The organism is Mesorhizobium sp. B2-3-5 (assembly GCF_006442395.1).
GTDB lineage: Bacteria > Pseudomonadota > Alphaproteobacteria > Rhizobiales > Rhizobiaceae > Mesorhizobium.
The window spans coordinates 222993-277823 of the sequence record NZ_VFVX01000002.1; the positions used below are offsets into that span (position 1 = coordinate 222993).

56 protein-coding genes and 1 tRNA gene (1 of these 57 cut by a window edge) are annotated in these 54831 nt (G+C 61.7%); 16 read left to right on the plus strand and 41 right to left on the minus strand.

Going from position 1 to position 54831, the window contains the following annotated elements; genetic code table 11:
* Positions 1–318: 318 nt before the first annotated feature.
* The 5 genes from tsf to FJ958_RS03920 all read right to left on the minus strand — a co-directional run bounded on the left by tsf (position 319) and on the right by FJ958_RS03920 (position 4059).
* Complete coding sequence (gene tsf / locus FJ958_RS03900) at positions 319–1239, minus strand: translation elongation factor Ts (RefSeq protein ID WP_140739668.1); 921 nt, start codon at positions 1237–1239, stop codon at positions 319–321.
* Positions 1240–1349: 110 nt separating this feature from the next.
* On the minus strand, positions 1350–2132 hold the full coding sequence (gene rpsB / locus FJ958_RS03905) for a 30S ribosomal protein S2 (protein ID WP_140606991.1): 783 nt from the start codon (positions 2130–2132) through the stop codon (positions 1350–1352).
* Positions 2133–2310: 178 nt separating this feature from the next.
* A complete protein-coding gene (locus FJ958_RS03910) occupies positions 2311–2922 on the minus strand; it encodes a LysE family translocator (RefSeq protein WP_140739671.1) in 612 nt (203 codons plus the stop codon).
* A complete protein-coding gene (locus FJ958_RS03915) occupies positions 2919–3197 on the minus strand; it encodes a DUF4031 domain-containing protein (RefSeq protein WP_140739673.1) in 279 nt (92 codons plus the stop codon). Before FJ958_RS03915 ends, FJ958_RS03910 begins: the two co-directional genes overlap by 4 nt.
* A 31-nt stretch (positions 3198–3228) precedes the next feature.
* Entirely contained in the window at positions 3229–4059 is an 831-nt protein-coding gene (locus tag FJ958_RS03920) for a cell envelope integrity EipB family protein (RefSeq protein WP_140739676.1), read from the minus strand.
* A 138-nt stretch (positions 4060–4197) separates the two neighbouring features.
* Between FJ958_RS03920 and FJ958_RS03925 the strand changes: the two genes are divergently transcribed.
* From FJ958_RS03925 to FJ958_RS03940, 4 genes are all read left to right on the plus strand, one after another.
* Complete coding sequence (locus FJ958_RS03925; protein ID WP_140739679.1) at positions 4198–4662, plus strand: RidA family protein; 465 nt, start codon at positions 4198–4200, stop codon at positions 4660–4662.
* Positions 4663–4675: 13 nt separating this feature from the next.
* Complete coding sequence (locus FJ958_RS03930; protein ID WP_140739682.1) at positions 4676–5404, plus strand: glycerophosphodiester phosphodiesterase; 729 nt, start codon at positions 4676–4678, stop codon at positions 5402–5404.
* A 55-nt stretch (positions 5405–5459) separates the two neighbouring features.
* Positions 5460–6674, plus strand: coding sequence for a GNAT family N-acetyltransferase (locus tag FJ958_RS03935; protein ID WP_140739685.1), 1215 nt, complete (start codon positions 5460–5462; stop codon positions 6672–6674).
* Positions 6675–6910: 236 nt separating this feature from the next.
* On the plus strand, positions 6911–7345 hold the full coding sequence (locus FJ958_RS03940; protein ID WP_140739688.1) for an HIT family protein: 435 nt from the start codon (positions 6911–6913) through the stop codon (positions 7343–7345).
* Between the two features lie 3 nt (positions 7346–7348).
* Here the strand turns inward: FJ958_RS03940 and FJ958_RS03945 are convergent, their stop codons facing one another.
* The 5 genes from FJ958_RS03945 to FJ958_RS03965 form a co-directional block, all read right to left on the minus strand.
* Positions 7349–8290 carry a phosphatase PAP2 family protein gene (locus FJ958_RS03945; RefSeq protein ID WP_140739690.1) on the minus strand — a complete coding sequence of 314 codons (942 nt, stop codon included), beginning with the start codon at positions 8288–8290 and terminating at the stop codon, positions 7349–7351.
* 126 nt (positions 8291–8416) lie between these two features.
* Positions 8417–8728, minus strand: a complete 312-nt coding sequence (locus FJ958_RS03950) for a hypothetical protein (RefSeq protein ID WP_140739693.1) — start codon at positions 8726–8728, stop codon at positions 8417–8419.
* Positions 8729–8770: 42 nt separating this feature from the next.
* Positions 8771–11239 carry an ATP-dependent Clp protease ATP-binding subunit ClpA gene (gene clpA / locus FJ958_RS03955; RefSeq protein WP_140739696.1) on the minus strand — a complete coding sequence of 823 codons (2469 nt, stop codon included), beginning with the start codon at positions 11237–11239 and terminating at the stop codon, positions 8771–8773.
* Between the two features lie 6 nt (positions 11240–11245).
* Entirely contained in the window at positions 11246–11575 is a 330-nt protein-coding gene (gene clpS / locus FJ958_RS03960) for an ATP-dependent Clp protease adapter ClpS (RefSeq protein ID WP_010909565.1), read from the minus strand.
* Between the two features lie 277 nt (positions 11576–11852).
* Positions 11853–12182: a phasin family protein gene (locus tag FJ958_RS03965; RefSeq protein ID WP_095774324.1), complete on the minus strand. Its 330-nt coding sequence runs from the start codon at positions 12180–12182 to the stop codon at positions 11853–11855.
* A 297-nt stretch (positions 12183–12479) separates the two neighbouring features.
* Here FJ958_RS03965 and FJ958_RS03970 point away from each other — a divergent pair, with 297 nt between their 5' ends.
* On the plus strand, positions 12480–13901 hold the full coding sequence (locus tag FJ958_RS03970) for a D-alanyl-D-alanine carboxypeptidase (protein WP_140739699.1): 1422 nt from the start codon (positions 12480–12482) through the stop codon (positions 13899–13901).
* Positions 13902–13947: 46 nt separating this feature from the next.
* Here the strand turns inward: FJ958_RS03970 and FJ958_RS03975 are convergent, their stop codons facing one another.
* From FJ958_RS03975 to FJ958_RS03985, 3 genes are all read right to left on the minus strand, one after another.
* Positions 13948–14649: a DnaJ domain-containing protein gene (locus FJ958_RS03975; protein ID WP_140739702.1), complete on the minus strand. Its 702-nt coding sequence runs from the start codon at positions 14647–14649 to the stop codon at positions 13948–13950.
* A gap of 277 nt (positions 14650–14926) precedes the next feature.
* A complete protein-coding gene (locus tag FJ958_RS03980; protein ID WP_140739705.1) occupies positions 14927–15364 on the minus strand; it encodes a DUF1489 family protein in 438 nt (145 codons plus the stop codon).
* Positions 15365–15438: 74 nt separating this feature from the next.
* Entirely contained in the window at positions 15439–16842 is a 1404-nt protein-coding gene (locus FJ958_RS03985) for an L-serine ammonia-lyase (RefSeq protein WP_140739708.1), read from the minus strand.
* A gap of 193 nt (positions 16843–17035) precedes the next feature.
* Here FJ958_RS03985 and FJ958_RS03990 point away from each other — a divergent pair, with 193 nt between their 5' ends.
* Together FJ958_RS03990 and FJ958_RS03995 are read left to right on the plus strand one after the other, a co-directional pair.
* Positions 17036–17731, plus strand: a complete 696-nt coding sequence (locus tag FJ958_RS03990; protein ID WP_140739711.1) for a cysteine hydrolase — start codon at positions 17036–17038, stop codon at positions 17729–17731.
* 27 nt (positions 17732–17758) lie between these two features.
* Positions 17759–18478: a DUF599 domain-containing protein gene (locus FJ958_RS03995; RefSeq protein ID WP_140739714.1), complete on the plus strand. Its 720-nt coding sequence runs from the start codon at positions 17759–17761 to the stop codon at positions 18476–18478.
* Here the strand turns inward: FJ958_RS03995 and FJ958_RS04000 are convergent.
* The 5 genes from FJ958_RS04000 to FJ958_RS04020 form a co-directional block, all read right to left on the minus strand.
* Positions 18451–19248 carry a YdcF family protein gene (locus tag FJ958_RS04000; RefSeq protein ID WP_140739717.1) on the minus strand — a complete coding sequence of 266 codons (798 nt, stop codon included), beginning with the start codon at positions 19246–19248 and terminating at the stop codon, positions 18451–18453. The two genes, FJ958_RS03995 and FJ958_RS04000, sit on opposite strands and share 28 nt — an antisense overlap.
* A 128-nt stretch (positions 19249–19376) precedes the next feature.
* Entirely contained in the window at positions 19377–20942 is a 1566-nt protein-coding gene (locus FJ958_RS04005; RefSeq protein WP_140739720.1) for an amidase family protein, read from the minus strand.
* Positions 20942–21397: a GNAT family N-acetyltransferase gene (locus FJ958_RS04010; RefSeq protein WP_140607008.1), complete on the minus strand. Its 456-nt coding sequence runs from the start codon at positions 21395–21397 to the stop codon at positions 20942–20944. Before FJ958_RS04010 ends, FJ958_RS04005 begins: the two co-directional genes overlap by 1 nt.
* 7 nt (positions 21398–21404) lie before the next feature.
* The gene (gatC, locus tag FJ958_RS04015) at positions 21405–21692 is read right to left on the minus strand and encodes an Asp-tRNA(Asn)/Glu-tRNA(Gln) amidotransferase subunit GatC (protein ID WP_140739722.1); all 288 of its coding nucleotides are present in this window, start codon (positions 21690–21692) and stop codon (positions 21405–21407) included.
* A gap of 274 nt (positions 21693–21966) precedes the next feature.
* Positions 21967–22674, minus strand: a complete 708-nt coding sequence (locus FJ958_RS04020) for a metal-dependent hydrolase (RefSeq protein WP_140739725.1) — start codon at positions 22672–22674, stop codon at positions 21967–21969.
* Positions 22675–22798: 124 nt separating this feature from the next.
* Here FJ958_RS04020 and ruvX point away from each other — a divergent pair, with 124 nt between their 5' ends.
* A complete protein-coding gene (gene ruvX / locus FJ958_RS04025) occupies positions 22799–23305 on the plus strand; it encodes a Holliday junction resolvase RuvX (RefSeq protein ID WP_140739728.1) in 507 nt (168 codons plus the stop codon).
* Here the strand turns inward: ruvX and FJ958_RS04030 are convergent.
* The 3 genes from FJ958_RS04030 to FJ958_RS04040 form a co-directional block, all read right to left on the minus strand.
* Positions 23223–23564, minus strand: coding sequence for a DUF6105 family protein (locus FJ958_RS04030; RefSeq protein ID WP_140739731.1), 342 nt, complete (start codon positions 23562–23564; stop codon positions 23223–23225). The genes ruvX and FJ958_RS04030 overlap by 83 nt on opposite strands.
* Positions 23564–24112 (minus strand): hypothetical protein, encoded by a 549-nt coding sequence (locus FJ958_RS04035; protein WP_140739734.1) that lies wholly within the window; start codon positions 24110–24112, stop codon positions 23564–23566. The genes FJ958_RS04030 and FJ958_RS04035 overlap by 1 nt, the downstream gene beginning before the upstream one ends.
* A 168-nt stretch (positions 24113–24280) precedes the next feature.
* Entirely contained in the window at positions 24281–25909 is a 1629-nt protein-coding gene (locus tag FJ958_RS04040; protein ID WP_140739737.1) for a DNA alkylation response protein, read from the minus strand.
* 178 nt (positions 25910–26087) lie between these two features.
* Here FJ958_RS04040 and FJ958_RS04045 point away from each other — a divergent pair, with 178 nt between their 5' ends.
* Genes FJ958_RS04045 through dprA form a run of 4 tightly spaced genes read left to right on the plus strand, consistent with a single transcriptional unit; the run spans position 26088 to position 30126 of the window.
* Entirely contained in the window at positions 26088–27068 is a 981-nt protein-coding gene (locus FJ958_RS04045; RefSeq protein ID WP_140739740.1) for an aspartate carbamoyltransferase catalytic subunit, read from the plus strand.
* Positions 27065–28351 carry a dihydroorotase gene (locus tag FJ958_RS04050; protein ID WP_140739743.1) on the plus strand — a complete coding sequence of 429 codons (1287 nt, stop codon included), beginning with the start codon at positions 27065–27067 and terminating at the stop codon, positions 28349–28351. The genes FJ958_RS04045 and FJ958_RS04050 overlap by 4 nt, the downstream gene beginning before the upstream one ends.
* A gap of 57 nt (positions 28352–28408) precedes the next feature.
* Positions 28409–28996: a glycerol-3-phosphate 1-O-acyltransferase PlsY gene (gene plsY / locus FJ958_RS04055; RefSeq protein ID WP_140739746.1), complete on the plus strand. Its 588-nt coding sequence runs from the start codon at positions 28409–28411 to the stop codon at positions 28994–28996.
* On the plus strand, positions 28993–30126 hold the full coding sequence (gene dprA / locus FJ958_RS04060) for a DNA-processing protein DprA (protein WP_140739749.1): 1134 nt from the start codon (positions 28993–28995) through the stop codon (positions 30124–30126). Before plsY ends, dprA begins: the two co-directional genes overlap by 4 nt.
* Before the next feature lie 50 nt (positions 30127–30176).
* On the opposite strand, the gene FJ958_RS04065 is transcribed toward dprA, so the two are convergent.
* Both FJ958_RS04065 and FJ958_RS04070 read right to left on the minus strand, forming a co-directional pair.
* Complete coding sequence (locus tag FJ958_RS04065; RefSeq protein ID WP_181176273.1) at positions 30177–30881, minus strand: Stf0 family sulfotransferase; 705 nt, start codon at positions 30879–30881, stop codon at positions 30177–30179.
* Positions 30878–32224 carry a glycosyltransferase gene (locus FJ958_RS04070; protein ID WP_140739754.1) on the minus strand — a complete coding sequence of 449 codons (1347 nt, stop codon included), beginning with the start codon at positions 32222–32224 and terminating at the stop codon, positions 30878–30880. The genes FJ958_RS04065 and FJ958_RS04070 overlap by 4 nt, the downstream gene beginning before the upstream one ends.
* Before the next feature lie 210 nt (positions 32225–32434).
* Here FJ958_RS04070 and FJ958_RS04075 point away from each other — a divergent pair, with 210 nt between their 5' ends.
* On the plus strand, positions 32435–33172 hold the full coding sequence (locus FJ958_RS04075; protein WP_246676956.1) for a hypothetical protein: 738 nt from the start codon (positions 32435–32437) through the stop codon (positions 33170–33172).
* A 64-nt stretch (positions 33173–33236) separates the two neighbouring features.
* On the opposite strand, the gene FJ958_RS04080 is transcribed toward FJ958_RS04075, so the two are convergent.
* The 5 genes from FJ958_RS04080 to FJ958_RS04100 form a co-directional block, all read right to left on the minus strand.
* Positions 33237–33437, minus strand: coding sequence for a hypothetical protein (locus tag FJ958_RS04080; protein ID WP_140739758.1), 201 nt, complete (start codon positions 33435–33437; stop codon positions 33237–33239).
* Positions 33438–33458: 21 nt separating this feature from the next.
* Complete coding sequence (gene otsB, locus FJ958_RS04085) at positions 33459–34232, minus strand: trehalose-phosphatase (protein WP_140739761.1); 774 nt, start codon at positions 34230–34232, stop codon at positions 33459–33461.
* The gene (locus FJ958_RS04090) at positions 34232–36001 is read right to left on the minus strand and encodes a trehalose-6-phosphate synthase (protein WP_140739764.1); all 1770 of its coding nucleotides are present in this window, start codon (positions 35999–36001) and stop codon (positions 34232–34234) included. Before FJ958_RS04090 ends, otsB begins: the two co-directional genes overlap by 1 nt.
* A 111-nt stretch (positions 36002–36112) precedes the next feature.
* Positions 36113–38281, minus strand: coding sequence for an amylo-alpha-1,6-glucosidase (locus tag FJ958_RS04095; RefSeq protein WP_181176274.1), 2169 nt, complete (start codon positions 38279–38281; stop codon positions 36113–36115).
* A 43-nt stretch (positions 38282–38324) separates the two neighbouring features.
* Positions 38325–39386 (minus strand): glycosyltransferase family 4 protein, encoded by a 1062-nt coding sequence (locus FJ958_RS04100; RefSeq protein ID WP_140739766.1) that lies wholly within the window; start codon positions 39384–39386, stop codon positions 38325–38327.
* Here FJ958_RS04100 and FJ958_RS31485 point away from each other — a divergent pair.
* Positions 39385–40050, plus strand: a complete 666-nt coding sequence (locus FJ958_RS31485; protein WP_246679477.1) for a hypothetical protein — start codon at positions 39385–39387, stop codon at positions 40048–40050. The genes FJ958_RS04100 and FJ958_RS31485 overlap by 2 nt on opposite strands.
* Before the next feature lie 66 nt (positions 40051–40116).
* On the opposite strand, the gene FJ958_RS04115 is transcribed toward FJ958_RS31485, so the two are convergent.
* Positions 40117–40192 (minus strand) — tRNA-Lys (locus FJ958_RS04115).
* Between the two features lie 259 nt (positions 40193–40451).
* On the opposite strand from FJ958_RS04115, the gene FJ958_RS04120 reads away from it, so the two are divergent.
* Entirely contained in the window at positions 40452–40922 is a 471-nt protein-coding gene (locus FJ958_RS04120; RefSeq protein WP_140739769.1) for a BA14K family protein, read from the plus strand.
* A gap of 89 nt (positions 40923–41011) precedes the next feature.
* Here FJ958_RS04120 and FJ958_RS04125 read toward each other — a convergent pair whose 3' ends face one another.
* The 10 genes from FJ958_RS04125 to FJ958_RS04170 all read right to left on the minus strand — a co-directional run bounded on the left by FJ958_RS04125 (position 41012) and on the right by FJ958_RS04170 (position 51863).
* A complete protein-coding gene (locus FJ958_RS04125; RefSeq protein ID WP_140739969.1) occupies positions 41012–41488 on the minus strand; it encodes a DUF6882 domain-containing protein in 477 nt (158 codons plus the stop codon).
* 28 nt (positions 41489–41516) lie between these two features.
* A complete protein-coding gene (glpK, locus tag FJ958_RS04130) occupies positions 41517–43007 on the minus strand; it encodes a glycerol kinase GlpK (RefSeq protein WP_140739772.1) in 1491 nt (496 codons plus the stop codon).
* A gap of 130 nt (positions 43008–43137) precedes the next feature.
* Positions 43138–44661 (minus strand): glycerol-3-phosphate dehydrogenase, encoded by a 1524-nt coding sequence (gene glpD / locus FJ958_RS04135; protein ID WP_140739774.1) that lies wholly within the window; start codon positions 44659–44661, stop codon positions 43138–43140.
* A 125-nt stretch (positions 44662–44786) separates the two neighbouring features.
* Positions 44787–45554, minus strand: coding sequence for a DeoR/GlpR family DNA-binding transcription regulator (locus tag FJ958_RS04140; protein WP_140739777.1), 768 nt, complete (start codon positions 45552–45554; stop codon positions 44787–44789).
* 128 nt (positions 45555–45682) lie between these two features.
* Positions 45683–47095: an aspartate aminotransferase family protein gene (locus FJ958_RS04145; protein ID WP_140739780.1), complete on the minus strand. Its 1413-nt coding sequence runs from the start codon at positions 47093–47095 to the stop codon at positions 45683–45685.
* A 129-nt stretch (positions 47096–47224) separates the two neighbouring features.
* Positions 47225–47956, minus strand: a complete 732-nt coding sequence (locus tag FJ958_RS04150) for a peptidase (RefSeq protein ID WP_140739783.1) — start codon at positions 47954–47956, stop codon at positions 47225–47227.
* A gap of 86 nt (positions 47957–48042) precedes the next feature.
* Complete coding sequence (locus FJ958_RS04155) at positions 48043–48837, minus strand: transglutaminase family protein (protein ID WP_140739786.1); 795 nt, start codon at positions 48835–48837, stop codon at positions 48043–48045.
* An 85-nt stretch (positions 48838–48922) separates the two neighbouring features.
* Positions 48923–49864, minus strand: coding sequence for an alpha-E domain-containing protein (locus FJ958_RS04160; RefSeq protein ID WP_140739788.1), 942 nt, complete (start codon positions 49862–49864; stop codon positions 48923–48925).
* Between the two features lie 179 nt (positions 49865–50043).
* Positions 50044–51456, minus strand: coding sequence for a circularly permuted type 2 ATP-grasp protein (locus FJ958_RS04165; protein ID WP_181176275.1), 1413 nt, complete (start codon positions 51454–51456; stop codon positions 50044–50046).
* A 170-nt stretch (positions 51457–51626) separates the two neighbouring features.
* Positions 51627–51863, minus strand: a complete 237-nt coding sequence (locus FJ958_RS04170) for an Lrp/AsnC family transcriptional regulator (RefSeq protein ID WP_091574954.1) — start codon at positions 51861–51863, stop codon at positions 51627–51629.
* 301 nt (positions 51864–52164) lie between these two features.
* On the opposite strand from FJ958_RS04170, the gene FJ958_RS04175 reads away from it, so the two are divergent.
* Entirely contained in the window at positions 52165–52584 is a 420-nt protein-coding gene (locus FJ958_RS04175; protein ID WP_140739794.1) for a DUF4864 domain-containing protein, read from the plus strand.
* Positions 52585–52588: 4 nt separating this feature from the next.
* On the opposite strand, the gene tgt is transcribed toward FJ958_RS04175, so the two are convergent.
* Positions 52589–53719 carry a tRNA guanosine(34) transglycosylase Tgt gene (gene tgt, locus FJ958_RS04180; RefSeq protein WP_140739971.1) on the minus strand — a complete coding sequence of 377 codons (1131 nt, stop codon included), beginning with the start codon at positions 53717–53719 and terminating at the stop codon, positions 52589–52591.
* Between the two features lie 72 nt (positions 53720–53791).
* Positions 53792–54831: the 3' portion of a tRNA preQ1(34) S-adenosylmethionine ribosyltransferase-isomerase QueA gene (gene queA / locus FJ958_RS04185; protein WP_140739797.1), read on the minus strand. 49 nt of this gene lie beyond the right edge of the window; 1040 of the gene's 1089 nt are visible here — the last part of the coding sequence; the start codon falls outside the window, past its right edge; it ends in the stop codon at positions 53792–53794.

A 54831-nucleotide genomic window follows, 5' to 3' on the forward strand; every position in this document is an offset into this window, starting at 1 on the left:
TGCAAAATTTCAGGCTTTCTGGATCAGGTGCTGCTGAGGCTGGCGGCCCGGCCCTCGACCACCACCGGCGGCGAATGGCAGAGAGGCTTGTCGCGGTCACGACGCCTCCTGCGACCCTGACCTGGACTGTGAACCGAAGCAGAAAAGGACATGGCCACGGTCCGGCTGACGCCACCCTTTCACGCCGTGATCGTCTGTCTCCCCGCCCATATCGCGCGCCGAAACTGAGGACCTTGACCGACACCGCACAAGAAATCGGCCTGACATCCCTGCGGACGTCAGGCCGAAAAACGCTTTCGGAATAAGGCGGTAAGCGACTTACTTCTTGACCGCCGCCGCGACTTCCGCCGCGAAATCCGTCTCTTCCTTTTCGATGCCTTCGCCGAGCGCGAAGCGCAAATAGGCCGTGATCTTGGCCGGGGCGCCGATTTCCTTCTCGGCATCCTTCAGCGCCTTCTCGACGGTGATGTCGGGATTGAGCACGAAGGCCTGCTTCAGGAGCACGACTTCCTCATAGAACTTACGAAGGCGGCCTTCGACCATCTTCTCGATGATCGCTTCCGGCTTGCCCGACTGGCGCGCCTGGTCGGAGAAGATCGCCTTTTCGCGTTCCACCGCGGCCGGATCGATCTGCTCTGCCGTCAGCGCCATCGGGTTGGTGGCAGCGACATGCATGGCGACCTGACGGCCAAAGGCGTTGGCGGCGTGCTCATTGCCGGTGGTCTCGATCGCGACCAGCACGCCGAGCTTGCCGAGGCCGTCGGCAACCGCGTTGTGCACATAGGTCGCCACCGCGCCATGCGGCACGGTGAGCTTGGCCGAGCGGCGGAAGCCCATGTTCTCACCGATGGTGCCGACCGCGTCCTTGATCGTGTCGGCGACCGACTTGTCCGAACCCGGATATTGGGCGGCCGCAACCGCCTCGGTCGTGCCATAGGCAAGCGCCACCTTGGCAACGTTGGCGACGATTTCCTGGAAGGCGGCATTGCGGGCAACGAAGTCGGTCTCGGAATTGACCTCGACGACCGCAGCCTCGCGCACGCCATTGTCGACGCCGATCAGGCCTTCGGCAGCGGTACGGCCGGCCTTCTTGTCGGCCTTGGAGATACCCTTCTTGCGCAGCCAGTCGACGGCCTCTTCCATGTTGCCGTTGGTCTCGTTCAACGCCGCCTTGCAGTCCATCATGCCCGCGCCGGTCAAGTCGCGGAGTTCTTTGACCTGTGCAGCCGAAATGCTCATTGTCGCCTCTTTGTTTTTAAATGCACCGACGCACCATCGGCATTCGATGGTGCGTCTGTTTAGCGTGCCAAAATATGAGAAAGATGAAGGCCGCAACCGGCCTTCGCTTATCAAGCCTTGGGGGCTTCCGACGCCGGAGCCGGATCGAGCGCCGGTTCGACCGGGGCTTCAACCGAAGCGCCGATATCGACGCCGAGCGCGCCCTGCTGACGGGCGATGCCGTCGATCGCAGCCTTGGCGATCAGGTCGCAATAGAGCTGGATGGCGCGGGCCGCGTCGTCGTTGCCGGGAATCGGGAAGTCGATCTTGTCCGGGTCGCAATTCGAATCGATGATCGCGACGACCGGAATGCCGAGGCGCTTGGCCTCCAGGATGGCGATCGCTTCCTTGTTGGTGTCGATCACGAACATCAGGTCGGGCGTCGAGCCCATGTCCTTGATGCCGCCCAGCGCCTTGTCGAGCTTCTCGCGCTCACGATCGAGGTTCAGGCGTTCCTTCTTGGTGAGGCCCTGGGCCTCGCCGGCCAGCATCTCGTCGAGCTTGCGCAGGCGCTGGATCGAGTTCGAGATCGTCTTCCAGTTGGTCAGCATGCCGCCGAGCCAACGCGAATTGACATAGTACTGGGCCGAACGCTGCGCCGCATCGGCGACGATGTCGGACGCCTGGCGCTTGGTGCCGACGAACAGAACGCGACCGCCCTTGGCGACGGTGTCCGAAACCTGCTTAAGCGCCTGGTGCAGCAAGGGCACCGTCTGCGACAGGTCGATGATGTGGATGTTGTTGCGGGCGCCATAGATGTAGGGCGCCATCTTCGGGTTCCAGCGGTGGGTCTGGTGGCCGAAGTGAATGCCAGCTTCCAAAAGCTGGCGCATGCTGAAATCAGGCAGTGCCATTCTCATTTTCCTTTCCGGTTAGCCTCCACGGACACAGGCATTTTTGGACTCCAGTCCTCGAACGCCACCGGAGGTTTCAGCCGGATTTCTCCCGGGCAGACACCAAAGTCCGTGTGTGGAATGAGCGGGCATATAGAGGGGAAGAGCGACAAACGCAAGCGTTGTGGCGCGTCAGCGCTCAGCGTGCGGCAATCAGTGCTCCGGTACCGATCATGGCGCTGCCGGCGAACCTGTTCATCAGCCGCATGCGCCTGGGCGTCGTGAACCAGCCCGATGCTCGGCCCGCCAGGGCGGCATAGACCCCCATGGTAACGACATTGACGCTGATGACGACGGCCACCACGAGTAGGCCATCGAAAAAGGTCATCGTATCAAGGTTGAGGATCAGCGGCATGATCGAGGCGTGAAAGAGGATCGCCTTTGGATTGCCGAGCGCAATGGACGCGCCGAGCAGGAACGATCGCGACAACCTTGCTTCGGTCGCCTGCGGTTTATCCGGCTGCGCGGCTGCGGCACGCCACATCCGGATCCCGAGATAGATCAGATAGGCGGCGCCTGCATATTTCAGCAGGAGAAAGACCCATTCGAACGTCTGGGCCAGCGCCACCAGCCCGAGCAGTGCGAGGGTGACCAGCACGGCATCGCCGGCGGCGACGCCAACGCCGGCCATGAAGGCGCGACGGAAACCGCGCGACACGCCATTGGTGATGACCGCGAACATCGCCGGACCTGGCGTCGCGGCGGCCAGCGTAATCGCGGCGCAATAAGCCAGGAATGCCGTTGGTGTCATGACTGGGCCTTTCCGTTGGGCACACGCACGCGCCGGAAGATTGCGACGATCTGCTCGCGGCTGCATTCGACGGCGCCGAGCCGCACCGCGCGGTCGCGCTCGAAGCCGGTTATGTCATAATGCGGCGCCGACGTCTTGGGCGGGCCCTGGTAGGACGAGCGCTTGATGCCGAGCTCGGTGGCAAAGCGATGCAACTCGTCGGTATCATCAGCCAGGAGATGGCACCAGAGATGACCGGCCCACTTCCAGATCGCTGCATCGACATAGACCGCCATCAAGCCCGCCGCGGCCAGCTCAATTGCCCTGCTACTTCGACACCGGGCAAGGCTTTGTCTGGTCGAACAGCGACAGGTTGACCAGCTTGCCGGTCATCGAGAAGTCGCCATAGTCCATGACGAGATCGCGGGTGATGCCGTTTTCGTGCAGCTTGAAGCTGATCCGGTATTCCGGCACCTCTTCGCCGTTCTGGGCGCTGTCGTCGAAATAGGCGATGTCGACCGGCCAATATTTGTCGGTGGCGAGCTTGGCCAGCGCCGGCGCCTCGGGATCGGTCTTGTCGGCGTCGCTCTTCTTGCCGACGACGACGGTGGTCGTCATCACCTTGTTGGCGTCTTCCGAACCGTCGAACAGGTTTGTCTGGTAAAAGTTTTCGCCCTTCTCGGCCTTGCCGATCAGTTCCACCAGATGCTGGGTGGGAAACTGGGTAGCGGCTAGCTCCAGGCTATTCTTCTCGGGCTTGTCGATATCGACCTTCAGCCCCTTGGCGTTCTTGGTGGCGATACCCTTGACCTCCTTGTCGAGATTCTGGTCGACAAAGGATTTGGTCACGAACGAAAAGGTCTTGCCTTCGGCATCCTCGAATGTCGTCGTCTGCTGGTCGGTCAGTCTGGTATTTTCGTTGGTGACGATCTGGGTGACGAAACGGAATTTCACCGTATAGCCTTCGCAAGCCGAACCGTTGAATTCATAGACCATGCGGCCGGATATGCCTGTAATGCCGGAGCGGTCGGAGGCCTTGTTGAGGGTAAGGTCATACACGGCGCGGTGCGCCTGCAACGCCGGGACGGCAAAGGCGGGGCCTATCGAGAAGACCGCCGCCAAAAAAACGGCGTTGAATGCGAGGCGCGTTGCGCGCATGAGGTACTCCGATCGTCGCGGCTGGTGGCAGGCCGCAGGGAAAGATGGTCCAGCTTAAAAAAAGTCGTGGCGGAAGCGAGGCAAAAATAGCAATTTCGGCCCGGCTAGCGCGGCGCCTTCCAGCAATAGGGAAAAGCAATGAGTGAAACAATCGAAAAGCGGCTAAGCGATCTCGGCGTGACGCTTCCTGTCGCCGCCGCGCCCGCGGCCAACTATGTGCCCTATTGCAGGACCGGCAACCTGCTGTTCACCGCCGGACAGTTGCCGCTCAAGGACGGCAAGCTGCAGGCGAGCGGCCTGCTCGGCCGCGACGTCGGCACCGCCGCCGGAAAGGACGCGGCAAAATATTGCGCGATCAACATTCTGGCCCAGGCCAAGGCCGCCCTCGGTGATCTCGAGAATATCCGCAGGCTGGTGAAGATCACGGTCTTCGTCGCCTCCGCCACCGACTTTGTCGAGCAGCATCTGGTTGCCAACGGCGCCTCCGATTTCCTGGTCGCCGCCCTTGGCGAGCGCGGCAAGCACGCCCGCTCCGCCGTCGGCACCGCCTCCCTGCCGCTTAACGCCGCGGTGGAAATCGAAGCAATCTTCGAAGTCGAGTGAGCGAAGGCCCGACATGACCGAGCTCTCCTGGCTGATCGCCCGGCCCGTTGCCCATCGCGGCTTTCACGACATGAACAAGACGCGCTGGGAAAACACGCTTTCCGCCTTCGCTGCCGCGGCCGAACGTGGCTACGCCATCGAATGCGACGTGCATCTGTCGTCGGACGGCGTTCCCGTCATCATCCATGACGACGACCTGAAAAGGCTGACCGGACAGGATGGCTTCGTCTGGCAACGCAGCGCGGCTGAACTGACCGCGCTCAAGGTTGGTGGCACGGCCGATCACGTGCCGACGCTGCAGGAAGCGCTCGACCTCGTCGATGGTCGCGTGCCCATGGTCGTCGAACTGAAAGGGATTCCCGGTCGTGACGAAGGCCTGGTGGCGCGCGTCGGCAAGATGCTCAAGCGCTACAAGGGCAAGGCGGCGATCATGTCGTTCGATCATTGGCTGATCCGCGATTTCCCAAAGCACGCGCCTGGCATTCCCGCTGGATTGACGGCCTACGGCAAGGACCTCAAACTGATCGAAGCGCATTTCGCCATGCTGGCGTATGAGCTCTCCTTCACGTCGTATGCCGCCGGCGACCTGCCGAACCCGTTTGTCAGTTTCGTGCGTGAAAAACTCAAAATGCCAGTTATCACCTGGACGGTGCATGATCAGCCCGCGGTCGATCTGACCTTTAAATATGCGGATCAGATGACATTCGAAGGGTTCGAACCCGACCTCGTCGAGATCGCCTGAACAAGGTGACCCAAACGTGACTTGTAGCGGCCCGGATGGAGCTTAAATAAGCCGCATGGATCAGGGCGATGACGGCGACGGGCAAACGGCGAATGCGGAGTTTTCAATCCGCATCGCCGCTGGTATCGGGGCCTTCACTTGCGATGAATGGGATGGCTTTGCCGGCACCTCGCGCAACAATGCAGAGAGCGGCTATAATCCACTCGTTTCATTTGCCTTTTTGAGCGCGCTTGAGGATTCCGGCTGCGCTGTCAGGCGCACCGGCTGGCAAGGACATCACCTGCGGCTCGAAAATGCACAAGGCAGGCTGCTGGGCGCGGTCCCCTGCTATCTCAAATCGCACAGCCAGGGCGAATATGTGTTCGACCACGGCTGGTCGGATGCCTTCGAGCGGGCTGGCGGCCGCTATTACCCGAAACTGCAATGCGCCGTGCCATTCACGCCCGTCACCGGCCCTCGCCTGCTGGTCAGCAAGGGCGAGGATCAGGATGCGGTGAAGGCTGGTCTTGCGGCCGGTCTTAAAATGGTGACCGACAAGCTGGGCGTGTCCTCGGCGCATGTCACCTTCGCGCAGGAAAGCGACGTCGCGACGCTCGAGGCCGCAGGCTTCCTGCATCGCACCGACCAGCAGTTCCACTTCTTCAACGAAGGCTTTTCGACGTATGACGACTTCCTCGCCACGCTTGCCTCGCGCAAGCGCAAGGCAATGAAGAAGGAACGGCGCGAGGCGCTTGCCGACGGTATCTCGATCGACTGGCTGACCGGCAAGGATCTGACCGAAAAGGCCTGGGACGACTTCTTTGCCTTCTACATGGACACCGGCAGCCGCAAATGGGGCCGCCCCTATCTGAACCGCCAGTTCTTTTCGCTGATCGGCGAACGCATGGCGAACGACATCCTGCTGGTGATGGCCAGGCGCAACGGGCGCTACATTGCCGGAGCCATCAATTTCATCGGCTCCGACGCGCTCTATGGCCGCAACTGGGGCTGCATCGAGGATCACCCCTTTCTGCATTTCGAGGTCTGCTATCATCAGGCCATCGACTTCGCCATCGAGCGCAAGTTGAAGGTGGTCGAGGCGGGCGCCCAGGGGGAGCACAAGCTGGCACGCGGCTACCGGCCGGTGACCATGCATTCGGCCCACTACATTTCGCACCCTGGCCTGCGCAACGCGGTCGCCGACTATCTCAGGCGCGAACGGCGCGAGGTGGAGCGGATGGGCGAATATCTGGAAGAGCATACCCCATTCCGCAAGGATATCGAGGAATAGCAGGCTCTCCGGCATGTCATGCCCCGGCCATGGGTGCGTAAGCCCCCTGGGGGACACATGCAGGGTTTGGCGTCTGCGTCGCGCTTTATTTCGATAGATCATCGCAGCGCAAAGGCGCTTCCATCACGCGCTTGTCGAATCTGGGATGGTCGATCGCCTGATCGCCCGTCATTGTCTTGCCGCTGCGGAAGAGCTTCGCTACACGGGACGGCGAGGCACAATCTGGAGCATTCACCATGGCCGAAACCGCCTATGACACCGGCAACATCTTCGCAAAGATCCTGCGTGGAGAAATTCCCTCGCACCGCGTTTACGAAGACGATGCGGTCATGGTCTTCATGGATGTGATGCCGCAAGGACCGGGGCATACGCTGGTGGTGCCAAAGGCACCGTCGCGCAACATCCTCGACGCCGACCCGGCGACCTTCGGCCCGTTGTTTGCCGTCGTGCAGAAAGTGGCGGTGGCCGTGAAAAAGGCCTTCAACGCCGACGGCGTCACCCTCATGCAGTTCAACGAGCCGGCCTCCGGACAAACCGTCTACCACCTGCATGTCCATGTGGTTCCGCGCTTCGAGGGCGTGCCGCTCAAACCGCATTCCGGACAGATGGAAAAGCCGGAAGTACTGGCCGAGAACGCCGAAAAGATACGAGCGGCAATGACCGCGCAGTGATGCTCAGCCCTCGGCCGACACAGCTTCACGTTTGGCCGTGGACAATGACCGGCGCTGCTGTACTTCGAATGCCAACAGACCCAGTCGCCAGCAAGCTATCGTAATCAGCACGCCGCCGAACACGTCCATCAAATTGTGGCCGCCATGGATGAGAATCGCCGGCAGCAGCGCAGTGTTGACGAGGATCAGCGCGAAACGCGCGAATGCGTACGGCCAAACTGCGATGAGAGACATCAGCGCCATGACCGTGTGGAACGAAGGGAACCCTATGAGCCCTGTCACCTGTAAGGTCGAAATATCCTTGGTACCCTCAGCGAGCAGGCGATTCAGTTCCACGCCATAGGCGGAATTTACCACAGGTCGAACAACGCGATCAATTTCAGGCTCCAAGATCCAGTAAGCGGAAGCCCCGCTGGACGGAAACAGTGCCCAGCAAAAGATGGTGGCCAGCGCTGCAAACACCATCGCCAGCATGGCTGCATGCAGTTGCCGCCGATCTTTGGCCATACCCAGAAAGACAAAGACAAACAGGATCTGAGCCAGCGTCAGGCTATAGATCTGCCTGAGAGCATCCGAAAGGACTGGGTATTGGGCAATCCAGACACAGGCATCCGGCCACGAGTAACCGAACAAAGAGTCGATCCACACCAGACTAGCGTCGATCGGCGCCGAATACCGCGGCAAGAGCAGAAGGTTGAAGAGCGAGGCAACCACTGAAAAGAGGATGAACAGCGCCAGAACATGGGCAGTGAGAGCGATCCGCTCGGCTTTGCGAACGCGGCGATAGAATTGGCCAAGCATGAACATGACAATCGCAAAGCCAATGGAAAAACTGTAGCCGTCGAGTGCAACGGTGACGTCCTTGTCCCAGGCAAGGAACAAGCAAACAGCGACGAGCGCCACAACCACGGCCAGTATTGTGCGTTCTGCAGGCAGCAAGACCATCCCTGGAACGTGACCAATCAGCGTTAATTCGGAGTGAAAAATGGTTAGGCAATGGTCGAGGTGGCCTATGGATCTGCGGAGAACGAACCAAAAAGCCTCTGAATGCCGTCGAATGCGTGCTATTCATTAGAAATTGCTTACAGATCGCATCTCCGCGCACTGCACAGAGTTCAGGAACGACGTGTCGACTTCCAGCTCGTAAACTCCAGGCCGAGACACCGCCTCCTCCCATAGACACACCGGCAAATGCACGGGGATCCTCTCAGAGTAGCGGATACATAACTCCGCCCGCCTCGCTGGTCGCCCCGCTCCATGATGACAGCGAACGCCAACGAACAGCACCGGCAGGCCGACGAGCCGGCGCGCGCAATCGATCAGGCCGTTGAGGATCGCGCGCCGTTGAGGATATGGCCCGGCATAGCCACCCATTGTTGACATGAAAAAAGCCCCGTTTCCGGGGCTTTTCCGAGTAAGTTCCGATCAGCCCTTGCGGGGCAGTTGCGGTACAAGGCTGCGCTTGCCGCCATCCTTGCCCTTGGGCTCCGGCTTCTGCGCCACAACCTTCCTTGCGGCAGGCTTCTTGGCCGCCGCCTTGCGCGGCTTCGGCGCGTCTTCCGGCTCTTCCTTCTTCGGCTTCACCGGCGCCTCGTCGGCCAGCGATTCGAGCTTCAGGCCGGTCTCGCCGGTTTCCTTCTTCTCGACGGTGACGCGCACCGTGCCGCCCTTCTTCAGCTTGCCGAACAGCACCTCGTCGGCCAGCGGCTTCTTGATGTGCTCCTGGATCACGCGGCCGAGCGGCCGCGCGCCCATGCGCTCGTCATAGCCCTTGTCGGCGAGCCAAGCGATCGCATCCGGCGACAGGTCGAAGGTGACGCCACGCTCGGAGAGCTGGGCTTCGAGCTGCATGACGAACTTCTGCACCACCTGGTGGATGACCGGCACCGGCAGCGAGCCGAACGGGATGATCGCATCGAGGCGGTTGCGGAACTCCGGCGTGAACAGCCGGTTGATCGCCTCGACATCGTCGCCTTCGCGCTTGGTCGAACCGAAACCGATCGCCGCGCGCTGCGCATCCGACGCACCCGCATTGGTAGTCATGATCAGGATCACGTTGCGGAAGTCGATCTGCTTGCCGTTATGGTCGGTCAGCTTGCCGTGGTCCATGACCTGCAACAGGATGTTGAACAGGTCCGGATGCGCCTTCTCGACCTCGTCGAGCAGCAGCACGCAGTGCGGATGCTGGTCGACGCCGTCGGTCAAGAGGCCGCCCTGGTCGAAACCGACATAGCCGGGAGGCGCGCCGATCAGCCGCGAAACGGTGTGGCGCTCCATGTATTCCGACATGTCGAAGCGGATCAGCTCGACGCCGAGCGAAGCAGCCAACTGCTTGGCGACTTCCGTCTTGCCCACGCCGGTCGGGCCTGAGAACAGGTAGGAGCCAATCGGCTTTTCGGGTTCGCGCAGGCCGGCCCGCGCCAGCTTGATCGCCGAGGTCAGCGCCGTGATCGCCGTGTCCTGGCCGTAGACGACGCGCTTCAGCTCGATATCGAGGCCCTGCAGCACCTTCTCGTCGTCGGCCGAAACCGTCTTCGGCGGGATGCGCGCCATGGTGGCGATGGTGGCTTCGATCTCCTTGATGCCGATGGTCTTCTTGCGCTTGGCTTCCGGCACGAGCATCTGCGAGGCGCCGGTCTCGTCGATCACGTCGATCGCCTTGTCCGGCAGCTTGCGGTCATTGATGTAGCGCGCCGACAGTTCCACCGAGGCCTTGATGGCTTCGCTGGTGTAGCGGACCTTGTGGAATTCCTCGAAATAGGGCTTGAGGCCCTTCATGATCTCGATGGCGTCCTCGACGGTTGGTTCGTTGACGTCGATCTTCTGGAAGCGCCGCACCAAAGCGCGGTCCTTCTCGAAGAACTGGCGGAACTCCTTGTAGGTGGTCGAACCGATGCAGCGGATCGCACCCGACGACAGGGCCGGCTTCAACAGGTTCGAAGCGTCCATGGCGCCGCCCGACGTCGCGCCCGCACCGATCACGGTGTGGATCTCGTCGATGAACAGCACCGCGCCCGGATAATCCTCGAGTTCCTTGACGACCTGCTTCAGCCGTTCCTCGAAATCGCCGCGATAGCGCGTGCCGGCCAGGAGCGTGCCCATGTCGAGCGCGAAGATGGTGGCGTTGTGCAGCACTTCGGGGACGTCGCCCTCGACGATGCGCTTGGCCAGCCCCTCGGCGATCGCCGTCTTGCCGACGCCGGGATCGCCGACATAGAGCGGGTTGTTCTTCGAGCGGCGGCACAGCACCTGGATGGTGCGGTTGATCTCCGACTCGCGCCCGATCAGCGGATCGATCTTGCCGGCCTTGGCCTTGTTGTTGAGATTGACGCAATAAGCCGTCAGCGCGTCCTGCTGCTGCTTCTTCTTGCCGCCTTCCTCCTGCGGCTCGGCGCCATTCTGGCCGCCCTGCTCGTCATCGGCGCCACGCGGCGAGCGCGTCTCCGATGCGCCCGGACGCTTGGCGATGCCATGCGAGATATAGTTGACCGCATCGTAGCGGGTCATCTGCTGTTCCTGCAGGAAATAGGCGGCATGGCTCTCGCGCTCGGCGAAGATGGCGACGAGCACGTTGGCGCCCGACACTTCCTCGCGGCCCGACGACTGCACATGGATCACAGCGCGCTGGATGACGCGCTGGAAGCCGGCCGTCGGCTTGGAATCCTCGTCGTAACCGGTGACGAGGTTGTCGAGCTCGGTGTCGATATAGGTGAGAACAGTGTGCTTCAGCTCGTCGAGATCGACGTTGCAGGCGCGCATGACGGCGGCGGCCTCGGTATCGTCGATGAGCGCGAGCAGCAGATGTTCAAGGGTTGCATATTCATGGTGCCGCTCATTGGCGAGCGTCAGCGCCTGGTGAAGCGCCTTTTCCAGGCCTTGGGAGAAAGCCGGCATGTTACCTCACTTCTTCTCCATCACGCATTGCAGCGGATGCTGATTCTGTCGGGCGAAATCCATGACCTGAGACACTTTGGTCTCGGCCACCTCGAATGTATAGACCCCGCACTCGCCCACTCCATGATTGTGAACATGAAGCATGATGCGTGTGGCGGCTTCGCGGTCCTTCTGAAAAAAACGCTCCAGCACGTGAACCACGAACTCCATCGGAGTGTAGTCGTCGTTGAGGATGAGGACCCGGTAAAGGCTGGGCTTCTTGGTCTTGGTTTTGGTGCGCGTGATGACGGCCGTCCCGCGGCCGGCCTCATTGCCGTCACCGCCGCCGTTTTGCATCCGCGCCACTTGTTTCGTGGCAGTCAAACCGATCGTCACGTAATCCTGCCTCTTCGAATCCTCATGCGAGTTCAACATGTAGGTGTTCGATGGACGATTTTAAGCCCTTCTGGTTAGCTGACAATATGGCTAGGTGACCAAACTTGGCGGATTTTCGCAATCGTGAAGCGGCGCGCCCCTCCGAACTGGAAATTGACATGAAAAAACCCGGCCGCGCTTCCGCGACCGGGTTCTGTCCTGGCCCAAAGGGGCCAGCTTTGGAATTGTCAGGCGAAGATTACTTCGCCTTGGCAACGATCGATTCGAACGGCTTGTAGGCCTCCTTGGCGAGTTCGGCATAGAGGTCGCCAATCTTGGTGGCCTCGGCAACGAATGCCTCGTAGGACTGCTTGGCGTAGTCGGACTGGATCTCGATCGCCTTGTCCAGCGACTTGGCCGAGAACAGCTTCTCGAAGGCGGCGCTGCCGGCTTCGAAGCTCTTCTTGGTGTATTCACCGGCCTCGGTGGCGATCGCCTGAGCGCCCTTCGAGAGCGAAGCGAAGCTCTTCAATCCGGTATCCGCGAACTCTTTGCCGTATTTGCTGAAATCTTCGTAGGTCTGGGTCATTTCGTGATTCCCTTGACGGTTGCCTGTTCATAGGACGCGCCCTGTCCGGGCGGCGTTTTGTGCAATGCACGTAACATATTGTGCGCTGCACAAAAAGTCAACATTTCGCCCGCGTGGAGGCACTGCCCGAATGCCAATGGCTAAGATTTGAATAAAGAGAGCTTCAAGCCGAAAGAAAATGGTGAACGCGGCGGTTACCATAAACGGATTGGTAACGCTGCCCCGGTAGCTTGGCCCGAAGTGAGGCAGGATCCCTTTGCCGCCTCCAGCGCAACGAGAAATTCAAAGGAACTACCAGTGCGTCAGGCGTTGTCGGGCATCGTTTCCAAATCCACATCTCCCCTCAAAACGATCATGATCATCGCCATGGCTATGACGTTTGTCGTTGCCGGCGCAGCCTCGTCCTTGGCGGCGAGGTCGTCCGCCATAGTGGTCGACGCCAAGACCGGCAAGGTGCTCTATTCAGCCGATGCCAACGGCCGCCGCTACCCGGCCTCGCTCACCAAGATGATGACGCTTTATCTGACGTTCGAAGCGATGGCGGCGGGCAAGATCGGCAAGAACTCGCCAGTCGTGTTTTCCGCCAAGGCCTCCGCGGAGGCGCCGACGAAGCTCGGTGTGAAGCCGGGCGGTTCGGTCACGGTCGAGACCGCCATCCTGTCGATAGTCACCAAGTCGGCCAACGACTCGGCGACAGCACTCGGCGAAATGTTGGGCGGCAACGAAATCAATTTCGCCCGCATGATGACCGCCAAGGCGCGTCAGCTCGGCATGAACGGCACCGTTTTCCGCAACGCCAACGGCCTGCCCGATCCGGGTCAGTTCACCACGGCGCGCGACATGGCCACGCTCGGCATCGCGCTCAGGGAGCATTTCCCGCAATATTACGGCTATTTCTCGCAGCGGTCCTTTCTCTACGGCCGCCAGCGCATCAACGGCCACAACCGTCTGCTCGGACGCATCAAGGGCGTCGACGGCATCAAGACCGGCTATACCCGTGCCTCCGGCTTCAATCTCGTCTCGTCCGTGTCCGACGGCAACCGCCGCCTTGTCGCCGTTGTGATGGGCGGCACCTCGGGCGGCAGCCGCGACAACCAGATGGCGAGCCTGATCCATACCTATATGCCGAGGGCCTCGACCCGCGGCGATGGTGATCTGGTTGCCAAGGCCGACAGCAATCCGGTCAAGGCAATTGCCAAAGTCCTCCTGCCCAAGCACGACGCCCCGACTCCGGACGACAAACCGGTGGCGGTGGCCAGCGCGGATGACGCCGCTGCCGAGGACGCGACGGTCGACCAGGATGAAGACAATGCCGACAGCGCTGCCGAGGCCGAGACTCCCAAACTCGTCGTCCCGGCAAAGAAGGTGAAGACGGTCATAGTCTCCAGCCCGAAGGTCGCCACGGCACAGGTGGTGGCCGCCTATGCCGAGCCGGCCCCTGCCGTCGATCCGGTCAGCACCGCGTCGGTACCGTCGGGCTGGGCGATCCAGGTCGCCTCTTCGCCGAAACAATCCGAAGCCCAGGCATTCCTCGACAAGACCACCAAGCAAGCGCCCAAGGTGCTGGCCGATGCTTCCGGCTTCACCGTCGCCTTCGACAAGGATGGCGAGACCTACTACCGCGCCCGTTTCGGCGGTTTCGACTCGAAGGATGCCGCCTGGAAGGCCTGCACCGCTTTGAAGAAGAAGAAAATCGCCTGCTACGCCGTCCAGCAATAGGACGGCGTGCAAGCAATCTCCCGGAAAATTTCTGCGTCGAAGGAGACTAGTTGTGATTGGAGAGCAAGACGTCCTTGGCTTCGTTAATCCGCGCCGCCAGGAAAGACGTGCCGCCGACATCGGGGTGCAGGCGCTGCATCAGGCGGCGGTGCGCCTTGCGGACATCCGCCGCGGCGGCCCCCGCTTCAAGACCAAGGACCTTGTAGGCCTCCTCCTTAGTCATGGCGCCCGGACCTGGCGCAACACCCAGCCCTTCGCCACCGTTCGTCTCAGTGTTTTTGCGCCAGACGGGAAATCTGCCGTCAAGATACGTCTCTAGCAACTGGCGGCTCTCCGCATCGCCGGAGAGTTCGCGGTAGAGATGCTGCAATTCCGAAAGACCCATTGCGCCAAGCATCTTGCCGTCGTGGCGGCCGGCCAGAACCAGTCCTTCGAGGCCGCCCGTATTGTGATCGAGTTCCATCTCGAGCGCTGCCGTCCGCACCGTCGAGCGTCTACCAGGAGTTGGTTTGGTATTTGGTCGGGTTTTGCGTGTGGCCGCATACCAGCCGATTGCCGCGAACAGGATGATGCCGCCGATGCCCTGGCGCCCGACCAGGAGCACGGCGCCCCCCACGACCGCCAGCAGGATTGGGCCTAATGTTCTCGTCCCGTTCGCCAGACGGGCCGGATCCGCGTGAAGAAAGGCCATGGCTACGCTCAGCAGCACCAGCAGCAATACGACCAGAACGATAATTGCGCCTAACATTTCCCACCGCCCCGCGGATGCCCTGTCCACCTGGACAGCCGCGTGATGCCTTTCAACACCTTTTCTGCGCCGGAATCATGGCCTTCACCCGGACAGGAGGAGGACCGCCTTGCGGGCTGATTCTCCAACGCCGCGGCCTTTGTCGACCTCGACAGCTCTTCATCGCGCATGAATTTCAAGATGTGGCGTTGCCGCGCCGCTTGCAAGTCCAGCGCGAGGCAAGATTGAGGGCCAGAAAAGGCCCGCGCACGAACTGGCGACGCTTCCGCGCGATGACCTACAGCAAGCCGAGATCGGCGAGTTCACGCCTGAGTTTCGGCGGCATCTCGACCAACCCGGCCTTGCCCTTGCCCAGATCTGCCGGTGCGTCCGAAGGCTTCAGATAGCGCCAGCCCTGGAAAGCCCGGCGCGGCTGCCAGTCTGTGCGCACGACTTGCGGGTCGAGAACCAGGTGACAGCGGCCGATGCCCTCATCATCGGTGAAGGGCCGGATCTCGGTGATCAGCTGGCGGCATTGGACACTGCCCTTGATAACCCAGTAGAGCGAGCCGCCATCGGTGACCTCTCCGGCACGTGTCGGCATCATGCGGGTCGTGTGCCAGTGTTCGACCGCTTCGCCGGCCCGGCGCCGTTCGTCGAGGCGGAATGCAATCCATTCCTCGAGATCCTCGACGCTGTCGCAGCCGACGCGCAGTTTCAGGAGATTGAGAGCCATCCCCGAAGATTTAATCGGGCGCACCAACGCGTCAACGGCCTGAACAAGTTCTCCACAGTGCCAGACGCGGTCGTTCAGCACTCCACGACATTGACCGCCAGGCCGCCAAGGCTGGTCTCCTTGTACTTCTCGTTCATGTCGAGGCCGGTCTGGCGCATGGTCTCGATCGCTGCGTCGAGCGGTACGAAATGGACGCCGTCACCCTTGATCGCCAGCGACGCGGCCGTCACCGCCTTCACCGCGCCCAGCGCATTGCGCTCGATGCATGGCACCTGCACCAGTCCGCCGACCGGATCGCAGGTCATGCCAAGATGGTGTTCGAGAGCGATCTCGGCGGCGTTCTCGACCTGCTCGGGCGTGCCGCCCATGACGGCGCACAGGCCGGCCGCCGCCATTGCCGAGGCGGAGCCCACCTCGCCCTGACAGCCGACCTCGGCGCCGGAGATCGACGCATTGGATTTGATGATGCCGCCGACAGCGGCGGCCGTCAGCAGGAAGTCGCGGATGCTTGGCTGGTCGGCCTCGGGATGGAAATGCAGCCAGTAGCGCAGCACCGCGGGCAGCGTGCCCGCCGCACCGTTGGTCGGCGCGGTGACGACGCGGCCGCCTGCGGCATTCTCCTCGTTGACCGCCATCGCATAGATCGACAGCCAGTCATTGGCGAGCAAGGGATTCGGCCGGTTCTGCTGCCACTGCTCCTGCAACTTGTCGTGGAGCTGTCTGGCGCGGCGCCGCACCTTCAGCCCGCCCGGCATGACGCCGTCCTGCGACAGACCACGGTCGATGCAGCCCTTCATGGCACTCCAGATGGCGTCGAGACCGGCGTCGAGCTCCTCGCGCGACATCTGAGTTTCCTCGTTGACGCGTTTCATGTCGGCAATCGAAAGGCCGCTCTTGGCCGCCATCTTCAGCATTTCGGCCGCATTCTTGAAGGGATACGGCACTTTCTTGCCTTCTGTCGTCACCGACCCCTTGGCCTTCATCCGCTGCAACTCTTCTTCCGAGACCACGAAGCCGCCGCCGATCGAATAGTAGATGCGCTTGAGCAGCAGGCGGCCGTCCGCGTCGTAGGCATAGAACGCCATGCCATTGGCATGGCCGGTGAGCGGCGTCTTGCGGTCGAGCACCAGATCGGTGGCTGGGTCGAAACGGTAGGAGGGATGGCCGGGCGGTGAGACCAGCTTGTCGGCGGTGATGCGGCTGACGATTTCGTCGGCCTGGTCAGGGTCGACCGTTTGCGGGGTCTGGCCGGCGAGGCCAAGGATGACGGCGCGGTCGCTGCCATGGCCGATGCCGGTATAGGCGAGCGAGCCATGCAGGCTGGCGCCGATGCGGGCAATTTTGGCGCCGGCGGGCCGCGGCCAGTCATCCCCCGCGACCTCGTCGAGAAACCGCCGCGCGGCCGTCATCGGCCCCATCGTGTGCGAACTGGAGGGGCCGATGCCGATCTTGAACAGGTCGAAAACCGAAAGGAACACGCTGTCTCCTGAGTCACGTCGAGGACTACATATAGGAATTCTCCGGATGTTTCCGCTCTTTTGGCAATCGCGGCGCAGCATCTGCCGACTTTGTTTGCTCCGGCAGCGACATTGATTGCCGGAGGATTAGGGCGCGGCTATTCTGCACGTCGCGCATCAATGCGATTTTTTGCGGTTGCCCAGGGGGATTATGATGCTTGTGTTGGATGCCAGGCCGAAGCCGGTGCATATCGATCCCGCCCGGACAGCGGTCGTCGTCGTGGACATGCAGAACGCGTTTGCCTCGGCGGGCGGCATGTTCGACTTGGCAGGCATGGACATTTCAGGCGCTGCCCCGGCGATCGAAGCAAGCAGGCGCCTGCTTGCGGCCGCCCGCCGAAACGGCATGCCGGTGGTCTATCTCCAGATGTCATACCGGCCCGACCTCAGTGACGCGGGAGACCCCTCCTCGCCGAACTACCAGAAGGAATTGGGGATGGTGCTGATGCGCGAGCGCCCGGAGCTTCGCGGCAAGCTGCTGATAGACGACAGTTGGGATTGGCGGATCGTCGACGCCCTGAGGCCCGAGCCAGGCGACGAGGTCATCCGCAAATCGCGCTACAGCGGCTTTTGCAGGACCGGCCTGGAAACATACCTGCGCGCCCGGAAAATCCGCTACCTCCTGTTCACCGGGGTCGCCACCAACATATGCGTCGATGCAACCGCGCGCGACGCCTACATGCTGGAGTTCTGGCCCATCCTGGTCGAGGACGCGATCAACCATTCGGGTCCGGACTTCAATCGCCAGTCGACATTGTGGAATTTCGAGAACGCCTTGGGATGGGTCACCAGCACTGACAAAGTCATCAAGGCCTTGCAGAAGGAAGCCGCCGAACCCTTGCCGACCTGAGCCAGCCAAAGCAGGGTACAAGAGAGCATGGGCGATTCCTCCTACCTGTCGACGGCCGACCTCGCGGCGCTCGGCTTTTTCCTCCTGGCTTGGGTGCTGCACACGCTTGCTTCCGACGGCAGGTTGATCAGCCGCATGTCACTGACGACGGCGATGAATGCGCAGCGCGAAGCCTGGATGCGCACCATGGCCGAGCGCGAGATCCGCATCGTCGACACCGCCATCATGAGCGGCCTGCAGCAGGGAACCGCCTTCTTCGCCTCCAGTTCGCTGATCGCGCTCGGCGGCTGCTTTGCCTTGCTCGGCGCCTCCGACCGGGTGCTTGAGGTGCTAAGCAACCTGCCGCTCGGCAGCGCGCCGTCACGCTCGGCTTTTCAGATCAAGGTGCTCGGGCTGGTGCTGATCCTGGCTTTTTCCTTCTTCAAATTCGGCTGGGCCTACCGGCTGTTCAACTATTGCTCGATCTTGATCGGCGCCGTGCCGATCCCGCATGGCGAAGCCTCGCGCAACCCGATCACCGAAACGGCTGTCTGGCGCGCGACGCAGATGAACATGCTGGCCGGCAAGCATTTCAACTCCGGCCTGCGCGGCGTGTTCTTCTCGATCGGCTATCTCGGCTGGTTCGTCGATCCGCTGGTGTTCGTGTTGTCGACGCTTCTGCTGCTGGCCGTGCTCGTGCGGCGCCAGTTCTTCTCGGCGGCCAGGCGCGCCGTCATCGGTCAGCCGCCCGGCGCCGGAAAGGGCTGATCGATACGGCCGGAAAGCCAATAGGCGAAAAGCCCTGTCCATTCGCGGATCGCCATGGTCGTGTTCTGCAATGAATCGGCGGCGTTGTCGCGAAACAGGCCGACGCCTTCCTTGCCCGAGGTACGATAGTCGACCGGCCATGGGATGGTTGGAAAACCGGCCTTGTCGAACAATGCCTTGGCCCGGGGCATGTGGAAGGCGGAGGTCACCAGCAGCCAGGTCTCGCCCGGCTTCGGATCGACCAGTTTGCGGCTGAAGACCGCATTTTCATAGGTGTTGCGGGACTTGTCCTCGAGGACGAGGCGATCGGCCGAGACACCCAGCGGGCCGAGCAGGCGGGGCGCGGTGTCGGCGTCGCCCTCGCCATCAAGGAAAAGTGAGCCGTTTCCGCCTGATACAACCACCTTGGCCTGCGGGAAGCGCCGGGCCAGGATCGCGGTCTCGACCATGCGATCGCCGCTGGTGCTCAGTTCATATCCACCGCGCACGAGATTGATGGCGCCTTCGAAGCCGCCGCCGAGCACGACAATGCCGTCCACCTTCTCCGGTAGCGGCGGCCGTGGAAAGCGTTCCTCCGGCGGATTGAGCATCATGGCGCCAAGAGAGGTCCAGGCCGACAAGGCGAGGATCAGGAAGGCGAGCACGCTGCTGGTGCCTGCAAGCCGCCGGCGGCCGAAAAGCGCCGCGAGCACGCCTGCCAGCAGCAGGAAGATGGCAAGGTTGAGCGGCTGGATGAAGAACCAGAAGACCTTGGAAAGATAGAAGAACATCGCTCACCCCATTACAGCGCCGCGCGTGCTTGGGCGCGCAAAGGACGCTGTAAACTTTGATTCTGCGCATGATCCTTTCCGAAAATCGATTCCGGTATTCGGGGTCATGCGCTGGCCGGGCGATACCCTTACCACCACTTCTCCGGCTGGAATGTGCCGGCCGCCTGTTCGATGACAGCCGCCGTCTGGAAAAGCGTTTCTTCCTCAAACGGCCTGCCGATCAGCTGCAGGCCGAGCGGCAGCCCCTTGGGGTCGAGACCGGCGGGCACGGCGATGCCCGGCAGGCCGGCCATGTTCACGGTGACCGTGAAAATGTCGTTGAGATACATCTTGACCGGATCGGACGCCATGTCCTCGTCGGCGATGCCGAAGGCGGCGGACGGCGTTGCTGGCGTCAGGATGACGTCGACCCCGGCGGCGAAGACATTTTCGAAGTCGCGCTTGATGAGGTTGCGCACCTTCTGCGCCTGCAGATAGTAGGCGTCGTAATAGCCGGCCGAGAGCACATAAGTGCCGATCATGATGCGGCGCTTGACCTCGCGGCCGAAGCCCGCGGCGCGGGTCTTCTCATACATCTCGACGATGTCCTTGCCCGGCACGCGCAGGCCATAGCGGACGCCGTCATAGCGCGCCAGGTTTGACGATGCCTCCGCGGGCGCCACGATGTAATAGGCGGGCAGAGCGTATTTGGTATGCGGCAGGGAAATGTCGACGATCTCGGCGCCGGCCTCTTTAAGCCAGGCAATGCCCTTCTGCCACAGCGCCTCGATCTCTTCGGGCATGCCGTCGACGCGATACTCCCTGGGAATGCCGACCTTCATGCCCCTGATCGGCTTGCCGATCGCCGCCTCGTAGTCCGGCACCGGCCGGTCGACGGAAGTGGTGTCCTTTGGATCGACGGAGGCCATCGACTTGAGCAGGATCGCGGCGTCGCGCACGTCACGGGCGATCGGGCCGGCCTGGTCGAGCGAAGAAGCGAAGGCGACGATGCCCCAGCGCGAGCAGCGGCCATAGGTCGGCTTGATGCCGACCGTGCCGGTGAAGGCGGCCGGCTGGCGGATCGAGCCGCCGGTGTCCGTCGCCGTGGCGCCGGCACACAGGAAGGCAGAGACGGCGGTCGCCGAACCACCGGAAGAACCGCCCGGCACCAGCTGCGCATTGTCCAGGCTGCGCTGGGTTTTCGTGCCACCGGCCGATACGAAGCCGCCATCGCCCTGATGCGTCGTCGGCATCACCACCGTGTCGAGGCGCGAACGCCGCCACGGATTGACGACTGGGCCATAGTAGGAGGTCTCGTTGGACGAGCCCATGGCGAACTCATCCATGTTGAGCTTGCCGAGCATCACCGCGCCGTCGGCCCAAAGATTTGCCGTGACGGTCGATTCGTAGCGCGGCTTGAAGCCGTCGAGCACGTGGCTGCAGGCCTGGGTATGGACACCGTCGGTGCCGAACAGGTCCTTGATCCCCAACGGAATGCCTTCCAGCGCCCCGCCCTCGCCCTTGACCAGCCTGGCATCGGACGCCTTGGCCATGTCGCGCGCCTTGTCGCCGGTGACCGCGACATAAGCATTGAGCGCCGGATTGGCGCGATCGATCGCGGAGAGATAAGCCTCGGTGATCTCGGTCGCGGTGATTTCCTTGCCGCGCAGCTTGGCGCGGGCCTGCGAAATCGTCAGTCGGGTCAGGTCGCTCATCAAAGGCTCTTTTCGTAAAATACCGACCACTCGGAATCGGGATAATCCAGCACCGGGCCGCAGCGCGAGAACCCGGCACGTTCGTATACGGTCCATGCGGCGGGGTGGCGATCACCCGTCTCCAGCACCAGCCGCTTCAGCCCTTCATCGCGCGCCAGCGCCTCCACCCGCTCAACGATCCTGGCGCCGATCTTCTGGCCGCGATGCGAAGGCCGCGTGTACATGCGCTTGACTTCACCAATGCCGTCGCCATGGCGTTTCAGCGCACCGCATCCGATGGCGACGCCCCTATCGCGGGCGATGAAAACGGTCGTGTCCTGGCCTGCCATCTGCTCGACTGTCAGGTGGTAGCAATGCTCCGGCGGCGTCAATTCGAGCAGGGTTTCATTGAGTTCCCTGACCAGGCCGCGCACGTCGTCCTGCAACGGCGTCTCGATGGCGATCTCGATTGCCATCGGCGCGTTACTCCACGACCTTCGGCACGAGGAAGAAGTTTTCTTCGGCCGCCGGTGCGTTGGCGACGATGTCGACCGCCTTGTTGCCGTCAGTGACGACGTCCCTGCGCTTCTTCATCTCCATCGGGGTCACCGAGGTCATCGGTTCGACACCGGAAACATCGACCTCGTTCAATTGCTCGACGAAGCCCAGTATGGCGTTCAATTCGCCGGTCATGCGTTCGGCATCTTCCTCGCTCACCGCGATGCGGGCGAGATGCGCGACGCGCTTCACTGTCTTGAGATCAACGGACATGTATTTGCCTCGGGGAAAACCAGTCCGGGCTATAGCGGCGCGGCACGCGGTGCGCAACATGCATCATGCGAAGCCTGGGCCGGCGTGCCGCAGGCATCCTCCTCCATGGCGAATCGAAACCGTTTAGCCTCTGTCCGCACTCATCGGTATCGTGATGGACCGAGATGGTCAGCCGCGCATCAGGGAGCGGCTGCAAGGATAGCCGGCAGCGGAGGACGGCGATCAAAAAAGCCTCCGCTGACGATCTCCAGCTGCCATTGCGCGCTGGCTTTTTCTAGATCGTAATCGTCTCGCCGATCTTCGGCAAAGCGACCTTGACGCCGGATCCTTCCATGCCGGTCTCGAATTTCTCGGCGGTCGGATCGATCATCGGAAAGGTGCCGAAGTGGCAAGGGACGACCGTCTCGAACTTGAAGAAGCGGCGGCAGGCAAGCGCCGCCACCGCGCCACCCATGGTGAAACGGTCACCGACCGGCACGATGCCGATCTTCGGCTCATGCAATTCATTGATCAGCGCCATATCGGAAAAGATGTCAGTATCGCCCATGTGGTAGAGCGTGCTGTCCTCGGGGAAATGCAGAACCAGCCCGCCGGGATTGCCGAGATAGACGTTCTTGCCGCCTTCTTCGCCAAACGAGGAGGAGTGCAGCGCCTGGACGAACGTGGTGGTGAAGCCGCCGCAATCGACCGTGCCGCCGATATTGCCGGGATTGATCTTCTTGTCGCTGACGCCCTTCCCGACCAGATACATGCAGATCTCGAAATTGGCGACCAACTGAGCGCCGCTCTTGCCGAGTACTTCCAGCGCGCCGCTGATGTGGTCGCTGTGCCCGTGCGTCAAAAGGACATGCGTGATCCCCTCCGCCGGCCCTTCCCAGCCGCCCGTCCAGGACGGGTTGCCGACCAGATAGGGGTCGATGAGGATCTTGGCGTCGCCGGCTTCGATGCGGAAAGCCGAGTGGCCGTACCAGGTCAGTTTCATGGATGCATTCCTCGATTTTTGCCGGGCCACAGGATAGAACGCCGATAGCCCCGAGATCAAAGGGTATAGTGCCTGCCGCGCGTTAGGAAAGACGCAGACCGCTGAAAAAGACGAGGGAAAACCGTTGGCTGTCATCACAATTGAGCAATTGCCGGCACGGCTCGTCGACGGCAGGACGCTGGCGGGGCTCGATCTCGGCGACAAGACGATCGGCGTCGCGGTTTCCGACCGGGGTTTCTCCTTCGCTCATCCACGCCCGGTCATCGTGCGAAAGAAGTTCTCGCTCGATGCCGCGGCCTTGCTGGCTTTGCTGGAGAAGGAGAACGTCGGCGCGGTAGCGATTGGACTGCCGATCAACATGGATGGGTCCGAAGGTCCGCGCGCGCAGAAATCGCGCGCCTTCGTGCGCAACATGGCCCAGCTGAGCGACCTGCCCTTCGTGTTCTGGGATGAGCGACTGTCGACGGTCGCGGCCGAAAGGACGTTGATCGAAATGGATTTCTCGCGCGCCAAACGCGCCGGCAAGATCGATTCGGCCGCGGCGGCCTTTATTCTGCAGGGAGTTCTGGACCGGCTTCAGTCACTCGATGCAGCCGCTCGAACGGAGCCTGATCCGTGGTCCGCCCCTTGATCCAGCCCCAGATTTCGCGACGGCGGCGGAACGCCCACAGCGCCATCAGCAGAAGTCCGTCGAAGATGCACGTCTTCGCCACCATTCCGGGGATGATCGACGGGTCGATGCCCAGCATCTGACCGTAGAGCTGGAAGAAGAAGTCGTGCGTGTGCCGGGTGAACATGACGTAGCCGAAATTGATGTCGTTGGCCGACAGATAGAACCAGCCCCAGAAAATCGCCATCGGGCCCGCCCACATCGCGAAGATGTAGCGCATCAGCGGCCTCCCTTCCCGTTCGGGCCGACCCGGCCAGATATCAGGGAGAGCAGCGAACTATGGGCGGCGGCCTTCGCCATGCCGTGCGCCGTGGCGCGGAAATCGGCATCATCCGACACCGCTGCCGAGCGCCGCTCGGCGAGCATCGCGACATAGGAGGCCAGGAGTGCGGCCAGTTGCACGGCCACCACCATGAAAAGGCCGTTGATGCCTTGGGCAGCGCCGCCGATCAGGATCATCGACAACACACCGGAAGCCGAGATGAAGGCTATGCGAACAACGCTGTCCGCGCCCGGGCTGGCCGTGTCGTTGATCAGCGTGTCGACAAAGGCCCAGAAGAACAGCACCGACACGACCAGCAATGCGATCGCCAGCGGCGCGACCACGACGACGTTCTCCAGATTGACGAAGCGAGCGCTCTCAATGCTCACGCCGAGCACGCCCAGAGCTGCCGCCACGCCCCGGTTTCCATCGATGCAGATCAGCGCGAGCAGGGCGAAAACGATCGCCCAGTGCACGGACAAGAAAGACGTCAATACGTGTCGCATCGTGATTCCTGCTTCGACAGGAATGACAGTGGGCTTTGCGCTTCGCCGCCGCAACGGAAACCATTTGTTAAGGTTAACGGCAACGCGCCTCGGATCAGAATGCCGATGGCACCCCTAAAGGATGGCACCCCTAAAGATGGATGGCACCGTCCTTGGACGGCGTCTGGTTCAGGTCAACGGCGGATAGAGCGTATCGATGATCATGCGGGCGTCGTGGCGCGAATCGAGCATGCCATAGGTGTTGCGCCACTGGCCGGCCAGGCGGGTCTCGACAAAGGCATCGGCAATCCGCCCTGCCCCCAGCCTCCGCAGTTCCGCCGCCGCCGCCGACAGCGCCAGTTGTTCCGTCAGCAGTCGGGCCGAGCCCTCGTCGGTTGCGGCGACCTGCATCGCCGCCTTCAGCACACCGATCGTGCCACGCCCACCGGCGCCGAGGTCACGGTCGATGCCGGCCAGCACCTCCTCGAACAGGCCAGGCGCGCGGCCGAGCACGCGCAGCACGTCGAGCGCCATGACATTGCCCGACCCTTCCCAAATGGCGTTCACCGGAGCCTCGCGATAGTAGCGGGCGAGCGGCGCTTCCTCGACATAGCCATTGCCGCCAAGGCACTCCATCGCCTCGTAGAGCAACGGTGGCGCGATCTTGCACACCCAGTATTTGACGACCGGCGTCATGGCGCGGGCAAACGCCGCCTCGCCGCGGTCGCTCGCCGCCTCGTCGAAGGAACGCGCCAGCCTGAACGACAGTGCCGTGGCGGCAGCGACATCCAACGCCATGTCAGCCAGCACGCGCTGCATCAACGGCTGTTCGATTAGATTGGCGCCGAACACCTGGCGATGGCGGACATGATGAACCGCCTCGGCCAGCCCCGCCCGCATGATCGCCGAAGACGCCACCGCGCAGTCGAGCCGCGTCAGCGTCACCATGTCCATGATCGTCTTCACGCCGGCGCCGGGTTCGCCGACCATCTCGCCGATGGCGTTGACGAACTCGACCTCGGAAGATGCGTTGGAGCGGTTGCCGAGCTTGTCCTTGAGGCGCTGGAAGCGGAAGCCGTTGCCCGACCCGTCGCCGAGGACGCGCGGCACGAGGAAGCATGACAGCCCCTCCAGCGCCTGCGCCAGCACCAGGAAGGCGTCGGACATCGGCGCAGACATGAACCATTTGTGCCCGGTCAGGCGGTAGAAACCGCTGCCGACGCGCTCGGCCCTGGAAACATTGGCGCGCACATCCGTGCCGCCCTGCTTCTCGGTCATGCCCATGCCAAGCGTCAGCCCGGTCTTCTCGACCGGCGGCTTTTGGCTCTGGTCATATTTGCGCGTCGTCACGCGCGGCGCCCATTCGCGAAACAGTTTCGGGCTGGCCATCAGCGCCGCCAGCGAGGCGCTGGTCATGGTGATGGGGCAGAGGTGCCCAGTCTCGAGTTCGGCGGTCAGGTAGAAACGGGCGGCCCTCACCTGATGGCGGCGGCCGATCTCGGCGTCGCCATTTTCCCAGACCGAAGAATGCAACCCGTTCGCCACCGAGCGGCGCATCAAGGCGTGGTAGGCCGGATGGAATTCGACCAGGTCGATGCGCCGTCCCTGGCGATCATGCGTCCTGAGTTTCGGCGTCTCGACATTGGCCAGGCGCGCCAGTTCCTGCGCTTCCTGCGTCAAGACGAAACGGCCGAGCCCATCGAGGTCCTTGCGTACCGGATCGGAAAAGCGCTCGGCAAGCTGGATCAGCAACGGATCGCCTCGCCAGGCGTTGCCGCCCGTCAACGGCGGCGGCTGGTTCGTTACGTCGTCGGTCACGCCCAATCCTTCTATCGGTAGAAAGGCCCCTATTGCCGGAAAGCCACGAATCCGAAGCCATCGGCTAGATATAGCCCAAGCGTTGGCGGGCGCGCGACGAAAATACCGGGGAGAATGGCGCCAATCGAAAGCGGGCGCTTGCGGGCACGAAATCCGCACCCTATAGCAGCCCCTTGAGATGACCGACGCTTCGTCCCTGCCACTCTATCCCCACCGCCATCTTCTGGGCATCAGCGATCTTTCGCCTGGAGACATCGAACTGTTGCTCGACAGGGCGGATCGGGCGGTCGCGATCTCGCGCCAATCCGAAAAAAAGACCTCGACGCTGCGCGGCCGCACCCAGATCAATCTCTTTTACGAAGCCTCGACCCGCACGCAGTCCTCGTTCGAGCTGGCCGGGAAGCGGCTCGGCGCCGATGTCATGAACATGTCGGTGGCGAGTTCCTCGGTGAAGAAGGGCGAGACGCTCATCGACACCGCCATGACGCTGAATGCCATGCGGCCCGATATCTTGATCATCCGCCACCAGTCGGCGGGTGCCGCGGCCCTTCTGGCGCAGAAGGTAGGCTGCTCGGTGGTCAATGCCGGCGACGGCGCGCATGAGCATCCGACGCAGGCGTTGCTCGACGCGTTGACCATCCGCCGCGCCAAGGGCCCGCTGTCGAAGCTGATCGTGGCGATCTGCGGCGACATCCTGCATTCGCGCGTGGCGCGTTCCAATATCATGCTGCTTAACGCGCTCGGCGCGCAGGTGCGGGTCGTCGCGCCTTCGACGCTTTTGCCCTCCGGTATCGACAGAATGGGCGTGATCGTGTCGCGTTCGATGGCCGAAGGCCTCAGGGATGCCGACGTGGTGATGATGCTGCGCCTGCAGCGTGAGCGGATGGAAGGCGCCTTCGTACCGTCGGTGCGCGAATATTTCCGCTATTTCGGCCTCGATGCCGAAAAGCTGAAAGCCGCCAAGGACGACGCGCTGGTGATGCATCCCGGCCCGATGAACCGTGGCGTCGAGATCGCCTCGGAAATCGCCGACGGCCCGCAAAGCGTCATTCAGGAACAGGTGGAAATGGGTGTCGCCGTGCGCATGGCGGTGATGGAAGCGCTGCTCGACCCCCGTCGTAATCAAGAGGGCCGCAACCATGAGGGCCGCGGCGCATGAGCACGACGGTCTTTGAGCGCGCCCGCATCGTCGACCCTTCGCGCGGCATGGACGAAGTCGGCTCCGTCATTGTCGACGGCAGGAAAATCGTTGCCGCCGGCAAGGCGGCGCTGAACCAGGGCGCGCCCGATGGGGCCGCGCTGATCGACTGTGCCGGCAAGGCGATCATTCCCGGCCTTGTCGATGGCCGCGTCTTCATCGGCGAACCCGGCGGCGAGCATCGCGAAACCATTGCGTCGGCAAGTGTCGCGGCGGCCGCCGGTGGCATCACCTCCATCGTCATGATGCCCGATACCGACCCGGTGATCGATAATGTGGCGCTGGTCGAGTTCGTGCTGCGCACCGCCAAGGATACGGCGGTCGTCAACATCTTCCCGGCGGCGGCCATCACCAAGGGCCTCGACGGGCGCGAGATGACCGAATTCGGGCTGCTGCGCGAAGCCGGCGCCGTCGCCTTCACCGATGGCCGCCACACCATCTCGAGCGCGCTGGTGATGCGCCGCGCGCTGACCTATGCGCGCGACTTCGGCGCCACGATCGTGCATGAGACGCAGGATGCAGATCTTGCCTCGTCCGGGGTGATGAATGAGGGCCTTTACGCGAGTTGGCTCGGCCTTTCCGGCATTCCCCGTGAAGCCGAATCCATTCCGCTCGAGCGCGACCTGGCGCTGGCTCGGTTGACACGCGGCTCCTACCACGCGGCCAAGATCTCGACGGCTATGGCGGCGGGATCGGTGGCGCGGGCGAAGGCCGACGGCGCGACGGTTACATCAGGCGTCTCGATCCACAATCTGTCGCTCAATGAAAACGATGTCGGCGAATATCGTACCTTCTTCCGGCTGACGCCGCCGCTGCGCGCCGAGGAAGATCGCTTGGCGATGATCGAAGCGATCAGGGACGGCACGGTCGATATCATCGTCTCCTCGCACGATCCGCAGGATGTCGACACCAAGCGCCTGCCCTTCGCCGACGCGGCAGCCGGCGCCATCGGGCTGGAGACGTTGCTCGGCGCCGCCTTGCGGCTCTACCACAATGGCGACGTGCCATTGCTGCGGCTGGTCGAAACGCTCTCCACCGCGCCTGCAAGGCTGTTCGGCCTGCCCGGCGGCACGCTGAAGCCGGGGGCTGTCGCCGACCTCGCCCTTGTCGATCTCGATGAACCCTGGATCGTCAGCGAAAGCGGCATTCGTTCACGCTCGAAAAACACCTGCTTCGAAGGTGCGCGCCTGCAAGGCAAGGTCTTGCAAACGCTGGTCGCGGGCCGCACAGTGTTCTCGGCATAGACCGGACGCGCCAGTCGCGTCTGATCAAGTTGGCCAGGGGGAAATGCGGGGGAAACAATGACTTACGGCCTGATCCTGGCATTGGTATTCGGTTACCTTCTGGGCTCGATTCCCTTCGGCCTGTTGCTGACGCGAGCCGCCGGCCTGGGGGACGTGCGCAATATCGGCTCCGGCAATATCGGCGCCACCAACGTGCTGCGCACCGGCAACAAGGGACTTGCCGCCGCGACCTTGCTGCTCGATGCGCTGAAGGGCACGGCCGCCGTGCTGATAGTTGCTCATTTCGCGCCTGAAACAGCGGTCTGGGCCGGCCTTGGCGCCTTTCTCGGCCACCTCTTCCCGGCATGGCTGGGCTTCAGCGGCGGCAAGGGCGTCGCCACCTATCTCGGCGTGCTGATCGGCCTTGCATGGCAGGTGGCGCTGGTCTTCGCCGTCGTCTGGCTAGTGACGGCTTTTCTGTTCCGCTTTTCGTCGCTTGCGGCATTGACGGCTGCTGTCGTTGTACCGATCGCCCTCTACTTTCTGAGCACACCACAGATTGCCACTCTGTTCGTGGTGATGAGCATCGTCGTCCTTATCAAGCATCGCGCCAACATTTCACGCCTGCTTGCCGGCACAGAGGGCAAGATCGGAGCCAAGGGATGAGCGAGCCGGTCGCCGGTCCGCGCCTCAGCGACCGGCAGCGGCTGAGCTGGCTGCGGCTGATCCGCACCCAGAATGTCGGCCCTGCTTCCTTCCGGGACCTGATCAACCGCTTCGGGTCGGCCGAAGTCGCGCTTCAAATGCTGCCGGAACTGATGATTTCCGGTGGCGCCAACCGGATGGTCCGCATCCCTTCCGTTGCCGAGGCAGAAGCCGAACTGGAAGCAGCCCGGCGCAATGGGGCACGCTTTGTCGGCATCGGTGAGGCCGATTATCCCCCGCTGTTGCGCAGCATGGACCATCCGCCACCGCTGCTGGCGGTCAAGGGCAATGCCGCCGTGTTCCGGTTACCAGGCGTAGCCATCGTCGGCGCGCGCAACGCATCGCTGGCTGGCATCAAGATGGCGCGCATGCTGGCGGCCGACCTTGGGCGCGATGGATATGGGATCATCTCCGGCCTGGCACGCGGCATCGACACAGCGGCACATCAGGGCAGCCTGTCGACCGGCACGATCGGTGTGCTGGCCGGAGGCCTTGACCTGCCCTACCCGCCGGAAAATGCCGGCCTGTGCGAGGAAATCGCCGAACATGGCGCGGTCATCTCCGAGATGCCATTCGGCTGGCAGCCGCGTGCGCAGGATTTCCCGCGCCGCAATCGCCTCGTCGCGGGTGCCGCCCTTGGGCTGGTGGTGATCGAGGCGGCGCAGCGGTCGGGATCCCTGATCAGCGCCAGGCTTGCCGGCGAAATGGGCCGCCTGGTCTTTGCCGTGCCCGGCTCTCCGCTCGATCCGCGTGCAGCCGGCACGAACGGCCTGCTCAAGGACGGCGCCACGCTGGTCACCGAAGCATCGGATATTTCCAGGGCAATCGCGCCGTTGACCGGCATGAGGGCACCTGATGTGCCGCCGTTCGAGGACCCGCCCGATTTTTCGGCCACACCGCCGCCTGGTGAGAGCGACCGCGCAGAGGTAATCGAAGCGCTCGGCCCGACGCCGGTGTCGGTCGACGAGATCATCCGTCACACCGGCCTCCACCCGGCCCAGGTTTTCATGGTGCTTCTGGAACTCGATCTCGCCGGCCGGCTCGAACGTCATGCGGGCGGCCATGTTTCACTGGTTTTCGGGGATCCCTGAAGCCGTGCCGTTCTGCGAAACCTCCAGTACTCTTGTGACGGCTCTAGGCATTACACGATATCCAATATATTTCGATTGCCGCGTTCCATCTTGAAGCGATCGGCCCATTCTTGGCTGATCAAATCTCGCTGTTTCTGGATCACGACCCTGCTGAAATCTTGCGTGGGTTGCAATTTGACACCCATCATATTGGCCACTTCGCTGACCGCATCTAGCGGGTCGGCGACGAGTGGCTCGTATTCGATTCTCAGGGGCTGTATTCCAGTTCGCGCATAAAACATCTCCCAACGCGCCCTTTCCCGAACCAGGGCATCGAGTTGCCTCTGAATCAGTTCGGGATCAAAAACCGCTGTTTGGTTTGGCGGTTGCGTCGATCGGTACTGCCCTGTTTGGATGGCTTTCGCCCAAGATACCGCCTGCTGGAGAAGGTCTCGTCTGGAAAGATACACAAAGTGAAGATTCGGAAGCGCATCGGTCCAGTCGATTTCGCCTGAAATCCAATCATGCTGGTGCGCAAAGATTTTCAGGCCATAAATGCGATTGGATGTCGCGCCCATGGTGAGAATTTTCTCGATCTGACCGCTCACACGTTCCGGAAAGTTTGGATGATCAAAAAATCGACGAGCCCTCCAATTGAAGTATTCAAGTGGATGCCCGAGCGCCCCGGTGCTACTGAGATGCTGACAAAAGAAGTTGCTTCCCGACCTTGGCGACGTACAAATTGCATAACCTCGAATTCCGTTCGTTATTTTCAAATTTTTCCTCGCGCCTTGAGAAGTATTTTTCGAAGAAACAAGGGAAGCAGGCCGTTGTACAGCAGCTTTACCTTGCTTACGAATTCCGCAATGATTTCCAAACTATGCTCGATTCGAGATAATCTTTCCAAGGTAACTTGGCTTACGGTAACGAGCGAAACGGAAGCATCAGAGACCGAATGGATTTGGGCAGTATCAAGTCTAATCGTATTGATCTGGCCACCAAGGTCCGTCCACGCCACAGCACTCCTCTTTAGGATTTCCGTATTTGATCGCAGTAATTCCAGCAAGGCGGTCTGACGGAGTGGATCCGCCACCCCGTGCAGCTCCTTGGCAATCTGGAACCATTTGCGATGCGTAGCTGAAACGCCGATTTCTTCGATCCAGCAGGCTGTAGCGAGCGATCGTTCGTCCGCGGTCGTGGCGCCATGTTCCTGGATAGCCTGATTATAAATTCGAAGATGTTCCTCGACAAAGTAGGCCACACCTGCAACCTTCCGAAAATAAATGCAAACGGCTGCCGCATCGTCGGCGTCGAATTTCGAGATCGCTTGCAAAAGGTTGTCAACAGTGGTCGGCCTGGTCAGAAGACCGACGCCGAGGTTCATACGCCGCCATGCTGTCATGTTTTCCGTGTCAAGCAGGCCGGCGAAGCCACGAGCGTCGCAAACCACAACCGAGCATCCGACGGCGGCCGCCTCGATGGCCATGCGGGCGGTCGCAAACACGATATCGTATTGCGGCAAATCCTTTTCGAGCTGATATGAATACCGGCCTGTGGCAGGCCCCAGCTCATCAAGCTGAATGCCGCTTTTGGCGCAGGCTTCACGCACCGCCTGCTGGTGCTCGAAATTCTTGGTCAGCAACAGCCCCCGCTTCGGCCTCGCGGGCAGAGAAGGTCTTTGCCTGAAACGTTCGAGGTCGACCGCGTTGAAGACGAGATCCAGTTTGTCTGCCGGCACACCGCGCGACAGGCACCTTACCTTGCACGCCTCGTCGACCGCGATCCAGCGGCGGATCTGAGGGTGAGGCATTGGAGTTTCGACCTCGAAGACGGCACTGTGACATGAAAAGACGGCTGGCACGTCAGGAAACCTTGCCAGCGCGGTCAGGCATGGGGTCAGGTGCTGGGCGTGGATTACATCGGGCCTTTCGACGATCTCGGCGATCCGGTCCACGACCTGGTGTCCACGGATGCGGAGTCTATCAGCCATGTCGCCAAGCGTTGGCGCGAGCAGCATGGTTTGGTGACCCGCGCCGCGAAGTCCGTCGGCCAGCAATTCGACAACGGATTCGGAGCCGCTGTTTTGCGACACCGACAGGTTGGTAATGAGTATCCGCAAAGGCTGCCTCCTTGCCTGTTTTGCGTTGGCGACGAAGACAACAGGTGCTAGCTAGGCAGCGTTTCTTAGTTCGAAGCTGTCGACCAAACAAGTTTCCATGTGGCACCAGCGCGGTGCCTACGCCAGTCATTGCATGGGATTCTGGCGCAGCGTGTTTCAGCGATATCCACGGGGTGGGATCGCGCGCCGAAGCTTGAGTGGAGCGATGCCGTGCCTGAAAAGTTGCAACATGTGCTAATCCTCGCACATCCGGGACATGAGCTTAGAATCCACCACTGGCTTGAGCTCAACAGGCCGCGAATCTACCTTCTCACGGATGGCTCGGGCGGACGCAACGCGGCTCGAACCCAGTTCTCACGTGAGGTGGTGGACGCCGCCGGCGCGACCGCCGGAGCGATCTTTGGAGAAACTCCTGACGCCGCGTGGTACAAGGCGTTGTTGAGCACGGATACGGGCTTCTTTGCCGACGTGCTCAGGAGAATCCGGCTCGATTTGATGGATTGTCAGGACGTTCAAGTCGTTTCCGACGCAGTTGACGGCTACAATCCAATCCACGATCTGGCCCACGTATTTGGCAATGTCCTCAATGTCTGGCTGCGCGGTGCGAGACCGGGTCGCAAGCACCTTTGTTCCGCTGCGGTTCCCAACGTGCCTGGCGTTGTCGAGGTGGAAATTCAACTGGATGCTGCTGCCCGCGCCAGAAAGATAGCTGCAGTGCAAGCCTATACGCCACTTGCCGATGAAGCCCGCCAGATTCTGGATCGCGATCCTCAATGTTTCGACAGGGAGATTCTCATCGCGCAGAATTTCGATTGGAACACCCACTGGACGCCTGAATGGGAGCGGATAGGCAAGGAGCGGGTGGCGAGAAAGCTTTACGAGAGATCCATCACCTATCGAGAAAATGTGCAGCCGATTGCGCAGCAGCTGATGTCTGAAGTGGTCTGATAGCGGCCGGAAACGGAAACACCAGTGAGTGCATCGCGCTGATTTCGAAAGATCGGACGAGACGTCAGTGCTTCCCCCTGCTCTCTTCCTCGGTCTCGGCATAGTCGGATGTATTCGCACCGAACAGATCTTTCTCCACCACCTTGCGCCACACCGCGTCGGCGTCTTCGGAACGCGGTGGCTCGAAAGTGGCGCCCGATTTGTGTGAGCGGCGGCGAAGCCAGTTCGGGATGATTTCCTGAATCAGGCTGGTGAACTGAGCCATCGATCAACTCCTGCAAACTGCTTAGGGTTGGACCGTCGCGCGGAATCTGCCTAGGCACAGAGTGTCCAACCAGGCAAGAACCTCGCCGACGTCGGCCAGTTTGTGGCGCGCCGCGGTTTGGCCTTGCGGTTTAATACGGATCGATATGCCGTTCATCTCATTGACGGTTTCGAATCCGTTCTCATCGGATGTGTCGTCGCCAAGAAACACCGGGCATCGTTCCTTGAAAGCTGGCTCCGCCATGAAGCGCCTGATCGCCGCTCCTTTGGCCGCCTCCAGCGGCATCAGCTCGACCCCTGCATTGCCAGCCAGCACCCGATATCCCGCGGGCAGCCTCTCCAATGCCTGTTCGACCAACTGTGTCGCACGCTGAAGCAAGTGCGGCGCCGCGCGTGTATGAATGGCCAGGATCGGTCCCTTGCGTTCGATATAGACATCAGCGCTGGCCAGTTCCGCTTCGATTTCTCCGGCAAGTGCTGCAATGTCGGCCCGCTCGCCCGCCGCCTCGACCGGACCGTCACGAGCGAGCCTGTGCTCGAGACCGTAAAGCCCGGCGGCGCGCAATCGAAGGGGCTGAAAGAGATGGTCGACAGCGGCAATCGACCGTCCCGTGATAAACGCCAACGCTCCGTCCAATTGCGTTTCAAGTCTTGCCAACAGCATGCGCAACGCGTCATTGACGACCACTGCGTCAGGATGCGCGGCATGTTCAAGAAGCGTGCCGTCGATGTCCAGGAACAAGGCCCATGGCCCTTGGGGAACGTCAGGCGCGGGCAGGTTCGGAAGTATCGACATCACAGAGCCGCCACCCGCTTGCGGTCGAGCAACGATATCACGTTACGTGGAGCCACCGGAGCGGCACCGACGGCGCGATCGATTTCAATACGTTTGCGCAAGCGCGCGGCGTCGAGCAGCATGCTGCCTGCCCATCGATAGACATTGTTGTCGCGAACGACCTCACGCATACGCTGCATGCGCTGGCGCTGCTCCTCTTGCGACATGGTCAAAGCCTGAAGCAAGACGTCGCCCATCATCGCCGCGTCGTAGGGATTGACGATCAGCGCCTCAAGCAACTCCTTGGAAGCTCCAGCGAACATACTGAGCAGCAGGACACCCTGTTCGTCGTCGCGCGCCGCGACAAATTCCTTCGCGACCAGGTTCATGCCGTCATGCAGGCTTGTGACCATGCAAACATCAGCGGCGCGATAGAGCTCGTAGACCTGTTGTTGTGAGTGGTGTTCCGTCACCATCACGACGGGCGTGTAACCCTCGCGACCATAGCGCTGGTTGAGATCCTCTGCCTGACGCAGGCACTCTTCATGCAACTGCTGATAAGCAGGCAAGCTTCCGCGGCTGGGCGCGGCGATCTGCAGGAACGCCACCTTGCCGATCCATTCGGGATGGAGTTTCAACAGTTCATCGAGCGCGTTGAAGCGATCAAGGATACCCTTGGTGTAGTCGAGACGTTCAACGCCCACGCACAGTCTGATATTTTCAGCCAGTCCGAATCTCTCACGAACACGCTGGCGGCATTGTGCCACGTCAGGCAATTTGCCGAGTTGCACCGGTGGCCATTCGATCGAAATCGGATACGCGTGAACCAGGCTGACCTGGCCACCGTAGGAGATGGCCGAATCCTCCCGCTCGATCCTGCTCTCGAGGAAGCGGTCGACACTGTCGATGAAGTTGTTGCAATGGAACTGGGTGTGAAAGCCGACAATTGAACTGCCGAGCAGGCCTTCGAGAATCTTCTCGCGCCACGGGCAGATGCTGAACACCTCCGAATTCGGCCATGGAATGTGCCAGAAGGTGATGATGATCGCCTCCGGCAGGCGCTCCCGGATCATCCGCGGCAACAACGCGAAATGGTAGTCCTGGACCAGCACTATGGGCCGCTCGTTGCGGGCTTCCGCGACAACGGTGTCGGCGAATTTGCGGTTGACCGCCTCGTAGGACTCCCAATCAGAGGCGCGGAATATTGGCCGGGTGAAGGCGATATGGCACAGCGGCCAGAGGCCCTCATTGGCAAAGCCGAGATAATAGCCTTGCTGTTCTTCCTCGCTGAGCCACACACGACGCAATGTGTAGGAAGGGTTTTCCGGCGGTACCTCGACCCTGTCATTTTTGTCGACCACAAGCGTGTCGGCCGACCCACCGCCATAGGCGATCCACGTGCCTGCACAGGCACGGGTAATCGGCTCCAGGGCAGAGACAAGGCCGCTGGCGGGTACGACCAACTGTATGTCCTCTCCCTTGCGGTTGTGGATATACGGCTCCCGATTTGACACGACGATCACCTGGGCATCGGGAAGTTCCGTCGCCAATATGTGACGTAGCGTTTCGGGTGACCACTGCACCAGCGCGGCGGCGGCGGACTGCCCATTCTTCGCGAATTCCGGCAAGGGACCGCGAGCCGGCTCAACCGCCACGGCGGCAAGCTTCCTGCCCCTCTTCGCCCGCAACGTCATGGTCGCCCGCGCGATGATCAGGATGCCGACAGCTACAAGGACAAGGAGCCACAAAGCGGATGAAGGAGCGACCAGGTACGAAGTGTTGTCGGGCATTTGAAGTCGATTACCTTTTAATGGGATGCCGCAGCTGGCCTCGCCGACTGGAGTTCCGGCACCCATCGTGCGGGGGTCCAACGTTCGCGGCGCGCGATGGTTCCGATGTTTTCAGCTTCTGACCACGAGAGGCACCAGCCCCTCATGGCGATCGGCCAGGAAGGCGCCAACGCGGTCCCCTACCCGCTGAAATGTCAGATCGACAGCAACACCCGCGACCGCGAGATGGCGGACCACCAGATTGTCGATGCCTATTGGCAAGCGCGGCCGTGTCACCTGGATTTCGCCGGTCCAGCCGTCGATCTGAAGGCCGAGACACGCCTGCATGAGCATGAAGGCCGAGCCTGCCGACCAGGCCTGCGGCAAGCACGCGACCGGATAAGCGATCGGCGCCTCGCCAGGTGCGCGGGTGAAACCGCAGAACAGTTCAGGCAGCCGCATGTTGAAATGGACGGCGGATTCGAATGTACCGCTCATTAGCCGCACCACGCTGTCGCGGATGCCGTATCGCGCAAGGCCTGCCGCACAGATCGCGGTGTCGTGTGGCCAGATGGAGCCATTGTGGTACGACATCGGATTGAAGAAGATCGCGTCATCCGCCAGCGTGCGCAGTCCCCAGCCTGTGTGGAATGAAGCCGACAGCAATTGGTCAGCGACGATCCGCGCGCGATCCGGGTCGGGAAGGCCGACATAAAGCAGGTGTCCGGCATTGGACGTGCGCACCTTGCAAGGCTGGCCGTCGCCGTCCAGGGCCAGCGCATAGTAGCCAAGCTCCTCCACCCAGAAATGGCTTTCGACCCGCTGACGGATTTCCTGAGCGCGCCTCTCCCAACCTTCGGCCTTCTCGTCTTCGCCGCGCAGCCGAGCCAGCTTCGCCAACCCCTGGAACGCCGCGAAAACGTAACCCTGGACCTCGACCAGCGCGATCGGCCCTTTCGGGATGCGACCGTCGGCGTGGAAAATGGAATCGAAACTGTCCTTCCAACCCTGGTTGGCTAGGCCCGATTCCGCCGCACGAAGGTAGGTGACAAATCCTGTCGGCTGGCTCGCGGCTTCGATCCATTCGGCGGCGGCGCACAGCGACGGCCACAGGCCATCGATGAAGTCCGTGTCGCCGGTGCGGTCAGCATAGGCACAGGCAAGATGGACATAGAGCGGCGTGGTGTCGACACCGCCATAGTAGCGGCCGAACGGAAGTTCGCTGAGCGCCGTCATCTCGCCCTTGCGCGTTTCGTGCATGATCTTGCCGGGCTGGGAGTCGCTGAAGGGCGAGGTTTCGGTTGCCTGGTGTTGCGCCAGAAAGGCGAGCACGCCGCGCGCCAGACCGGGGTTGAGCCACAGCATTTGCAGCGCGGAGATCACCCCGTCCCTGCCAAAGGCCGTCGAGAACCATGGAATGCCGGCATAGGGATAGGGACCTGTCGCCAGTTCCGTGGTGAGCAGCGCCACGTCGGCACGCGCCCGTTCGATCCAGTCGTTGAACACCCTGCCGGAGCTGTGCAGCGTAGCGCCGTGGCGACGCTTGGCGCGCATGCCGAAACGAGCGCGGGCGGCCGCAGCGCGAAACCGCTCACGTTCGGGCGTATCCCTGGCGTCGGTGCCAACCTCGACATACAGCGTCTTGCGGCTGCGCTTGGTGACGGCGATGAGGAAGTCCGCTCGTTCCGAGGTCAGTTCGTCGGGCACTTGCGAAAACGATATCGCCGATTTGCGCTCGACCTTGTCCAGCCCCTCGTAGCGAAGCATCACGGAGCTCCGGCCAACCTCGGCCGTATGTGAGGTGCCCCGCTTCGGCCGCGTCGATCCACGAACTTCGAACATGTCGCGGAAATCGGCGGCAAAGCGAAGCGAAAGCAGGATGGTGGAATGCTCCCGGCCGTAGTTCGACAGCGTCAGCCGCTCATAGAGGCGGTCCTGCCACAGCAGCCTGACGCGCTCGATGTGAATGGCGCCTTGCGCAATGGGCCGGCCACCAAGGGTTTCGATCGGCAGATTGGTGAGATTGGTGGTGAACAGGACGTTGTCCTGGCTGAGCGACGCACCAAGAAGGGATGTCGAACGGCCGCCGATCGCGAGGCGAAATTCCGAAAGCACGCGCGTGTCATCGCGGAAGAACCCGTCGCCGACACCACGGATGTCGCCATAGGCATCGGCGACGGCAAAGCAATCGCCATGCTTGAGCGCGAAGAGCCGGTGCGGCTCCCTGGGTGCGGTTTCATCGAGTGAAGCCAGCGCTATCGCCGGATCAAGCTTGCGTTCGTCGAGTTGGATGATGGTCAAGAAGACTGTCCCCGTGTTGGGTTTCCGAACGGGTGAAGGGGGCCTAGGAGGCTCTGCTTTGCTGATGGCCGTTGCTCACCCGGGAATAGGCCGCGACATAATCCCTGGCCATTCTGTCGGCTGAAAACCGCCTCTCGAAAACCGCTCTTATTCGCCGCCTGTCGAGTTGGAGGAGAGCCGGCATCGTCGCCACAGCATCTTCAATGGTTTCGACGACGAAGCCGCTGACCCCATGATCGATGATCTCGGGCATGGCGCCGCAACTCCAGGCCATCACAGGGGTTCCGCAGGCCATGGCCTCGATCACCGCAAGGCCGAAGGGCTCGGGCCAATCGATGGGAAACAGCAAGGCTGCCGCATTGCCAAGAAACCTGCTCTTCTGGTCCTCGCCGATCTCGCCGACATATTCGACCCGGTCGCCATCGATCATCGGTTGGACGACTTCCTCGAAATAGGCGCGGTCGCCATCACCGATCTTGGCCGCGAGCTTGAGTTTCAGGCCGGTACGGCGGGCGATCTCGATCGCCCGATCCGGTCGCTTGTCACGTGACATCCGGCCGAGAAAGGCAAGATAGGAGCCATCCGATCCTGCCTCGAAATCGGGCTCATAGAGCTCGACCGGCAGCCCGTGATGGATCGTGGCCAGCCAGTTCGCGGATGCGAACCGCGCTCGCTGACTGCGGGATATCGAAATCATCGGAAACCGCGGGAACCGATCGTAGGCTTGCGGGAGGTCGGCGTAATCCAGCCTGCCATGTGGCGTCGTCACGGTGCGTTGCGGCATGTCGCGGAAAAACGGGAAATGCAGGAAATGGCTGAGATGAAAATGAATGACGTCAAAATCGTCGACCCGTTTGCGCACCTCGTCGAGCATCGACAAATGCGCCGCTATCTCGGATTTCAGCGGACGGGGATCGAGACGAAGCGCCCGTTCGCGGCATGGCACCAGATTGGCGGAGGTCTTCGTATCGCCGCTGGCGAACAGGGTCACGCTATGACCAAGGTCGACGAGAGCCTCGGTAAGGTAGGAGATGATACGCTCGGTGCCGCCATAGAGCCTTGGCGGCACGGATTCGTAAAGCGGTGCGACATGGGCAATCTTCATGGCCCGGCGTTCCCTCAATGAGCTGGTCATAGAGCGAAATGCTTCAGGCGCGGGATCGTTCCTGTCTTACGAGAAGATGGGGGCGAATGATGGCCAATTCCCCTGTTTGATGTTCGATCAAGCCGCCCTATTTCCTGTTTGTGCTGCCGAGATCGCACGCATGGCAGCCAAGGAGGCCCAGGTGCAGGAACCGAAGGATGTTGCAGCCCGACGTCTGAGCATGATCATCGAACAATATGTCGAGGCCAGAAAACGGCGTTTTGGTTTTGTGTCGACGGACCAGGCTGCCCGAGTGATCCGTAGAATCCTGAAACCCGCTCCTTCGGACCCGGCACTCTCCGACCGCAAGCTCGATGATATGGTCGCCGCCCTCGCCGTCAAGAACGGCCTGCCCGTCTTCTTCGACCGCGGCGTCAGGGGACCCGCCGGCACCGAGGCCGACCTGAACAGAAAGGAGCCGATCATGCGAGCACCAACGGAGACCCCGGATGTTGCCGGCGCGGTGGATGCCATCCTGAGCGGTCAGACGGCCCAGCTTTCTATGAAAGCGGTGATCTCGCTGCTGCGGGAACGTACCGGCACCAAACGGTCGGACGCGGATTTGGAAGGACTGATTGCAAAGAAAGCCGCCGTTCTGCACGTTCATTTGTCGCAAAGCGGCTGAGCGGTCGATCACCTTGTGCCGCAACGGTTCATGGCGAATCAAGCGCCGGCATGTGACGTTGAGCGATGGTGAGCGCGATGGGATTCGAACCCATGACCTACTGATTAAAAGTCAGTTGCTCTACCGGCTGAGCTACGCGCTCCCGCGGGCTCGAAAAGGCCGCCCCCGAAATTGCGCGGAACATAGGGAGAGTGCCGCGACCGGTCAACCGGAAAAGACGGCTCGGCAGCCGCTTCTTCGCCCTAAATCGCGACCCCCTTTGCCTGCTGGTACCGGTCGGGCGGGCAGCACGTCAGGAGTGGGCCACGATCTTCACCCTGCCCGCCTCCCGCGGAACAAATCGCGTGCGACGTTCGTTTCCCGTCGACAGGGACGTTCGCAAAACCCTCGAGGAGAATACCATGAGCAGAGTCAAATCGGGCCTTCTTGCTGTCGCCCTCTCAGCCACATTCATTGCTGCGGAGGCCGTGCCGGCCAACGCCCAGCCGACCTACGTGCCCCTGCCCAAGATCGCAACGCCGGACGTGCAGACGGTGCAATATCAGGAATGGAGGCGAAACCGTCCGTTCAATCGCAGTTTCTCGCGTAATCGCAGCTTTGCTCGCAACGGCGACATGTATTGGAATGGCCATCGCGGCTATCGTGAATATCATCGCGGCTATCGCCGCCATGGCGACTACTGGTTCCCGCTCGCGGCCTTCGCCACCGGCGCGCTGATCACTGGCGCGATTGTCAACAGCGAGAACAATCGCGTTTACGAAGGCGATGCCCACGTGCAGTGGTGCTACGACCATTACCGGAGTTACCGCGCCTCGGACAATACTTTCCAGCCGAACAATGGTCCTCGCCGGGAGTGCCGCTCCCCCTACTGATTGGAGTTAGCAAGGACTGCTGACGAGTCTCTTTAACCCCGCGCCGGAAAGGCGCGGGGTTTCCCATGGTGTTGAAATCGTAGACCGAATCAATTGGCCCAACCGATACTTTTGATGATCAGATACAGTCCACCGCTTTCGCCGCTCGGAGAGCGATAGGCGCCAAGGGCATTGCAAATCCGCACCATTGCTCCGGTCAGTTCCCAACCGAGCGGTTCAAGGTCGTCGTTCCCATCCGTCACATAGGCCTGGGCCAGTTCGTCTATGCCATTCTTCTCCCCGAAGGACCGAACCAGCGTTGCGTCGCCGAGGAGTTCGCCAGGCAAATTTAGGTTTGCCCAGGCCCAGAGCCAGTTGTTTGCCTTGGCGCTCGTGGTGCCCGCGATCTGGATCTCGGCAACGACCTTGACCGTTCCTTCCTCCGAGAACAGGAGCTTCCCAGTTTTCAGGTCGTAGTCATAGCGCGGCCAGGTGCCGAGGCGGAAATCCTTGTGCAGGCGCTCGTTCTTGACCTTCAGCTGTTCGAAGGCCTCGTCGCGCCAATCAGAATACCAATCTGGCTTCATTTCCCCCACATCAATCCGCCCATGTCCCTTATTGCGAGCTCAGCGTCCTGCGCACGGCATCGCGCCAGCCTGCCAGTTTGGCGGATCGTGTGGCGACGTCCATGTCCGGTTTGAATCGCCGGTCGAGCGCCCAGGTCTTGGCGAATTCCTTCGCCTTGGGCCACACGCCTGCCTTCGAGCCGGCGAGCCAGGCCGCACCCAGCGCGGTCGTCTCCAGTATGGTCGGGCGGTCGACCGGCGCGTCGAGTATGTCGGCCAGGCGCTGCATCGTCCAGTCCGACGCCACCATGCCGCCATCCACGCGAAGCACCGTGGCTGCGGCGCCTTTCCAGTCCTTGTGCATGGCGTCCAGCAGGTCGCGGGTCTGGTAGGCGACGGATTCGAGCGCCGCGCGGGCGAATTCCGCCGGGCCGGAATTGCGGGTCAGCCCAAAAATGGCGCCGCGCGCCTCCGCGTCCCAATGCGGCGCGCCCAATCCGACGAAGGCCGGCACCAGATAGACGTTCTGCGTCGGATCGGCCTCTGCAGCCAGTTTGCCGCTCTGCTCGGCCTTGCCGATCACCTTGATGCCGTCGCGCAACCATTGCACGGCGGCCCCGGCTATGAAGATCGAGCCTTCCAGCGCATAGGTCGTCTTGCCGTTCAGCCGATAGGCAATGGTGGTCAGCAGCCGGTTCCTTGAACGCACCAGATCGCCGCCGGTGTTGAGCAGCGCGAAGCAGCCTGTGCCATAGGTGGATTTCATCATGCCTGGCTCAAAGCAGGCCTGGCCGATGGTCGCGGCATGCTGGTCGCCGGCGACACCGAGGATTCCTATCTCGGCGCCAAACAGGCTTTTATCCGTGAATCCATAGTCATCGGCGCAATCCTTCACTTCGGGCAGCATCGCGGCGGGAATGCGCAGGATCGAAAGCAGTTCATCGTCCCAAATATTCTCAGCGATGTTGTAGACAAGCGTGCGCGAGGCGTTGGTGGCGTCGGTGGCATGGACCTTGCCGCCGGTCAGCCGCCAGATCAGGAAGCAGTCGATGGTGCCGGCCAGCAATTCGCCTTTCTCGGCGCGCCGCCTTGCGCCCCTCACCTTGTCGAGCATCCAAGCGATCTTGGTGCCGGAGAAATAGGGATCGAGCAGCAACCCTGTCTTGCGCGTGAATTTCTCTTCCAATCCCCGCTTCTTCAGCTTCTGGCAAAGCGGCGCGGTGCGCCGGTCCTGCCATACGACGGCGTTGTGGACCGACTTGCCGGTCGCCTTGTCCCAGATGACGACGGTCTCGCGCTGGTTGGTGATGCCGATCGCGGCCACCTCGGACGCATCCCGGCCGGCGCTGTTCAGCGCGGCCTTCACGGTCGTCACGACGGTTGCCCAGATTTCTTCCGGATCATGCTCGACCCAACCGGATGCCGGATAGTGCTGGGTGAATTCCTGCTGGCCGGTGCCCACGACCTTCATCTGGCCATCGAACAGAATTGCCCGGGTTGATGTCGTGCCCTGGTCGATTGCCAGCACAAAACCGCTCATTCAAACGTCCTCCGCTTGATATAAAGAAGGGAGACGGGCAACATGCCGCCTCCCCCAATTTCACACGGGCGCGAGCGCCCGCATAGGATCGTTTCTGTTTCTGCCAGCTCTCGAGTCAAAACCTTTTCGTTCAGGCAGCGGCTACATGCCGCCGGCTTAGATCGCTCATGAATTCATCGAGTGCCGCGACCTGCTCGCGGTTGAGATGCAGGCCGCGCTTGGTCCGGCGCCACAGCACATCTTCCGATGTGACCGCCCATTCGTTTTCAACGAGATAGCGCACCTCGGCCTCGTAGAGGTCGCCGCCGAAATAGCGGCCGAGCTCGGCGTTCGACTTTGCCAAGCCGAGCAGAACCTGAGCGCGCGTCCCGTAAAGCCGGGTCAGGCGGCGAGCGAGGCGCGCGTCGAGGAACGGATAGGCGGCCTTCAGCTTCGCCACTTGCGCGTCGAACCCGGTGGCCGGGAAGTCGCCGCCCGGCAAGGGGGCGTTGGCGGTCCATGGCTTGCCGCGCTTGCCGAGGAATCCCTCGATCTTCTCCAGCATCGATTCCGACAGCCGGCGGTAGGTGGTGATCTTGCCGCCGAAGGCATTAACGATCGGCGCGGCCCCCTCGCCGCCATCGGCCTTCAGCACATAGTCGCGCGTTGCTTCCTGCGCCTTGGAGGCACCGTCATCATAGAGCGGACGCACGGCCGAATAGGTCCAGACGATGTCCGAGCGCTTGACAGGCTGGGCGAAATATTCGCTGGCCGCGGCGCAGAGATAGTCGATCTCGGCATCGCTGATCTTCACGTCGTGCGGATCGCCGGGATAGTCCTGGTCGGTGGTGCCGACCAGCGTGAACTCTTCCTCGTACGGAATGGCGAAAATGACGCGGCCATCCTTGTTCTGGAAAAAATAAGCGCGCGGATCGTCGAATTTCTTGGCGATGACGATATGGCTGCCCTGCACGAGACGGACATTGTGCACATCGTTGAGGCCGACGACGTCGGAGAGCACGTGGTCGACCCACGGTCCGGCGGCATTGACCAGCAATCGGGCCCTGATCTCCTCGGTATCGCCGGTCTGCTGGTTCTCGATCTTGATCACCCACATGCCGCCTTCACGACGGGCTCCGACCACCTTCGTGCGGGTCCGGATCGTCGCGCCGCGATCGGCGGCATCGCGTGCGTTGAGCGCCACCAGGCGCGCATCATTGACCCAGCCGTCTGAATATTCGAAAGCCTTTTTGAACAATGGTTTCAGAGGTTTGGCCGCCGGATCGCTCGCCATGTCGAGTGTCCTGGTCGCTGGCAGCAATTTGCGCCCGCCAATGTGGTCGTAGAGGAACAGGCCGAGCCTGATCAGCCACGCGGGACGCAGGCCCTTGGCATAGGGCAGCACGAAGCGCATCGGCCAGATGATGTGCGGCGCGTTCTTCCACAGAACCTCGCGCTCCATCAGCGCCTCGCGCACCAGGCGGAATTCGTAGAATTCGAGGTAGCGCAGGCCGCCATGGATCAGCTTGGTCGAGCCGGAGGAGGTTCCGCTGGCAAGGTCGTTCATCTCGGCCAGAAAGACCGAAAACCCGCGCCCGACGGCATCACGGGCAATGCCGCAGCCGTTGATGCCGCCACCTATGACGAAGATGTCACGGATTGAAGATGCGTCCACAAAGCCCTCCACGATTTCGCACTGCACCTTCTGGGCATTTAGCGAAACCGTGGCGGAATTATTTCGAACCGATAACGAATGTCAAACGAAATATCGCAGAGCCCTGGCGATGGCAGTGCCGCTTTTCAGCCGAGTGCCGTCTCGATTAGCTGAACCTCGGCCTCCTGGCAGATCTTGCGCACCGACGGGATATCGCAGCGGTCGGTGATGAAAGTGTTGACCTGCGACAGATGGCCGATGCGCACCGGCGCGGTTCGTTCGAACTTGGTCTGGTCGGATACCAGGATGACGTGCCTGGCATTGGCGATGATCGCCTGCGCCACCTTCACTTCGCGAAAATCGAAGTCGAGCAACGCGCCGTCATGGTCGATGGCCGAGGCGCCGATGACAGCATAGTCGACCTTGAATTGCCTGATGAAGTCGACCGCCGCCTCACCGACGACGCCGCCGTCCGAGCCGCGGACCACGCCACCGGCAATCACAACCTCGATCGAGGGATAGATACGCATCCTATTGGCAACATTGATGTTATTGGTTATCACCATCAAGCCGTTGTGATCGAGCAAGGCCTTGCTGACCGCCTCCGTCGTTGTGCCGATGTTGATGAACAGGGAGGCGTTGTCGGGGATCAGCCTGGCCGCGGCACGGCCGATCGATTCCTTCTCTTCGGCGGCGATCTTGCGCCTGGCCTCATACTCCATGTTCTCGATGCCGGACGGGAACAACGCGCCACCATGGATGCGCGAAAGCAGCCGCTGGTCGCACAAATCGTTGAGGTCCTTGCGTATGGTCTGCGGAGTCACGTTGAAATGCGTGGCCAGATCGTCGACCAGCACGCGTCCATGGTCCTTCGCCATCTGGACGATCTCGGCATGGCGCGGCGACAGATACATCGGGTTAGCTCCCCTTTTCGTTTTTCTTGTCTATAGCTGAAAACGAAAGCAGTGAAAAGGCGTGAGCCGGCCAACGGAAATTGGCTGCGTGCGGATGCAGGCGGGAACGCAACCTCGCCCGGGCCGGATCAGGCCATGCCGCGCGCGATTTCCCTGATGACGGCAAAAGCCACATCGACATCTTCAGCGGTCGCTTCGAACTGCCCGACCTGGAAGCGAATTGCCACCCGCCCATCGACCCGCGTCTGCGTCAGATAGATTCGGCCATCATCGTTGATCGCATTGACCAGCCGCAGATTGTGCTCATCGTCATCGGCGCTTGAGGCCGGCTTGTGCCGGAACGAAAACAGCGACAGCATCGGTTGGCTGACGATCTCGAAATCAGCCTCCCCGGCCAGCCGGGCGGCAAGGCCTTCGCTCCAGGCGACATGGTTGCGGATCATGGCGCGCAGGTTTTCCAGCCCATGCGCACGCAACAGGAACCACAGTTTCAGGGCACGGAAGCGTCGGCCGAGCGGCACTGACCATTCGGAATAGTTGATGACGCCGTCGTGGCCATGGGTCTTCAAATAGTCCGGCTTGATGGCCAGCGTCCTGACATGGCTTTCCGGGTCGCGCAGGAACTGGATCGAACAGTCGAACTGCGCGCCCAGCCATTTGTGCGGATTGAAGACGATCGAATCCGCACCTTCGATACCTGTCCAGAAGTGCCGGTACTCCGGACAGATCATCGCCGACCCGGCCCATGCGGCATCGACATGAAGGTAAAGGCCATGCCGCCTGGCGACGGCGGCTACGCCGGAGATGTCGTCGGTGCCGCCAGTGCTTGTGCCGCCAACACAGGCGATGATGCCCGCCGGCAGCAGGCCCGCATTCCTGTCGGCGACGATCGCCGCTTCAAGAGCTGCGGTGTCCATTGCGCGAAAGCGACCTGCCACCGGGATGCGGACAAGATTGTCCTCGCCGATACCGGCAACCCATATTGCGCGGTCGACCGACGTGTGCACCTGGTCGGAGGAATAGATGCGCAACCGCGCCTGCCCGGCCAGTCCCTTCTTGTTGCCCTGCCAGTCCAGCGCCCGCTCGCGCATGGTCAGCACCGCGTTGAGCGTCGCCGACGAGGCCGAATCCTGGATCACGCCGGAGAACCCTTCCGGCAGGCCGAGCGCTTGGCGCATCCAGTCGACGGTGCGCGTTTCAAGCTCGGTTGCCGCCGGAGAGGTCTGCCAGAGCATGCATTGCGCGGCCATCGCCGAAACCAGATACTCGGCCACCACCGAGACCGGCGCGGCGTTGGCCGGAAAGTAGGCGAAGAAGCGCGGATGCTGCCAATGCGTCATGCCGGGCACGATCTTCGCTTCGAAATCGGCGAAGATCGTGTCCATCGGCTCCGAAGCTTCGGGTGGAGAGGCTTCGATGCTCCTGAATATCTTGCCCGGGGCAATCGCTGGCCGCACCGGCCGGTCGCGCAGGCTGGCGCGATAGTCGGCGCCCCAGTCGGCGGCTCGCCTCGACCAGTCGCGGAACTCCTCATTGTCCATGCTTTTCTCCCAACAGCCGGCGAGCAGGCTGGTTGCCCCAGCCGTCCATTTAATTAAATTGCCCCAGCCGTCCATTTAATTAACATGTTAAATACGCTGGAGCAACCTGCGAGAGGCCTGGTGGCAGCACTATCCCGGAAAGTCCGGCAGGCTGGCAAAGGCTGACTTCAACGCATTGGACCAGCCTTCGGAAATGGCGCGGTAATATTGGTCGTCCTGACTGATCCGTTTCTTCAGCCCGACCTGGAAAGCATCCTTCTCCAGGAACAGAAGGTCGAGCGGCAAACCAACCGACAGGTTCGACTTCAGCGTCGAATCAAATGAGACCAGAAGCAGCTTCACGGTCTCGGCAAGACTCATCGTCCGCTCATAGGCGCGGATGATGATCGGCTTGCCGTATTTGGTCTCGCCGATCTGGAAGAATGGAGTGTCGTCGGTCGATTCGATGAAATTGCCTTCCGGATAGATCATGAACAACCGTGGCGGGCTGCCCTTGATCTGCCCACCCAGGATGAAAGAGGCATTGAAATAGGAATCGGCCTTCTCGCCGACAGGCGACGAATGGGCGATCACCTCCTTGACCGTGTCGCCGACCAGCCGCACCGTCTGATACATCGACGGTGTTTCGAGCAGCGTGGTATGGCGGTCCGCCACGGCCTTGGTGCGCTCCTCGAGGAGGCTGACCACGGCCTGTGTCGTCGCCAGATTGCCGGCGGACATCAGCACGATGACGCGCTCGCCCGGCTGTTCCCAGACATGCATCTTCTTGAAAGTCGAGATCGAATCCATACCGGCATTGGTGCGCGTGTCCGACATGAACACAAGCCCGCGATCGATCTTCAGGCCGACGCAATAGGTCATGGAATCTCTTCTAGAGTGACGCAATTCCGGACGGAAAACCGTTTCACACTTTTCCTGGAATTGCTTGAGCGGCGAATCCTGAGGGATTACTGCTCTACCGTGACGGTGACCGCAAGCTGTTCTTCCGCCTGCCCCAGCCGAATTCCCGACACCGGCGAGGCGTCACGATAGTCACGGCCGGTGGCCACCTTCACATAGCGCTCGTCGGGAGAAATACCATTGGCGGGATCGAAGGCAACCCAGCCGAGGCCTGGAACATGCGCTTCGGCCCAGGCATGGCTTGCCGCCTGCTCGACAGCCTCCTCCATCATCAAATAGCCGCTGACATAGCGGGACGGAAAACCCATGGCGCGCGCGGCGGCGGCAAAGATGTGGCTATGGTCCTGGCAAACCCCGGTTTTTAGCGCGAGGGCCTCTTCAGCCGGGGTCGCCGCATTGGTGGTGCCCGGCGTGTAGGCGACGCGCTCGCCTATGATTGCCATCAGCCGATGCAGCCTCTCGATATCGGTGCCCGTACCGGCCGCTTCTGCAAGACCACGGATGCCGCTGCCTATGGTGGTCAAAGGCGTCTCCTGCGCGAACAACCAGAGTGGCGCGAAGCCCTGATGCGGTCCGCTGACCCCTGATGTGTCGCGCGTCACCACCTCGCCCGAGGCCTCGACCGTGATGAAGTCGTGGTCGCCCTCGACGCTCAACAACCTGTTGTCGTTGCCATAGTGGTCGGTAAATCTCACCTCCTCGCGCGCGCCGTCGACTTTCAACGCCCAGGACAGCACCGTTTGTGTCGGCCCGCTTACCGGCAGCAGCCTCAGCCGCTGCAGCAGGTATTGAACGGGCGCATCATAGCGGTATTCGGTCCGGTGAGAGATTTTCAGCCGCATGGCTATCGTCCGTTTGAATGCATGAACTTGCCCGAAAACCGGCAACCATTTTTCGCTAACGCGGTCCTTCGGTTGGGCAACATGGTCAATTAAACCTGTAGTCCTGTGCGATCTCATCGCCGAGCCTGGTGTTGTCGCGGATGAAATTGGCCAGGAATTCGTGCAGGCCGGTATCGAAAATGTCCTTGATCGACCCTGCCCTCAGCATCGCCTGCGTTTTCTCCGCCGTTGCATGGCAGGCATGGCGCTCGCCATAGTCGTCGCCGAGAAACTTCAGATGCTCCGCCAGGAAGCGGTAGCAGAAGGTCAGCGATCGCGGCATGCGGACGTTGAGGATCAGGTAATCGGCAATGTTGGTCGGTTTGTAGTCGGCGTCATAGACCCAGCGGTAGGAGCGATGCGCCGACACCGAGCGCAGGATCGATTCCCATTGGTAGTTGTCGAGTGTCGAGCCAACCCAGGAGATCGACGGCAGAAGCACGTAGTATTTCACGTCGAGGATGCGCGCCGTATTGTCGGCACGCTCGACATAGGTGCCGAGCTGCGAGAAGTCGAAGATCTCGTTGCGCAGCATGGTGCCGTAGAACGAGCCGCGGATCAGCGCCGTCTCGCGCTTGATGGCGTCGAGTACGCTGGGCAGATCACGCTCGTCGATTGGCCTCGCCAGCATCCGCTTCAGCGCCATCCAGGCTTCGTTGATGCTTTCCCATGTCTCGCGCGTCAGCGCGGTGCGCACCATGCGCGCATTGTTGCGGGCCGTCTCGATCGACGCCATCGTGCTCGACGGGTTCGACGTGTCGCGCAGCAGGAAATCGGCGACATTGGCCGCCGTATAGTCCGAATATTTCTGCTTGAAAACGACGTCGGAGCCAGCACTGAGCAGCACCGAATTCCATTCCTCCGATGCACTTTGGGTGCGCGTCAGCGCCATACGCAAGCCGGCATCGACCAACCTTGCCATGTTTTCCGCCCGCTCGATGTAGCGGTTCATCCAGTAGAGCCCGTTGGCGGTGCGGCCGAGAAGCATGGGAAGCGGCCCTTCGGGCTAGCGAGTAGGGAATAGTGAACAAATAGGAAGTAGTGAGTAGTGAGTAGTGAGTGGTTGAATCTCAATAGAATGTGGCATGCGCTTCCCCCAACAGCTGACTATTCAATACTACTCACTACTCACTACTCACTATTCCCTACTCACTATTCCCTACTCGCTCAATCATCCAGCACCCAGGTATCCTTGGTGCCGCCGCCTTGTGAGGAATTGACCACCAGCGAACCTTCCTTCAGCGCAACCCGCGTCAGCCCGCCCGGCACGATCTGGATGCGGTCGGAGACCAGCACATAGGGCCTCAAATCGACATGGCGCGGCGCCAACCCTTTCTCGGTCAGGATCGGACAGGTCGACAGCGCCAGTGTCGGCTGGGCAATATAGTTGGAAGGCTTCGCGACCAGCTTCTTGGCGAAGTCCTCGCATTCCTGCTTGGTCGCGGCCGGTCCGACCAGCATGCCATAGCCGCCGGAGCCATGGACTTCCTTGATCACCAGCTCGTGGATGTGCTCGAGCACATATTTCAGGCTGTCCGGCTCGGAACAGCGCCAAGTGGGAATGTTGCCGAGGATCGCCTTGCGGCCGGTGTAGAATTCGACGATCTCGGGCATGTAGGAGTAGATCGCCTTGTCATCGGCGATGCCGGTGCCCGGCGCATTGGCTATGGTGATGTTGCCGGCGCGGTAGACATCCATGATGCCGGGTATGCCAAGAGCCGAATCCGGCCGGAAGGTCAGCGGATCGAGGAAGGAATCGTCCACACGGCGGTAGAGCACGTCGATCTGCTTGTAGCCTTCGGTCGTGCGCATCGCGACGTGGCCGTCGATAACGCGCAGATCCTGGCCCTCGACCAGTTGAACACCCATCTGGTCGGCCAGGAAGGCGTGCTCGAAATAGGCGGAATTGTAGCTGCCAGGCGTCAGCACCGCGATGGTCGGCACTCCCTTGGTGCTCTGGGGGCGAACCGCCGCCAGCGACTGGCGCAGCAGTTGCGGGTAGTTCTCCACCGGCCGCACCTTGATCTTCTGGAACAGCTCGGGAAACAACTGCATCATCGTCTCGCGGTTCTCCAGCATGTAGGAGACACCGGACGGGGTGCGCGCATTATCCTCCAGAACGTAGAACTCGTCCTCGCTGATGCGCACGATATCGACGCCGATGATGTGCGTGTAGACGCCGGCCGGCGGCCTCACGCCGATCATCTCCGGCAGGAAAGCCTCGTTCCTGGCGATCAGGTCCTTGGGGACACGGCCGGCGCGCAGGATCTCCTGGCGATGATAGATATCGTCGAGGAAGGCGTTCAGCGCCTGCACGCGCTGTTCGATGCCCTGGGTCAGGCGCCGCCATTCCTGGCCGGAAATGATGCGTGGAACGATGTCGAAAGGAATGAGCCGTTCCGAGGCTTCCTGCTCGCCATAGACGGCGAAGGTGATGCCGGTTTTGCGAAAAACGCGCTCGGCGTCCTGCATCTTCTCGGTTAGCCTGGCTGGATCCTGCTCCTTCAGCCAGCGGTCATAAGCCGAATACGGTCTTCTAAGTCCGGAGACCTCCGGAAGCATTTCATCGAACGCTGCCAATCGCAAACTCCCCTGTGACGCCATTTCACTGGCGTCGCCGGAGAAAATCAAGCGCAATCGGTGATTTGAGGGGTGCAGCCGATCAGTATCTTGCGCCTGCCTAAATTTAAGGCAGCTGAAATATCACTTGCTCGGGCTTTGCCTGATACCGGGGCAAATCCGCTCGGCAGCTAGAAGGCGCGGAACGTGACGACGGTGAAGGTGTCCTTGATGCCCGGCAGAACCTGCACCTTTTCGTTGACGAAATGTCCGACGTCTTCCTCGTCGTCGACATAGAATTTGGCGAGCAGATCGTAATTGCCGGCGGTGGAATAGATTTCCGACGCGATCTCGGCATCGGCAAGCGCGCTGGCAACCTCATAAGATTTGCCGAGTTCGCATTTGATCTGCACGAAAAACGCCTTCATGGCTTCGTCCCGCTAAACTTCCAGGTCCAAGCGGCCCTTCTGGCAGACTGGAGGCGGCCTTTCAAGCGTTGGAATGCGCACTTAGCCGGCGCGGGCACTGGCGATGTCGACCCTACGGAGCCGAGAATATCGTTAGTGCGGTGTTCGGAAAGCCCAGCTCATTGGCCATCAGCATAAGCAATCTGCCGCAGCGAACGAATATTTGCGGCCGCTGAAACCGTGAAGCGTCGTCATGCGTATGTTAGAATACCCGCCGATGGCTTTTTTCGATGGCGGCTTTCGAGGACAAGGGAGATCGGTCATGCGCCGCACGCTTTTCGCATTCGCCTTGGTTCCGCTGATACTCGCTTCCTCCGCGTTTGCCGGCGATGCCGATATCAAGGCGGCCCAGGCAGCCATAGATGGCCAACTGAAAGCTTTCATCGCCAATGACGGCGCCACCGCCTACAGCTTCGCGGCGCCGAATGTGAAGCAGATCTTCCCGACCGTCGACACCTTCATGAACATGGTCACCAATGGCTATGCGCCGGTACGCAAGCCGCAGACCTACTCCTTCGGCAAGGTCGAGGAGACAGGCCCGGGTGCGGTCGTCCAACAGGTGCTGATCGTCGGACCCGACGGCAAGGACTACGAGGCGGTCTACACGTTACAGCAACAGTCCGACGGCACGTTCCAGATCACCGGCTGCAGCTTGCGCGCGTCGAATTCGGTCAGCACTTGAGCGGTTACAGCGCCGGTATGTCGCCTCTCGCCCAGCCCTCGGCAATCTCGGCCCCGCGCGTCTCGAAGCTGCCGGCCTCGATCGCCGCCCGGATGTCCTGCATCAGCTTCTGATAATAGGACAGGTTGTTCCAGGTCAGCAGCATCGCGCCGAGCGCCTCCTGCGAGCGCACCAGATGATGCAGATAGGCACGCGAATAGTCGCGCGCCGCCGGGCAGTCGCTTTCCTCGTCGAGCGGGCGCGGGTCGTCGGCGTGGCGGGCGTTGCGCAGATTGACCTTGCCGCGCCTTGTATAGGCAAGGCCATGGCGGCCCGCCCGCGTCGGCATCACGCAGTCGAACATGTCGATGCCGCGCGCCACCGATTTCAGGATATCGTCCGGAGTGCCGACGCCCATGAGGTAGCGTGGCTTGTCCGCGGGCAGTTCCGGGCACGTGATGTCGAGCATGTCGAGCATCACCGCTTGCGGCTCGCCGACGGCCAGCCCGCCAACCGCATAGCCCTTCAACTCCATCGCGCTCAGCGCTTGCGCGGAACGCACCCTGAGCGCCGCGTTGTCGCCGCCCTGTACGATGCCGAACATCGCCTTGCCGGGCTGGTCGCCGAACGCCACCTTGCAGCGCTCGGCCCAGCGCAGGGACAATTCCATGGCGCGCTCGATCTCCTTCAAGTCTGCCGGCAGTGCCGTGCACTCGTCAAGTTGCATCTGGATATCGGAATCGAGCAAGCCTTGAATTTCGATCGAACGCTCCGGCGACATTTCATAAGGGGCGCCGTCGATATGCGACCGGAAGGTGACGCCTTTCTCGGTCAGCTTTCTCAGCTTCGACAGGGACATCACCTGAAAACCGCCGCTGTCGGTCAGGATCGGATGCGGCCAACGGGCGAATTCGTGCAGACCGCCGAGCCGCGCCACGCGCTCGGCACCGGGCCGCAGCATCAGATGATAGGTATTGCCCAGGATGATGTCGGCGCCGACGCCGCGCACCTGATCCATGTACATAGTCTTGACCGTACCGCCGGTGCCGACCGGCATGAAGGCGGGCGTGCGGATTTCGCCGCGCGGCATATCGATCAGACCGCGCCGCGCCTTGCCATCGGTCGCCAGAACCTTGAAGCTGAACGGCTTAACCATTGAATTCCTTGTCATGGTTTGGCCCGCCCCGCGCCTGCGTGTTGAGCGACCGGCGGTATCGGATCGCGCAGGTCATCGTCCATCGCTCATCCGCGCGCGGTAAAGCAGGCTCGCGTCTCCGTAGGAATAAAACCTGTAGTGGTTAGCGATGGCATGCGCATAGGCCGCACGCATCGTGTCGAGGCCGCTGAAGGCCGAAACCAGCATGAACAGCGTCGAACGCGGCAGATGGAAATTGGTCATCAGCAGATCGGCGGTGCGGAAGCGGTAGCCGGGAGTGATGAAGATATCGGTCGGTCCGGACCAGGCCGCCAGCGTGCCATCGTCGCGTGCAGCGCTCTCCAGAAGACGCAGCGAAGTCGTGCCGACGGCAATGATGCGTCCGCCCCTCGCCTTCGCTGTATTCAAGGCTTCGGCGGTCGCCTCGCTGACCGAGCCGATCTCGGCATGCATCTTGTGGTCGGCGGTGTCGTCCGCCTTCACCGGCAGGAACGTGCCGGCGCCGACATGCAAGGTGACGAAGCGGCGTTCGACCCCCTTGGCGTCGAGTGCCGCAAAAAGCTCCGGCGTGAAATGCAGGCCAGCGGTGGGCGCCGCCACCGCCCCTTCCTCCCGGGCATAGATGGTCTGGTAGTCGGCGCGGTCGCGGTCGTCGTCGGCGCGCTTCGAGGCGATGTAAGGCGGCAGCGGAATGTGGCCGATGGCGTGCAACGCTTCGTCGAGGAAAGGCCCCGACAGGTCGAAGCCAAGCAGCGCCTCGCCGCCCTCGCCTTTCTCGATCACGGTGGCATCGAGCTGGCCGAGGAAGCAGGAATTGCCGTCATGGCCAAAATGGATGCGGTCGCCGACGGCGACGCGCTTGCCTGGCCGCATGAAGGCCAGCCACCGATCCGGCGCCATGCGCATATGCAGCGTGGCCTCGACCTGCGCTTGTGCTTCGCCGCGCCGCCTGATGCCTTTGAGCTGCGCCGGAATGACCTTGGTGTCGTTGAACACCAGCACATCGCCGGCCATGAGCAAGGATGGCAGATCGCCAACCGTCCGGTCGTCGAGTGCTGCGCCCGGTTTGACCACCAGCATCCTGGCGCTGTCGCGCGGCTCTGCTGGGCGAA

What these genes read in the sequence shown, in the direction of transcription:
- tsf (WP_140739668.1), bottom strand. Translation starts at nt 1,239, where the DNA reads ATGAGCATTTCGGCTGCACAGGTCAAAGAACTCCGCGACTTGACCGGC.
- rpsB (WP_140606991.1), bottom strand. Translation starts at nt 2,132, where the DNA reads ATGGCACTGCCTGATTTCAGCATGCGCCAGCTTTTGGAAGCTGGCATT.
- FJ958_RS03910 (WP_140739671.1), bottom strand. Translation starts at nt 2,922, where the DNA reads ATGACACCAACGGCATTCCTGGCTTATTGCGCCGCGATTACGCTGGCC.
- FJ958_RS03915 (WP_140739673.1), bottom strand. Translation starts at nt 3,197, where the DNA reads ATGGCGGTCTATGTCGATGCAGCGATCTGGAAGTGGGCCGGTCATCTC.
- FJ958_RS03920 (WP_140739676.1), bottom strand. Translation starts at nt 4,059, where the DNA reads ATGCGCGCAACGCGCCTCGCATTCAACGCCGTTTTTTTGGCGGCGGTC.
- FJ958_RS03925 (WP_140739679.1), top strand. Translation starts at nt 4,198, where the DNA reads ATGAGTGAAACAATCGAAAAGCGGCTAAGCGATCTCGGCGTGACGCTT.
- FJ958_RS03930 (WP_140739682.1), top strand. Translation starts at nt 4,676, where the DNA reads ATGACCGAGCTCTCCTGGCTGATCGCCCGGCCCGTTGCCCATCGCGGC.
- FJ958_RS03935 (WP_140739685.1), top strand. Translation starts at nt 5,460, where the DNA reads ATGGATCAGGGCGATGACGGCGACGGGCAAACGGCGAATGCGGAGTTT.
- FJ958_RS03940 (WP_140739688.1), top strand. Translation starts at nt 6,911, where the DNA reads ATGGCCGAAACCGCCTATGACACCGGCAACATCTTCGCAAAGATCCTG.
- FJ958_RS03945 (WP_140739690.1), bottom strand. Translation starts at nt 8,290, where the DNA reads ATGGTCTTGCTGCCTGCAGAACGCACAATACTGGCCGTGGTTGTGGCG.
- FJ958_RS03950 (WP_140739693.1), bottom strand. Translation starts at nt 8,728, where the DNA reads ATGTCAACAATGGGTGGCTATGCCGGGCCATATCCTCAACGGCGCGCG.
- clpA (WP_140739696.1), bottom strand. Translation starts at nt 11,239, where the DNA reads ATGCCGGCTTTCTCCCAAGGCCTGGAAAAGGCGCTTCACCAGGCGCTG.
- clpS (WP_010909565.1), bottom strand. Translation starts at nt 11,575, where the DNA reads ATGCAAAACGGCGGCGGTGACGGCAATGAGGCCGGCCGCGGGACGGCC.
- FJ958_RS03965 (WP_095774324.1), bottom strand. Translation starts at nt 12,182, where the DNA reads ATGACCCAGACCTACGAAGATTTCAGCAAATACGGCAAAGAGTTCGCG.
- FJ958_RS03975 (WP_140739702.1), bottom strand. Translation starts at nt 14,649, where the DNA reads ATGTTAGGCGCAATTATCGTTCTGGTCGTATTGCTGCTGGTGCTGCTG.
- FJ958_RS03980 (WP_140739705.1), bottom strand. Translation starts at nt 15,364, where the DNA reads ATGGCTCTCAATCTCCTGAAACTGCGCGTCGGCTGCGACAGCGTCGAG.
- FJ958_RS03990 (WP_140739711.1), top strand. Translation starts at nt 17,036, where the DNA reads ATGCTTGTGTTGGATGCCAGGCCGAAGCCGGTGCATATCGATCCCGCC.
- FJ958_RS03995 (WP_140739714.1), top strand. Translation starts at nt 17,759, where the DNA reads ATGGGCGATTCCTCCTACCTGTCGACGGCCGACCTCGCGGCGCTCGGC.
- FJ958_RS04000 (WP_140739717.1), bottom strand. Translation starts at nt 19,248, where the DNA reads ATGTTCTTCTATCTTTCCAAGGTCTTCTGGTTCTTCATCCAGCCGCTC.
- FJ958_RS04005 (WP_140739720.1), bottom strand. Translation starts at nt 20,942, where the DNA reads ATGAGCGACCTGACCCGACTGACGATTTCGCAGGCCCGCGCCAAGCTG.
- FJ958_RS04010 (WP_140607008.1), bottom strand. Translation starts at nt 21,397, where the DNA reads ATGGCAATCGAGATCGCCATCGAGACGCCGTTGCAGGACGACGTGCGC.
- gatC (WP_140739722.1), bottom strand. Translation starts at nt 21,692, where the DNA reads ATGTCCGTTGATCTCAAGACAGTGAAGCGCGTCGCGCATCTCGCCCGC.
- FJ958_RS04020 (WP_140739725.1), bottom strand. Translation starts at nt 22,674, where the DNA reads ATGAAACTGACCTGGTACGGCCACTCGGCTTTCCGCATCGAAGCCGGC.
- FJ958_RS04030 (WP_140739731.1), bottom strand. Translation starts at nt 23,564, where the DNA reads ATGCGCTACATCTTCGCGATGTGGGCGGGCCCGATGGCGATTTTCTGG.
- FJ958_RS04035 (WP_140739734.1), bottom strand. Translation starts at nt 24,112, where the DNA reads ATGCGACACGTATTGACGTCTTTCTTGTCCGTGCACTGGGCGATCGTT.
- FJ958_RS04045 (WP_140739740.1), top strand. Translation starts at nt 26,088, where the DNA reads ATGACCGACGCTTCGTCCCTGCCACTCTATCCCCACCGCCATCTTCTG.
- FJ958_RS04050 (WP_140739743.1), top strand. Translation starts at nt 27,065, where the DNA reads ATGAGCACGACGGTCTTTGAGCGCGCCCGCATCGTCGACCCTTCGCGC.
- plsY (WP_140739746.1), top strand. Translation starts at nt 28,409, where the DNA reads ATGACTTACGGCCTGATCCTGGCATTGGTATTCGGTTACCTTCTGGGC.
- dprA (WP_140739749.1), top strand. Translation starts at nt 28,993, where the DNA reads ATGAGCGAGCCGGTCGCCGGTCCGCGCCTCAGCGACCGGCAGCGGCTG.
- FJ958_RS04080 (WP_140739758.1), bottom strand. Translation starts at nt 33,437, where the DNA reads ATGGCTCAGTTCACCAGCCTGATTCAGGAAATCATCCCGAACTGGCTT.
- otsB (WP_140739761.1), bottom strand. Translation starts at nt 34,232, where the DNA reads ATGTCGATACTTCCGAACCTGCCCGCGCCTGACGTTCCCCAAGGGCCA.
- FJ958_RS04090 (WP_140739764.1), bottom strand. Translation starts at nt 36,001, where the DNA reads ATGCCCGACAACACTTCGTACCTGGTCGCTCCTTCATCCGCTTTGTGG.
- FJ958_RS31485 (WP_246679477.1), top strand. Translation starts at nt 39,385, where the DNA reads ATGGCCCGGCGTTCCCTCAATGAGCTGGTCATAGAGCGAAATGCTTCA.
- FJ958_RS04100 (WP_140739766.1), bottom strand. Translation starts at nt 39,386, where the DNA reads ATGAAGATTGCCCATGTCGCACCGCTTTACGAATCCGTGCCGCCAAGG.
- FJ958_RS04120 (WP_140739769.1), top strand. Translation starts at nt 40,452, where the DNA reads ATGAGCAGAGTCAAATCGGGCCTTCTTGCTGTCGCCCTCTCAGCCACA.
- FJ958_RS04125 (WP_140739969.1), bottom strand. Translation starts at nt 41,488, where the DNA reads ATGAAGCCAGATTGGTATTCTGATTGGCGCGACGAGGCCTTCGAACAG.
- glpK (WP_140739772.1), bottom strand. Translation starts at nt 43,007, where the DNA reads ATGAGCGGTTTTGTGCTGGCAATCGACCAGGGCACGACATCAACCCGG.
- FJ958_RS04140 (WP_140739777.1), bottom strand. Translation starts at nt 45,554, where the DNA reads ATGTATCTGTCGCCGCGCCATGCCGAGATCGTCCAGATGGCGAAGGAC.
- FJ958_RS04145 (WP_140739780.1), bottom strand. Translation starts at nt 47,095, where the DNA reads ATGGACAATGAGGAGTTCCGCGACTGGTCGAGGCGAGCCGCCGACTGG.
- FJ958_RS04150 (WP_140739783.1), bottom strand. Translation starts at nt 47,956, where the DNA reads ATGACCTATTGCGTCGGCCTGAAGATCGATCGCGGGCTTGTGTTCATG.
- FJ958_RS04155 (WP_140739786.1), bottom strand. Translation starts at nt 48,837, where the DNA reads ATGCGGCTGAAAATCTCTCACCGGACCGAATACCGCTATGATGCGCCC.
- FJ958_RS04160 (WP_140739788.1), bottom strand. Translation starts at nt 49,864, where the DNA reads ATGCTTCTCGGCCGCACCGCCAACGGGCTCTACTGGATGAACCGCTAC.
- FJ958_RS04170 (WP_091574954.1), bottom strand. Translation starts at nt 51,863, where the DNA reads ATGAAGGCGTTTTTCGTGCAGATCAAATGCGAACTCGGCAAATCTTAT.
- FJ958_RS04175 (WP_140739794.1), top strand. Translation starts at nt 52,165, where the DNA reads ATGCGCCGCACGCTTTTCGCATTCGCCTTGGTTCCGCTGATACTCGCT.
- tgt (WP_140739971.1), bottom strand. Translation starts at nt 53,719, where the DNA reads ATGGTTAAGCCGTTCAGCTTCAAGGTTCTGGCGACCGATGGCAAGGCG.